The following is a 57,671-nucleotide window of genomic DNA, read 5'->3' as shown; positions in this document are numbered from 1 at the left end:
CGAGTCCGGTTCCGGAAAGACCACGATCGGCCGTGCGGTCATTCGTGTCAACCCGTGTTCCGCAGGAGAGATCCTGTACAAGGGTGTTAAAATTTCCGGCAAGATTCCGCATTCCCTGGACCGGGAGGTTATCCGAAACATTCAGATGGTATTCCAGGATCCTGCCGCATCGTTAAATGAGCGTGCGACGGTCGATTACATCGTATCCGAGGGTCTTTACAACTTCCATCTGTACGAGAACGAGGCAGACCGTGTGAAAAAGGTAGAGAACATGATCAACGAAGTTGGTCTTCTGCCGGAGCACCTGACCCGTTACCCACATGAGTTCTCCGGCGGACAGCGCCAGCGTATCGGTCTGGCCCGTGCCATGGTTATGGAGCCGGAGCTGGTTGTAGCCGATGAGCCGATCTCCGCACTGGACGTATCGATCCGTGCCCAGGTCCTCAATCTGCTGAAGAAATTCCAGAGAGAAAAACAGGTTACTTATCTGTTTATCGCCCATGACCTTTCCATCGTACGGTTCATTTCCGACCGTATCGGTGTTATCTACAAAGGAAATATCGTAGAGGTTGCGGACGCAGAGGAATTGTTCAACTTCCCGCTGCATCCATACACCCATTCCCTGATCTCTGCGATCCCGATTCCGGATCCGCAGCTTGAGAAGAACAAAGTGCTGTACACCTACGATCCGTCCATTCACGATTATTCCGTGGACAAACCGGAGTTCGTGGATATCGGACACAATCACTTTGTATACGGAAACAAGAAAGAGATCGAAGAGTACAAGGCACTCCGTGAAAAGGGAGAGCCGCTGCAGCCGATCACCATCCGCAAGCCGGATGAGGAAGTAAAAGAGGAGGACCACGAGGTTCATTTCTCCAAGGCAGAAGATGAGTTCCTGAAAACTCCGCTTCACGATACCGGAAGCATCTGGTACAAAGTGCTGTCGTTCTTCCTTCCGATCATCGGTATTATTGCAGCTTGTGTTTACAAAAAGAAACAGTACTATCACAACTACAAAGCATGCAAGCAGGGCGCGCTGTACGGATTTGCCGTACTGGCTGTGATCCTCCTGATCTTTATCCTTGCATTGATTTTAGTTGCCCTATAGTGGACAGGAAAGAAAAAGTGGCCCGGAACCAGGAAAAAGGTTCCGGTGCCGCTTTTTTTGATTTACGCGAGCAACGAGCCAAAGTCCGTGCTTGCACGAGACCTTGGCGACTGCCGCGATAACTTGAGAAACTCGCAGAGCGTGTTTCTCATAGTTTACAGGAAACTTCGTTGAAATTTTCTGTAAATTAAAAAAGTTGTGGCTTCCGGAACGAAGTGCGAGATGAATTCCGTTCCGATTTTACTTGACGGGCGATGTGTTTTTTGGGACAATAAATCACAGCGGAAAAGGAAAATTAGAATGAAAGAGGAGCAAAAAAATGGGAAGAACAGTAAAAGATCCGAACAGACGGCTGCCAAAGCCGGTACAGAAGGTCTGGCTTTCCGAAAAAAATGTCGGACGGCGCATCCTGCTTGTAGTACTGCTTCTGGCGATTGGATCCGGTTTTCTGGTGTATGGTTTTATGAACTTTCTGCACGGAGATTCCGGCTGGCGTGAGATCAGTGTAAAGGCAGGCGCGGATTTGAACTGCGGTGAGGATTTTACCTTGAAATATAACGTTGGCGCAAGCGGGGTTTCCGCAGGCGGGGAGGCAAAGGCACTTTCGCTGCTTTACACAGATGCGGCGGTGAAAGGCTACCGGCTTTTCAATATAGATGAGAGCTTTGAGGATGTGACAAACCTGTATGATATCAACCAACATCCAAATGAAGTGCTGACGGTAGATCCGGTTTTATACGATGCACTGAAAAAAGTATCCGATGCCAATTGCCGGGAAATTTATCTGGGACCGCTGTATGCGTCCCTGGAAAATCTCTGCGCCAGCAATGATGATGCGGCTGCAGCGCAGTTTGATCCGAACCGGAACGATGCGGCAGCAGAAGAAACGGCAGCAGTTGCTGCCTTTACACAGAACCCGGATGATATTTCACTGGAGCTGCCAGGGGAAAACCAGGTCTGTCTGCATGTGTCAGACGCGTATCAGGCGTATGCCGCAGAGATGGGCTATACCGCATATCTCGACTTTTTCTGGATGAAAAATGCTTTTTTGATTGATTATCTGGCAGATACGATTCGCGGCGAGGGCTATCAGCTCGGCATTATTTCCAGTAAGGACGGTTTCGTGCGCTGTCTCGATGAAACGGGAGAAAAAGAGTACCGGTATCCACTGTATCATCTTTCCGGGAACGAAATCCAGTCATACGGAACAATGACGTATGAAGGACCGAAAAGCATCGTGTTTTTCCACGCTTACCAGGCGGGCAGCCCGGATGCGTACCGCTATTATCAGTATCAGGACAAAACGATGTGCACGCCGTATCTTAGCGCGGCAGACGGAAAAGACCACACAGCAGCATCCGAACTGCTTGTCTATTCCGGTGAATATGGCTGTGCTGATACGCTGCTTGCAGCATTTTTCGATTATCAGGCCGAATCGCTTTCCGGGGAGTCCCTGAAAACACTGGCTTCACAGAAAATTTACAGTGTCTGGTTTGAGAACAATGAGATTCAGACCACAGACGAAAAGTTTTCCGTGACAGCGGTGAATAAATAAAAAAACAGAATAAAAAACAAACCAGATTTGCATTGTACAATCGCGGTTAGGATGGTAGAATAAAAACAGAATTTGAAAAATCATTTCCACAATCTGCAAGCCCCACTTCGCGATCTGTTTTGACCTTATCCGGTTGCTGCAGACCGTTTGGGCTGAAAATGGGACTCGCAGCTCACGAAAAGCTTTTTTCAAACACGCTCTGGCATGAATGAGTGCTTTTTTATGCGATTTTGTATGGGGGAAGCAGCAGCGAGAGCACGTAAAATAAAAAAGGAGGGGTTATAATTTTGAAAATGGAAGAAAAATTATACGATTATATGGATTGGGCGGAAATAGAAGCCGTGGTCTATTCCGAGGAAAATCATCCAAGAGACATCTTGGGACCGCGCGTAACGGAGGATGGTATTTTGATTCAGGCGTTTTTCCCGGGCGCAACCCGTGCAGCCGTACATACGATCCGCGACGGAAAACAGACCGAGATGGTTTGCGAGGATGAGGCGGGATTTTTCGCTGTGCTGCTTCCAGGAAAGAAAATTCCGTCCTATACGCTGATCTACTGGGACGGCGACGGAAACCAGATGGAGCATTACGATCCGTACGCCTATCCGATGCAGTTCACCGAGCAGGAACAGAAACAGTTTGAAAACGGCATCTGTTATTCCATCTATGAGAAGCTGGGTGCACACCCGGTAAAGATCGATGGTATCAGCGGTGTTTACTTCGCTGTCTGGGCACCGAATGCGATCCGTGTCAGTGTTGTCGGAAATTTCAATAACTGGGACGGAAGAGCATATCAGATGAATCTTCTGGAGTCCGGAATCTACGAGCTCTTTATCCCCGGTGTTCGCGCGGGCGACATCTATAAATATGAAATTAAGGCAAAGGGCGGTCTGACGTATCTGAAATCGGATCCATACGCGAATGCAGCACAGCTGCGTCCGAACAATGCGAGTGTTGTGGTTGATCTTGGAAAATATGCCTGGCAGGATGAGAACTGGATGAAGAAGCGTGGTGTCACACAGGGCGACAAAGCGCCGATTTCTGTTTATGAAGTGCATCTTGGCTCCTGGAAAAAACCGGACGATGGCCGTGAATTTTATAACTACCGTGAGATCGCTCCGATGCTGGCTTCTTATGTGAAAGAGCTCGGCTACACCCATGTTGAGCTGATGCCGGTGATGGAGCATCCGCTCGATGAATCCTGGGGTTATCAGGTAACGGGCTATTACGCACCGACAGCACGATACGGAACGCCGGATGACTTCCGCTATTTTATGGATACGATGCACCAGAACGACATTGGTGTTATTCTCGACTGGGTACCGGCACACTTCCCGCGCGATACCTTCGGACTTTCTGCGTTTGACGGAACGTGTCTGTACGAGCATTTTGACCCGAGACAGGGATCCCATCCACACTGGGGCACGCTGATTTACAATTACGGCAGACCGGAAGTAAAGAACTTCCTGATCGCCAATGCGCTTTTCTGGGCAAAAGAGTACCATGCCGACGGAATCCGTATGGATGCGGTTGCATCGATGCTGTATCTTGATTATGGCAAGCAGGACGGGGAGTGGGTCGCAAATATCTACGGCGGAAATGAGAACCTTGAGGCAATCGAATTTTTAAAACATCTGAACTCCATCTTCAAAAAAGAGTTCCCGGATGCGCTTCTTATCGCAGAGGAATCGACCGCATGGCCGAAGGTGACGGGAGAACTCGACGATGAAGGACTTGGCTTCGACTACAAGTGGAACATGGGCTGGATGAATGATTTTACGGAATATATGAAAAACGATCCGGTATACCGCGGGGCACATCACGATCAGCTGACTTTTTCTATGGTATATGCATACTCGGAGAAATTCATGCTGAGTCTGTCGCACGATGAAGTGGTTCACCTGAAAGGGTCTATGTATACCAAAATGCCGGGTACACCGGAGCAGAAAATGGCAAATCTTCGTCTGGCGTACGCTTATCAGATGGTGCATCCCGGAAAGAAGCTTCTCTTTATGGGACAGGAATTCGGACAGGAAAAAGAGTGGAATGAGAAACAGTCCCTGTCCTGGGAGCTTCTTGAGGACAAGGAACATCTGCAGCTAAAAAACTATATGGCGGCACTTCATGCATTCTACAAAGCAAATCCGGCATTGTATCAGCTTGACGAAAAGCCGGAGGGCTTTGAGTGGATCAATGGCATGGAGTGGGAAAAGAATCTTCTGATCTTCCTTCGCAGAACAAGGAAGAAAGAAGACACGCTGCTTGTCGTATGCAACTTCTCGAATGTCGAGTACGATGATTTCCGCATTGGTGTGCCGTATCCAGGAAAGTACAAAGAGATGTTCAACAGCGATGCGGAAAGCTATGGCGGAACAGGCGTCGGAAATCCACGCGTGAAAATGTCGAAAAAGACAGAATGCGACGAACGGAAAAACTCGATTACCGTGAAACTCGCACCGCTTTCTGTTCAGGTATTTTCTTATACGAAGCCGGAGACGGGCGCTGCAAGCAATAAGAGCGCAAAGGCAAAAACTGCAGCGAAGGCGGCAGCAGAGAAGAAAACCGGAAAGAAGGGAAAACCGGCTGGAAAAACGGAAGAAGCAGTAAAAGCAGTAAAAGCAAAGAAAACAACAAAGACTGCCCAAAAAGCAGAGAAAAAGGTATCGGAAAAAACGGTGAAAACCGCAGAGAAAAAGCAGGGAACTACGACTGCGACAGAGAAGGTGGAGAAAGTCGTAAAGCAGGCGATCGACAGCAAACCGGTGAAAACGGTAGAGCAGACGGTGGACAAGCTGGTGAAAGCCGGAAAATCCGCAGCGGCAGAGGCAGCAAAAGCCGTGGAAAAATACCGCGCAGCCGCCGATCCGGAAAAGAAGCCGGCGACAAAGCCGGAAACCAAGTCGGAAGCAAAATCAGAGGCAAAACCAGAGACAAAAACGAAAAAAAGCACAGGCATGAGTGAACTCGGCGAGGAGCTGCAGAGAAAATTCGAGACAGAGGAGAGATAACACATGGTGAATCTGACAGCGGCGGAACGCGTCTATGAATACTGGATCGACAAGGCCTCTTCGGCTGCCGATCTGGTGCTGAAGATCGTGTTTGCAGTAATTCTGTTTCTGGTTGCACGCAAACTGATCCTGTGGCTCTGTGGTCTGATCCGGAAAAACATGCGGCGTTTTCACACGGAGGAGGCGGTGGTCAGTTTCACCGTTTCCATGGTGAAATACAGTCTGAACACGCTGCTGGTGCTGACCATTATCGTTCAGCTCGGTATCGTATCCGAAGCGTCGATCGCAGCAGCTATCGCCTCCGCCGGCGTTGCCGTATCCCTGGCATTGCAGGGCGGTCTCTCGAACTTTGCAGGCGGGGTGATGATTCTGCTGCTGAAGCCATTTAAGGTCGGTGACTACATTATCTTCCCGGGCGAAGGCCAGGAGGGAACGGTCAAAAAGATTGAGATGTATTACACGACAATCAACAGCATCGACAACCGTACCATCATGATCCCGAACGCCAATCTGACGAACCACACCATCATCAACGTGACGGCGATGGACCGGAGAAAGCTGGAGATCAAAGTCGGCATTTCTTATGAGTCCGATATCAGAAAAGCGAAGGACATCCTGCGCCGCCTCGTTGAGGAGGAGCCGCATTTTCAGTCGGAGGAACAGCAGTTTTTCGTAGATGAGCTGGGCGAGAGCGCGATTACGGTCGGTCTGCGCGCCTGGGTCGCAACGGAAAATTACTGGCCGGTCAAATGGAAAATGAATGAGCGCATCAAAGAAGAGTTTGACGCGGCGGGAATTTCCATCCCGTATAACCAGCTCGATGTCCACATCTGCCCGGAACCGGCGAACAAAAAAGCCGGAAAAGGCGATAAATAAAGGATATTTTGAAAATTAACCCTTGCAATTGCACGGAAAAGGTGCTATAGTAAAGTTGTTAATAAGTGACTGTTAAGGAGTGGACGATTTCGTCCACTCTTTCTTGTGTACAGGGAAATGAAAGAATTTTTCGAAAGTTTCCCTGAATCAAAAAAGGTGGTGAGGATTTGAGCAGAAGAGAAGAATACGAACAGAAGGCAGAAGAACTGATCACTCCGATTGTAGAAGCCAATGGTTTTGAACTGGTGGATGTGGAGTATGTCAAAGAGGGCGGTACCTGGTACCTGCGTGCTTACATCGACAAAGAAGGCGGAATTACCGTAGATGACTGCGAAATCGTCAGCCGTGCATTTTCTGACCGGCTGGACGCAGAGGACTTTATCGATGACGCCTATATCATGGAGGTCAGCTCCCCGGGCCTTGGACGTCCGCTGAAAAAAGAGAAAGACTATAAGAGAAGCATGGGAAAAGAGCTGGAAATCCGGACATACCGTGCGATCGAGAGAAACCGGGAATTTTACGGAATACTCACCGCATATGATGATAACAGTGTGACCATTTTGGAGGAGGACGGAACAGAGCGCGTCTTCCAGAAAAGCGATATTGCATTGATCCGTTTAGCATTTGATTTCTAAACAGACGCAGATACAGGAGGAAAAGAGAAAAATGAATACAGAATTAATGGAGGCCCTTGAAGTTCTTGAGAAAGAGAAGAATATCAGCAAAGATACCCTGCTTGAGGCAATTGAGCAGTCGCTGATCCAGGCCTGTAAAAACCATTTTGGCAAAGCAGATAATGTAAAGGTAAGCATCAACGCCCAGACTGGTGATTTCAAAGTCGTAGCAGAGAAAACCGTTGTTGATCTGGTACAGGATCCGATCATGGAGATCGCCCTTTCCGATGCAAAACGTGCAGACTCCCGCTATGAACTCGGCGATATCGTTCCGGTAGAAATCAAATCCAAAGAGTTCGGCCGTATTGCAACCCAGAATGCCAAAAACGTCATTCTTCAGAAGATCCGTGAGGAAGAGCGTAAAGTTCTGTTTGATCAGTACTTCGAGAAAGAGCACGATGTGGTTACCGGTGTGGTACAGCGCTATGTAGGACGCAACGTCAGCATCAACCTCGGTAAAGTAGACGCTCTGCTGACCGAGAACGAGCAGGTCAAAGGCGAGAAATTTGAGCCGACCCAGCGTGTGAAAGTATACGTTCTGGAAGTAAAGAATACAACCAAGGGACCGAAAGTCATGGTATCCCGTACCCATCCGGAACTCGTAAAACGTCTCTTTGAGTCTGAGGTTTCCGAGGTTGCAGAAGGCATCGTAGAGATCAAGAGCATTGCCCGTGAGGCAGGAAGCCGTACGAAAATGGCAGTATGGTCCAACGATCCGAACGTCGATGCAGTCGGCGCATGCGTCGGTATGAACGGAAGCCGTGTCAACGCGGTTGTCAATGAGCTGAACGGAGAGAAGATCGACATCATTACATGGGATGAGAACCCGGCACTCCTGATCGAGAACGCACTGAGCCCGGCAAAAGTTATCTCCGTTATGGCAGATCCGGATGAGAAGACCGCAAAAGTAATCGTTCCGGATTACCAGCTTTCCCTTGCCATCGGTAAAGAGGGACAGAACGCAAGACTTGCCGCACGTCTGACCGGATTCAAGATCGACATTAAGAGCGAGACCCAGGCACGCGAGGCAGGAGACTTCGACTACGTAGACGAAGAGGAATACGAGGAAGAGGACAATTACGATGAGTCCGCAGCAGAGGAGGAAACCATCTCTGCAGAAGAAAACTTCGACGAGAATGATGTAGAAACAGCAGAGAAAGCCGGAGACGAAGAGTAATTAAAATAAAAACAAAGGCGGGATGAGCATTTGAGTACAGTTCGTAAAGTGCCGCTGCGTAAATGCATTGGCTGCAATGAAATGAAAAACAAAAAAGAAATGATCCGCGTGGTGAAAACCACCGAAGGAACGATTGTTCCGGACACAACCGGAAGAATGAACGGACGCGGTGCTTATGTCTGCTCTCTGGAATGTCTGGGGAAAGCAATGAAAAACAAAGGACTTTCCCGTTCTCTGAAGGCAGAAATTCCATCAGAGGTTTATGAGCAGTTAAAGGAGGCATTTGCGAAGATTGAACAGTCAAAGTAAAGGATTATCCATGCTGGGCCTTGCCATGAAGGCGGGTAAGGTATCGAGCGGCGAATTTGCGACCGAGCAGGCCGTAAAGAGCGGCAGCGCATACCTTGTCATTCTGGCGGAAACGGCGTCGGCCAATACACAGAAGAAATTTCGCAATATGTGTGCATACTATAAAGTGCCATGCATTCTTTTTGGGGACAAAGAGCAGCTTGGAAGAGCCATCGGAAGAGAATACCGTTCTTCCCTTGCCGTATGTGAAGCGCATTTTGCAGAAAAAATAGCAGCATTGTTGGCAGAAGCGTAAGGCGTAAGGCCGGAAAGGTCGGTGGATGGATGCAGGAAACACGAAAACCGCAGAAAGAGGAGAAAAGATCATTGGAAAAGAAAGATACAGAAAATATGGAAATGAAGAAACCGGAAGAGCAGGCAAAACCGAAGAAAAAGAAAATTATTTCCGTTGTGCGTCCGCAGAACGCAACAAGTAAAGAAGCAAAAGAGTTCACAAAGAACCAGGGACAGAAAAAAGACCGTCCGTCCCGCGGAAACGGCCGTCCGGAAGGAAACCGCAATGGAAACGGAAGAAGCGAGGACCGTCCGAACCGTGGAAACGGAAACGGCGGAAATGGAGATCGTCCGAACCGCAATGGAGACCGTCCGCAGGGAGAGCGCCGTTTCAACAATAACGGAGACCGTCCGAACCGCAATGGAGACCGTCCGCAGGGAGAGCGCCGCTTCAACAATAACGGAGACCGCCCGAACCGCAGCGGAGACCGTCCGCAGGGAGAACGCCGCTTCGGCGGAAACAATGGAGACCGCCCGAACCGCAGCGGAGACCGTCCGGGAGGAGACCGCAATAACGGCGGAAGAAGTGGAAACGGTGAGAGAAGCGGAAGACCATTCGGTGAGCGTTCCGCACGTCCAAACGGAGGCAGACCGGGAAATAATGGCGGAAGACCGTTCGCAGGAAAGGATGATGATTCCCAGAATCAGAACCGCCGTCCGGGAGGAGACCGCCGCAGAACCGAGCATAAGAGCTCTGCAGGCGATACAATGAGCCTTGGCATCAAGAAGCCAGGCCGTGATACCGGAAGAAAAGAAAAAGACAAAAACAAAGATTCTTTAAGAGAAAATAAATTCAGTGAAGACAGAGGAAGAGGCGGAAACCGTCCGAACCAGGGACATCATCAGCAGTCCAGACTCCCGAAAGCGCTCCAGAAACCGGTCAACAAACCGAAACAGGAAGCACCGAAGGACGAGGTAAAGGAGATTACCCTGCCGGAGAAAATGACCATCCGCGAGCTGGCTGAGAAGATGAAAATGCAGCCGGCAGTCATCGTAAAGAAACTGTTCATGGAAGGAACGATGGTTACCGTAAACCATGAGATCGATTTCGAAAAAGCACAGGAAATTGCGCTTGATTATAACATCATCGCTGAGCCGGAAGAGAAAGTCGATGTGATCGAAGAGCTCTTAAAAGAGGACGAAGAGGATGAAAAAGATATGGTTCCGCGTCCGCCGGTAGTCTGCGTTATGGGACACGTTGACCACGGTAAAACATCTCTTCTGGACTGCATCCGGAACACCCATGTCACCGACCGCGAGGCTGGCGGTATTACCCAGCACATCGGTGCATACACCGTTTCGATCAACAAACAGAAGATTACGTTCCTCGATACCCCAGGACATGAGGCATTCACCGCTATGCGTATGCGTGGAGCCAATGCAACGGATATCGCCATTCTCGTTGTCGCAGCAGACGACGGTGTGATGCCGCAGACCGTTGAGGCAATCAACCATGCAAAAGCAGCCGGCGTTGAGATCATCGTTGCGATCAATAAGATCGATAAACCAGGCGCAAACGTAGAGCGTGTAAAACAGGAGCTCTCCGAGTACGAACTGATTCCGGAGGACTGGGGCGGAAGCACCGTATTCGTTCCGGTATCTGCAAAGAACAACGAAGGTATCGACGATCTGCTGGAGATGATCCTTCTGACTTCCGAAGTGCTCGAGCTGAAAGCAAACCCGAACCGGAAAGCAAGAGGTCTTGTCATCGAGGCTGAGCTGGATAAAGGAAAAGGACCGGTTGCTACCATTCTGGTACAGAAAGGTACCCTGCATGTCGGCGATTACATCGCAGCAGGCGCATGCTCCGGTAAAGTCCGTGCGATGATGGATGATAAGGGACGCCGCGTCAAAGAGGCAGGCCCGTCTACTCCAGTTGAGATCCTCGGACTTTCCGATGTTCCGAACGCAGGAGAGATCCTCGTTCAGACCGATAACGATAAAGAAGCAAAGAACTTCGCAGCAACCTTCGTGGCAGAGAACAAGAAGAACCTGCTTGAGGAGACAAAAGCGAAGATGTCCCTGGATGATCTGTTCAACCAGATTCAGGAGGGTAACTTAAAAGAACTGGCACTCGTTGTCAAAGCCGATGTACAGGGATCTGTCGAGGCAGTAAAACAGAGTCTTGTCAAACTCTCCAACGAGGAAGTTGCCGTACGCGTCATCCACGGCGGTGTCGGTGCGATCAACGAGTCCGACGTTATGCTGGCAACCGCATCTTCCGCCATCATTATCGGATTTAACGTACGCCCGGATGCGAACGCAAAATCCATGGCAGAGCAGAACGGCGTAGACATCCGTCTGTACCGTGTCATCTACCAGGCAATTGAGGATGTTGAGGCAGCTATGAAGGGTATGCTTGAGCCGGTTTACGAAGAGAAAGTTATCGGCCATGCCGAGGTACGTCAGCTCTTCAAGGCATCCGGTGTCGGAACGATCGCCGGAAGCTATGTACTGGACGGAACGTTCCAGAGAGGCTGCAAAGTTCGAATCAGCCGCGAAGGAAACCAGATCTTCGAAGGAAATCTGGCATCCCTCAAACGTTTCAAAGACGATGTCAAAGAAGTGCGCTCCGGCTATGAGTGCGGTCTTGTATTTGAAGGATTCAACGATCTTCAGGAGTTCGATCAGGTCGAGGCCTATATCATGGTAGAAGTGCCGAGATAGAAATGAGGAATTAAGTTGAGAAAAAACAGTATTAAAAACACCAGGATCAACGGGGAAGTACAGAAAGAGCTTTCCAACATCATCCGGAACGAGATCAAGGATCCGCGCATCGGAATGATGACCTCTGTCACAGCGGCAGAGGTAGCGCCGGATCTGAAGACGTGTAAAGTATATATCAGTGTGTTTGGCGATGATGAGGCGAAGAAAGAAACCATCCGCGGCTTAAAGAGCGCGGAGGGCTTCATCCGCCGTATGCTGGCCAAGACCATTAACCTCCGCAATACACCGGAGCTGACCTTTGTCCTGGATGAGTCGATTGAATATGGCGTTACGATGTCAAAACTGATTGATGAAGTAACACACAAAGAAGACAAAAAGGATGAGGAAAATGAAGAAAATTGATGAAATTCTAAACGGAGTCTCCTGCATGGCCATCGCCGGACACGTTCGTCCGGACGGTGACTGCATCGGTTCCTGCCTGGGATTATACCAGTATCTTCGCGACAATCGGCCGGAGATTCAGGCAGATGTCTATCTTGAGGATCCACGGCCGGAATTTTCCTATCTTCCGGGCTTTTCTGAGGTAAAGACAAGCTGTGAAGAGAAAGCGTACGACCTTGTGGTCCTTCTGGATGTATCCAGCGAGGAACGCATCGGCGTTGCCGCACCGCTTCTTGCAAAAGCGGGAAAGACGATCTGTATCGATCACCATGTGACGAATACAGAATATTGCGAAATCAATCACGTAGAGCCGGATGCAAGCTCTGCCTGCGAGGTGCTGTTTGGGCTTCTGGAGGAAGAAAAGATCTCCGAGCCGTGCGCCGAGGCGCTGTACACCGGTATTGTGACCGATTCCGGCGTATTCCAGTACAGCAGCACCTCTCCGCACACGATGCGGGTTGCGGCCGCTCTGATGGAAAAGGGAGTTCCGTTTACCAGAATCATCGAGGATGCATTCTTCAAGAAAACATACGTACAGAACCAGATTATGGGACGCACGCTGACAGAAAGCATCATGCTTCTCGACAAGCAGTGTATTGTCGGTATCGTGCGGAAGAAGGTCATGGACTTCTATGGCCTGACAACGGGAGATATGGACGGCATTGTCAGCCAGTTAAAAAATACAGAAGGCGTTCACGTAGCGATCTTCCTGTATGAGTTGGAGCCGCAGGTCTTCAAAGTAAGCCTCCGCTCCGACGAGCTGGTTGATGTGAGCAAAATCGCAGCCGTATTCGGCGGCGGCGGCCATGTCCGTGCGGCTGGCTGCACGATGTCAGGTTCTCCGTATGATGTAATCAACAATCTGACTCTGTATATCGAAAAACAGCTTCTTGCAGAAGAGGAAGAAGAGACGACAGAGGAAGAAGCATAAACAGGAAACAGCCGGGCGCAGAAAATATATCCACGCCCGGTTTTCTTGTGAAAAAGAGGGAGACAAAACAACATGATAAACGGAGTTCTGAACGTATGGAAAGAGGCGGGATTTACGTCGCATGACGTGGTTGCGAAGCTGCGCGGCATCCTGCACCAGAAAAAAATCGGCCACACCGGAACCCTAGACCCGGATGCGACGGGCGTGCTTCCGGTCTGCCTTGGAAAGGGAACGCGTCTCTGCGATATGCTGACCGATGAGACGAAGACGTATGAAGCGCTGCTTCACCTTGGAATCGCAACGGATACGCAGGACATGAGCGGAACCGTGACAGCAGAAGCGCCAGTGACCGTGACGGAAGAAGAGGTGCGGGACTGCATCGCCTCGTTTGTCGGGGAGCAGCAGCAGGTGCCGCCGATGTATTCCGCGCTGAAGGTTAATGGAAAGAAACTCTACGAGCTGGCGCGGGAAGGCATCGAGATCGAGCGGAAAGCCCGCACGGTGCACTTTTACGAGATCAGCATTCTGGAAGTGAAGCTTCCGCTGGTGCGCATGGAGGTAACGTGTTCGAAGGGAACGTATATCCGCACCCTGTGCCACGATATCGGCGAAAAACTGGGCTGCCACGGATGTATGGAGCAGCTGATCCGCACGAGAGTCGGCCAGTTTGACCGAAACGGAGCGCACACGCTTGACGAGATCGCAGCGATTGTCGGTGAGGGCCGCCTTTCGGAGATCCTCGTGCCGGTCGATGAAATGTTTGCCGCGCTGCGCAGCTTTGCGACAGCGGACGATCATGTGAAAAAGCTTGCGGAAAACGGAAATCCGCTGAAACCGGCGCAGATCCGCGAAATCGGGGAAACTGCTTCCGGCGGGGACTTCGCAGAAGACGAGGAGTTCCGCCTTTATCTCGATGACGGAACGTTTGTCGGTATTTATCAATACAGACCATCACAAAACTTAACCAGACCGGTCAAGTTATTTCTGGAGAGAACATGAGATATCTAACAAAAACACTGGATTTTGACAGCAGAGGGGACAGCGTTGTAACCCTGGGAAAATTTGACGGCCTCCACCGGGGGCATATGCTTCTGATCCGCCGTGTCCTTGCAATCGGCAGAACGGAAAGACTGGAAACGGTTGTGTTTACATTTGACGTGCCGCCGCAGTCGAAAGTGCAGCATGTCAAGCCGCATCAGCTGCTGACGAATGAGGAGAGAAGAGCCCGCCTCGAACAGCTTGGCATGGACTGCCTTGTGGAATGCCCGTTTGTGGATGAAGTGATGCACATGACGCCGGAAGCCTTTATCAAAGAGATTCTGGTGGATAAGCTGCACGCGAAAAAAGTTGTTGTGGGAAAGGATTTCGGTTTTGGCTACAAGAGAAGCGGCACAGCCGAAATGCTGAAAGAAATGGGCCCGTCCCTTGGTTTTGAAACCGAGATCATCGAAAAAGCAGAGGAAAACGGCCGCGAGATCAGCAGCACCTGGGCACGGGAAGAGCTGGAACAGGGCAATATGGAAGCCGTGAGCGGTCTGCTCGGCTACGATTACGCGGTTCACGGCGAGATTGTCCACGGTCATGCACTCGGCAGAACGATCGGCGTGCCGACCATCAATCAGATCCCGCCGGCAGAAAAGCTGCTTCCGCCGTTCGGCGTCTACGTTTCCGAGGTGAAAATCGAAGGAAAAATTTATTACGGTATCACAAACATCGGTGTTAAGCCGACGGTACAGGAAAAATTTACCGGCGTGGAGACGAATCTTTTTGACTGCAGCGAGGATCTCTATGGAAAACAGGCGGAGGTTTCTCTGTTAAAATTCCTGCGCCCGGAGCAGAAATTTGCTTCGATCGACGCGCTGAAAAACCAGCTCGATCATGATGTTGCGGCAGGAAAAAAATATGTAGAAAAAAAGTTCGCTCAGCAGTGAAACACTCGCTGTTTCGCTGCGTAAGAAAGTGATTCAGGTGTGAGCAGCTCTCCTTTTGCGAAGCAAAACTTAAAATGAGAGCTGCGAAAGTTACAGTTCGGAGAACTGTAATTACGTGAAAATTCATCGCGAAAACATCTGATTTTAGTATTTACAATTCGAAAAGCGTATGCTATACTAATCGAGTATGCGGGACAAAAAAGATCCCCGGACCCTGATTCAGAGGCAGGACACTCCGACCACTTCTTAGTCAGCGGTGCAATCAAAATAACAGGAGGAATTTAAAATGATTTCGAAAGAAAAAAAACAGGCAATCATCAAAGAGTATGCAAGAACTGAGGGAGATACAGGATCACCGGAAGTACAGGTAGCTGTTCTTACCGCAAGAATCGAGGAGCTCACTGAGCATCTGAAAGTTCACCACAAAGATCATCACTCCAGAAGAGGTCTTCTGAAAATGGTTGGTCAGAGACGTGGTCTGCTTGACTACTTAAAGAAAACTGATATTGAAAGATACCGTGCTTTAATCGAGAAGTTAGGAATCAGAAAATAATCAGCTTGGAACAACGGGCGGGATACATTTTCCGCCCGTTTCTTTGCTTGTAAGATCAAAGACGCAAACGACATGGAGCCATTCTGAGCTGCATTGCATCCGTAAGAAGCTGCCAGTGGCAGGTTCTGGAGGTGCAGGAATTTTATCCGAGACCACTGAAAAACACATTGAAAAGCTGCATCCTGTCCGTATTCCGGTGTGCTTTTCAGTTGTTTCGGAAATTCTGCTCAGAAGAAAAAAAGGAGATTATTTATGTACAAGAGTTTTTCTATGGAACTGGCAGGCAGAACCCTGACCGTAGACGTAGGCCGTGTAGCAAAACAGGCAAACGGCGCAGCATTTATGCATTATGGCGATACTGTAGTTCTTTCTACAGCAACTGCATCTGAGAAACCGCGTGACGGCATCGACTTCTTCCCATTAAGCGTTGAGTACGAAGAGAAGATGTACGCCGTTGGAAAAATCCCGGGCGGATTCAACAAAAGAGAAGGAAAAGCAAGCGAGCACGCAATTCTGACCAGTCGTGTCATTGACCGTCCGATGCGTCCGCTGTTCCCAAAAGATTACCGCAACGATGTTACATTAAACAACATGGTAATGTCCGTAGATCCGGAGTGTGATCCGGAAGTAGTCGCAATGCTGGGTTCCGCAATCGCAACCTGCATTTCCGACATCCCGTTTGACGGTCCGTGTGCCATGACTCAGATCGGTATGATCGACGGCGAGTTCATCGTAAACCCGACTCTCGCACAGAAAGCCGTATCCGACCTGAAACTGACCGTAGCTTCCACCAGAGAGAAAGTCATCATGATCGAAGCCGGAGCAAAAGAGATTCCGGAAGCAAAAATGATCGACGCCATCTACAAAGCACACGAAGTAAACCAGGAAATCATCAAATTCATCGACAGCATCGTAGCAGAGGTTGGAAAACCGAAACATGCTTATGAGAGCTGCGCTATTCCGGAAGAGCTGTTTGCAGCGATCAAAGAGATCGTTCCTCCGGCAGAGATGGAAGAGGCTGTTTTCAGCGATGATAAACAGACAAGAGAAGAAAACATCCGCGTCATCACCGAGAAACTCGAGGAGGCATTTGCCGACAACGAAGAGTGGCTGGCAGTATTAGGCGAGGCTGTTTACCAGTATCAGAAAAAGACCGTTCGTAAGATGATCTTAAAAGACCACAAACGTCCGGACGGCCGTGCGATCACAGAAATCCGTCCTCTGGCAGCAGAGGTTGACATTATCCCGCGTGTTCATGGTTCCGCTATGTTCACCCGTGGACAGACTCAGATCTGCAACGTAACAACACTGGCTCCGCTTTCCGAAGCACAGAAACTGGACGGACTGGATGAGTTCGAGACCTCCAAACGTTACATGCATCAGTACAACTTCCCATCCTACTCTGTAGGTGAGACAAAACCGTCCCGCGGACCGGGACGCCGTGAGATCGGCCATGGTGCTCTGGCAGAACGTGCCCTGGTTCCGGTACTTCCGACCGAGGAAGAGTTCCCGTACGCAATCCGTACCGTATCCGAGACCTTCGAGTCTAACGGTTCTACTTCCCAGGCAAGTATCTGTGCATCCACCATGTCTCTGATGGCTGCCGGTGTACCGATCAAAAAACCGGTTGCAGGTATCTCCTGCGGTCTGGTAACAGGCGAGACCGATGATGATTACCTCGTACTGACCGATATCCAGGGTCTCGAAGACTTCTTCGGCGACATGGACTTTAAGGTAGCTGGTACCCACGACGGAATCACTGCAATCCAGATGGATATCAAGATCCATGGACTGACCCGTCAGATCGTAGAAGAGGCGATTGCCAGAACGAAACAGGCAAGAGAGTACATCCTGACCGAGGTTATGGAGAAAGCGATCGCAGAGCCGCGTAAGACGGTCGGCGAGTTCGCTCCGAAGATCATCCAGATGATGATCGACCCGCAGAAGATCGGTGAAGTTGTCGGCCAGAGAGGAAAGACCATCAACGCCATCATCGATGAGACCGGCGTAAAGATCGACATCACAGATGACGGTGCAGTTTCCATCTGCGGAACCGAGCAGGCTATGATGGATCAGGCAAAGAAATATATCGAGATCATCGCAAGCGACTTTACCGAGGGACAGATCCTGACCGGAAAAGTTGTCAGCATCAAAGACTTCGGTGCTTTCCTTGAGTTCGCACCTGGAAAAGAAGGTCTGGTACACATTTCCAAGCTCGCCAAACAGCGTGTTGAGAAAGTAGAAGACGTTGTCAGCCTTGGCGATGTTGTAAAAGTAGTCTGCATGGGCAAAGATAAAATGGGCCGTGTAAGCTTCAGTATCAAGGATGTTCCGGCAGACGCGAAATAAATAGATCTGCCAGACGATAAAGAGCGGGGAACACAGAAAAAGGGATCTGCAAAACGGTTCGTTTTTCTGTGTTTTCTTATGTCCAATAGGAGTGAAAGCTATGAGATACCATAATATAACGAAAGACGATATGCTGAACGGAGACGGCCTGCGCGTCGTGCTCTGGGTCGCCGGATGCGGTCATCACTGCAAGGGATGTCAGAATCCGATTACCTGGGATCCAAATGGCGGCATCCCGTTTGATGACGCGGCAAAGGCAGAAATTTTTGAACAGCTGGACAAGGACTACATTTCCGGCATCACCTTCTCCGGCGGAGATCCGCTGTATGAGGCAAACCGGGCGGATGTGACGGCTCTGGCAAAAGAGATCAAGGAAAGATATCCGAAAAAAGATATCTGGGTTTACACCGGATATGAGTGGGAATCCGTCTGTGATCTGGAACTGATGGATTACACGGACGTGGTTGTGGACGGCCGCTTTATTCTTGCCCAGAGGGACGTTACCTTGGAATGGAAGGGCAGCCCGAATCAGAGAGTCATTGATGTGAAAAAGACGAGAGCACGCGGCGAAGTCGTACTGTTCGGCGAAAAGTAGTCACGCAAAAAGAAAAGGAGACGCTTTATGGAAACCATTAAAATTCAGTATTTAAACGATGAAATTGAGCGCCTGCGCTATATCGACGGAAAGTCCGACTGGATCGACCTGCGCGCGGCAGAAGAAGTAGAGTTAAAGGCCGGAGAATTCAAGCTGATCCACCTCGGCGTTGCGATGCAGCTGCCGGAAGGCTATGAGGCGCATATCGTGCCGAGAAGCAGCACCTTCAAGAACTTCGGCATTATCCAGACGAACCACTGCGGAATCATCGACGAGAGCTACTGCGGACCAAACGACTGGTTCTACATGCCGGCGTACGCCCTGCGCGACACCGTGATTCATGTCAATGACCGTATCTGCCAGTTCCGCATCGAGAAGCATCAGCCGACGATCAGCTTTGAAGAAGTTGATCACTTAAACGGCGAGGACCGCGGCGGAATTGGAAGTACAGGAAAACAGTAAATCTGAGCTGCGAATTATTATAGAAAGACCCCGGAAACATCAGTGAAAACTGGCGTTTCCGGGGTCCTTTTTATTTCATCTGAACCGTATTATTCGTGATTTTGAATTTTTTGAAGCTGTTGATAAAGCTCGAAATCCTGCTGTACCCATACTGCTTTACATCAAAGCCCGGGAAGCGGCTCCGCAGAGCGTCGTGGATGATGCTCAGATTGTCGATATGGCCGCCGTTTGAGCAGATCAGGTCGGTGATGCACTTTTCGATCTGCTGGCGCGATACGGTGTTCTGGCGTTCTTTTACAAGGTAATTGTGGCCGGTCTTCAGTACCTCGATATCGTTCATGCTCTCTAAAAACGTCGAGAGCTTTGAATAGCCGTAATTTCGAACATCAAATTCCGAAAATTTCTTCTGTAAGATACTGCCGATTTCACTGAGTGTCGTATTCTTTCCGTGGTCATTGTTTTCCGTCAGCACACGTGATACGGTCCGCTCAATCTCCGCCTTGCTCGTAATCGACGGAGCCTCATCCTGCGAAACGCCGTAGCGTGCCGAACTCTCCGAAACAGCAGTGATAGCAGGGGAGATATCGTCCTCATTCTGGGAGATCACCTCGAGGATTTTAAAGGCATCACACGCGACACGGAACGAGGACGGCGTTTTCTGTTCGCCCATGCCGAGCACAAACATGCCCGATTCGCGCAGACGCTGTGCCAGCTTCGTAAAGTCGGAATCCGAGGAGACGAGGCAGAAGCCCTCCACATTTCCGGAGTAGAGGATATCCATGGCATCGATAATCATCGCAGAGTCGGTCGAGTTCTTTCCGTTCGTATTGCTGTACTGCTGGATCGGATTGATCGAGTAGCGTAAAAGCTGTTCCTTCCAGCTCTTTTTCGAGATGTCCGTCCAGTCCCCGTAGATTCTCTTGTAAGTAGCGACGCCCTGGTCCGAAACCTCGTCCAGGATATATTTGATGTATTTCGGGGAAACATTGTCCGCATCGATCAATACGGCAAACCGGCTGTCTTTCTGTTCCATAGATTCTGTCCTTTCTGCGGCTTGAATAGTTACAAAAATAGATACCTCTAGTTTAGTACATTTCAGCCCGCAAATCAACCGGGAGTTTGAAATGACAAAAAAACTTGTCAAAAGTATTGACAAATAAAGTTGTCAATAGTAGAGTAGTAGATGACAAGAAAAGTTGTCAAATAGAGAGCTCATCTAAAAACGTGACAAGAAAGGAGATGCTGCGATGCCGCTGTACAATCAGTTAAAAGAGTACCGTTCGAAGCTCGGCATCAACCAGACCGACCTTGGGAAAATGGCGGGGGTATCGAGACAGACCATCAGCCTGATCGAGCGGGGAGATTATTCACCGTCGGTGACACTGGCGTTAAAACTTGCAAAAATCTGTGAAGTAAAAGTAGAAGATATTTTTCAATATGAGGAGGATGAATCATGAAAGAAAAACAGGGGAACAAACCAAATTCCTACGGAAAGTTGATGAAACGGATGCTGATTTATCTGGGAATCGGCGGAGTCTGCGGTTTTTTTGTCGGAATTTTTATGACGTTCGGAGTGAAAAATGGCATGAGTGATCTGAGCGATCTGGTCCGCCCGCTGGCACTGCCGATCATTGCGGTAATTTTCGTTGTAAGCATTGTCCTGATGGAATTTTACAGCCGGAAATTAAAGGATACGATGAAGCATCTCGAAGAAGCAGAGGATGAACAGTACGAAGTCTTAAGCTATGAAGAAGAGAAATACGGCGCGATGCTGATGAACTGCAATGTGATTTCGCAGGTCTGCGATTTCATCGTGCTGTCATTTACCTTTTCCCGTTCCTGGCTGGAAGAAGCATCGGGAAAAGAGCTTGCTGGATTCCTGGCAGCCTGTGTTCTGTTTTGTATCAACTTCTTTCTCTATGGCTATTATCAGATGCGTTACGTGAAAATGGTTCAGGCGGCTCATCCGGAGAAGAGAGGAGATATGAACTCGAAAAACTTCCAGAAAGACTGGATGGCAAGCTGCGATGAGGCAGAAAAAGAGATGGTATACCAGAGTGCCTACAAGGCCTATACGGCACTGGGCAAGATGCTTCAGATCCTGCTGTGTGCGACAATGCTCCTGCATCTGGTGTTCCATACCGGTATTCTCGCAGTCATTGTTGTAGGCGTCGTTTATCTGACGATGACACTCACGTATAATCGTTCCTGTGTAAGTCTGCAGAAAGCAAAACTGAATCTGTAATCCTGTAAATACAAAAAACTGCGTGGAATGCATTTCAGAATCGTGCATTCCGCGCAGTTTTGCGTTTGGTATGAAAAATGTCAGCTGATCGGAGCCGTCGGTGTCTTTGAATCATACTTTTTGTCGATATCCTTCATGACAAACAGATACGAAACACCGGTAAAGACAGCTGCCGTCACCCAGGCTGCCGGGTCACAGAAGCAGGCGAGCGGATAGCTGATGACTTTTATGGCAATCACAGCTACAATAAGGCGCGCAAAGAGTTCAGAAACACCGCCCATCATAGGCAGAAAACCGTAGCCGCAACCCTGCATTGCATTTCGGAAAATAAAGATGGTGCAGAGCGGTACATAAAAAAGAGCACACATATAGGAATAAGTCTTTGCCCATGGCATCATGGCGGCCATATCGACATCACCCGAGAAGAAGAGGGAAAGACATGGCTTCAGAAGAAGGAAGACGAGAACAGCGGCTGCGATCGAATATGTGATGGAAGTCAGAAGTGCAGCGCGAACTCCCTTTTTAATCCGTGGAATATCGCCCTTTCCGAAATTTTGTCCGCTGTAGGTTGCCATCGTCTGTCCCATTGCGGAAAAGCCCTGTGTGACCAGATTCTGCAGCTTACAGGCCGCCGTGAAAGCGGCAACTGCCTCCGAGCCGAACAGGTTAATGGCAGCCTGCATAATCATTGTACCGGATGCGGTGATGGCAAACTGGAGTGCCATCGGAATGCCCATCGAGAGCTGATGGCGGGAATCTGCCGCATGAAGCTTCCAGTGGTGTTTTTCCGGCCACATATCCGGCATGGAGCGATAAATATAAAAAAGACAGAGCACAGCAGAAATTCCCTGAGAGAAAACGGTTGCATATCCGGCTCCCGCAACGCCCATTTTAAAACGAATGATGAGAAGCAGATCCAGAAGAACATTTAATACAGCCGAAAAAATCAGGAACATCAGCGGAATCTGGCTGTTTCCTACTGCACGCAGATAGGAGGAAAGCAGATTGTAAAAAATCGTAGCGATCAGGCCACCGCAGATAATCATAATATAGGTATAAGCGTCCTGAAAAATATTTTCCGGTGTGTTCATGAGATGCAGCAACGGCCGCATGGAGATCATGCTGAAGAATGTCAGGACAACCGTGAAAAGGAGAGCCAGTAGAATGCCGTTTGCCACACTTCGCTTTACTCCGCGCGTATCCTTTGCACCGAACCGTTGCGATGTCAGAACCGTAAAGCCTGCTGTGATGCCCTGCGCAAATCCAAGCACCAGGAACATAATCGTTCCCGTAGAACCAACTGCAGCCAGTGCATCCGCTCCGACATATCGGCCAACGATAATCGTGTCTGCCATGTTGTAGAGCTGCTGGAAAATGTTTCCGATAATCAGCGGCAGTGTAAACTGCAGAATGACCGGAAGCGGACTGCCCTTTGTCATATCTCTTTCCATGAAAAAACCTCCTCAGAATGATGGTAAAATTAGTTTTATCTTCGTTTCAAACGAAAGCTATTTTATCACATTCCAAAGAGGTTGTCACACCTTATTTTGACATTTTTCCGGTAATTTTTGATTGATTGAAATCAGAAATTTTCCAGTCTGTTTTTATAGAAGTTTTTCATACACAGTTTTGATTTTTTCCGCCGTCTGCTGCAGCTTCTGCGCACGGTGTCCGAAAATCCGAACAGCAAGATCACCGCCGGAGAGCGTCGTTACGCCGCCGTCGATTTCCGGATCGCCGTCAAGAATTTCCCGGATTTCATTGAGAAGCGTATCCGCGTATTCTGTCCGTGAGAGAAAAAGGTTCGCCATATGCGTGTATCCCTCGTACATACCAATCCCTTCCATCGGCATCTGATCGGGCAGATAGCAGGTGTTGTCGCGGTAGATCAGCTTTTGACCGCGGAAAATCTGTACCTTTGAGGCAAAGCGGCGGTACTGGAACCGCTCTTCGTGCGCATTCCGTCCGCAGGAGATGATTTCCAGCAGAAACAGGCGGGATGTCTCGTCTGCCAGATGAATCGTCATTGTACTCGTAAAAGAAGACTGTGCAAACGGAATGACGGGCTGCGGATAGTAGTAAAGTACCGCGTGCGGATCAACCTGAACGGAAATTGTGCGGGATGCCGATCCCTCGTCCATTTTGTGGATCTTCTCAAACGACTGCGACAGGACCTCGAGATCCGCCCCCTCTTTTACATGGTAAGAAAATTCCTGTGAATCCCCTTCCATAATACCCGCGGAGGCACAGAGAGGCATGATCTGGATTCCGCCGTTCTCTTTTTCAAACGGAGCCATAATCTTGTACGGCGCCGTAAAGGAGAGGTCCTCGAGAATCGTCTTTCCGTTTTTTAACGCCGCGCAGGCCGTGATGCGGGAAATTTTCCGAATTTGTTTTCCATAAGCATCACATTCCTTCTAAGAGCACATTTTCTTTGATCCAGGAAACAACATCATCCACATGGACGTCGCCGCGGATGTTGGTGAACAGAAACGGACGCTCGCCACGCATTTTTTTCGAATCGTGTTCCATGACTTCCAGGCTTGCACCGACATACGGAGCCAGATCAATCTTGTTGATGACGAGAAGATCGGACCGTGTAATGCCAGGGCCGCCTTTCCGCGGAATCTTATCGCCCTCAGCGACATCGATAACAAAGATCGTGGCGTCCACAAGCTCCGGACTGAACGTAGCGGAGAGGTTGTCACCGCCGCTCTCGATAAAGAGAAGCTCGATGTCCGGGAACCGCTCCATCATCTCGTCGACGGCCTCGAGGTTCATCGAAGCATCCTCGCGGATCGCGGTGTGCGGGCAGCCGCCGGTCTCCACGCCGATGATGCGTTCCACCGGAAGGACGCTGTTCTTCGCGAGAAACTGTGCGTCCTCCTTTGTATAAATATCGTTGGTGATAACGCCAATACTGTAATCGTTTGCCATTTTTCGGGACAGCGCCTCAATCAGTGCCGTTTTTCCGGAGCCGACCGGTCCTGCTACTCCAATTTTTACGTAAGACATAACACATACCTCTTTTCCTGAAAATAATGATTGCGCGAAACAAACACATTACGACATATAAAGACGGGAATACAGTGTTTCATGCTGGATCCCGCGGATATCAAAGCCCGGCGCAGAAAGACAGAGATCCTCCGCACTCCGGTGTTCCAGATCTTTTAAAATCTCGGCAAATTCCGCATAGCATCCGCCGAGAAGCTGCTGTCCGGCGCTCTGGCTTAACGGTATCGTTTTGACGCAGTTTGTCACGATCGCGGAAGTCTGCGCATAGAGATAATGCGACAGCGCATCGGCAAGCGGAATGTTCATGGCAGCGCAGAAAACACCGTAGATACAGCAGTGGTTTATCGCCTGCCCTTTCCTGGCAGTAAGATAACGGCGGAAGATCCCGTTTTCCTCTTTTGTCACGGGCAGCTCCAGCTTTTCGATCGTCTTTGCAAAACGGGACCCCATTTTCCGTGCGGCCTCCCTTTGTTCCATTGGAATCCGCGACGCTTCCAGAATTTCTTCAATCGAAAGAAGCTGTTCCAGATCCCCGTATGCGGCAGCAAGATAGGAGAGTCTTGCGGCGAGAAGCTCCGTGAAGGCAAGATTCCATCGGATTTTGTGGTGGATATATTCCTTTGCCGCCGCCTCATCGTGCACAATTTCACGCTGAATATACGTCTCGAGTCCCTGCGAGTGCGAGTACGCGCCGATCGGAAACAGGGCGTCGTTGATCTGAAGAAGATAAAAATTAAGTTCGGACATAAAAAGTCTCCTGAAAAATCATAAGATATCGAATGAGCCTGCCTGCGAAAAGGGGCCGGCCCATTCTTTTCTGCGTGCGGACAGACCGCATCAGTGATGATGATTGTGGATCGATGCGGAAATCCGCTGGTCGAAGTCGAGCTTTTTCAGTTCTTTTTCGGCCGTAACGCCGTGGAGTTTCTGAAGCATCAGAAGCATCGGCTCATTGTAAATCGTGATAAAAGTATCGTTTTCGCCCCAGAACAGCGGTGCATGGCGGTTGCCGATCTCGTAGCAGACCTTTGCCGCCTGCTTTTCGTGACCCGGAGTAAGGGAAACGCGGATCACCTCGCACGGAGGCGTATTGACGGCGATGATTTTTTTATCGTCTGCATAGAGCACATCACCCTGATACAGACCCCTTGTGAGAATGGAATCGTCCATGCGGATGCCGAGCTCCGTTCCGTGGTCGGTCGTCTTTTTATGAATCTTTTTGAAGGCTTCATGCCATTCGATATCGACGTATTCGATCGTTTTTCCGGAAGTGTCAAATTCCGAAAGTTTTCCTAAAATCTGTTCGCAAACCATTGAAAAAAGTTCCTCCTTACCGAATTACCAGATCTGAAGCAGCATCATGACGCCCGGGATCCACGCGGTGACAACGCCCTCAAATACCTGAAGGCACGGCACAAATTTTTCGAGCTTCTTTCCGCAGATATCCTCCACAAAAGAAGTACCCCAGAGAATGGCCCACAGATACCAGATGCCCGCCCAGCGGAGATCCGGCGTGATGTCAAGCGCCGCGCTTCCAATGAAGCCTTCGATCGTTCCGAAGATGACAGCGTTGACGGCAACAAAGGTCGAAAACCACGCAAAAGGGATCGGGCTGGCGTTTAAAAATTTATTGACGGCCACAAAGAGGTAAGTGAAGCAGAACAGCAGTCCCGTTCCGGCAGCGTAATAATTTCCCTGCACGAGATTCACGAAGTTGATGAAAAGGGAAAGTCCGCCGGTAAAGATATTCATTACAGCGGCCGAGCGTCCATCCACATGGTACAGGGTGCACATGCCGTTGTTGATCAGTACAATTCCTACAAATAAAAGACACACTCCAAGCATAATAAAATTCTCCTCGTATGGTTTTACAGAATGCAGAGCCGTTTAGAACAGGCTGTAAAGCTGGGTCAGCGGCAGTTTTTCTGCTGGCTTGGAAGTGATCTCCTCGCCGTCAACAGTGACCTTATATGTCTCCGGATCTACGGTAAGCACCGGCGTGCGGTCGTTCCATACCATATCCTTTTTGCTGATACTGCGGCAGCCGTGTACCGGGACAACCGTTTTTTCCAGTCCGTATGCGTCTTTGATACCGGCATCGAAAGCAGCCTGGGAAACGAAGGTCAGGCATGCCTCCTGTTTTGCTTTTCCGTGAGCGGCAAACATCGGCTGATAGCAGACCGGCTGTGTCGTCGGGATCGAAGCGTTGGCGTCTCCCATTTTCGAAGCGACGATCATACCGCCTTTGATGATCATATCCGGTTTGGAGCCGAAGAAAGCAGGATTCCAGAGCACGAGATCAGCAAATTTTCCCTTTTCGACCGAGCCGACATACTCGGAGATACCGTGGGTGATGGCCGGGTTGATCGTATATTTTGCGATATAACGTTTCACGCGGAAGTTATCGTTTTCATGACCGGCATCCTGCGGCAGAGCGCCGCGCTCATCCTTCATTTTGCTTGCGGTCTGCCACGTACGGGTGATGACCTCACCGACACGGCCCATCGCCTGGGAGTCGGAACTCATCATACTGAAAATACCCATATCGTGCAGAACATCCTCTGCGGCGATCGTCTCCGGGCGGATACGGGAATCCGCGAACGCAACGTCCTCCGGGATGTGCTTGTCGAGGTGGTGGCATACCATCAGCATGTCAAGATGCTCATCAAGTGTGTTGACAGTGTAAGGCATTGTCGGATTCGTGGAGGAAGGCAGAACGTTCGGTGCAGCAGCAGCGCGGATGATGTCCGGTGCGTGGCCGCCGCCGGCTCCCTCGGTGTGGTACGTATGGATGGTTCTTCCGCCGATGGCCGCAAGCGTATCTTCGACGCATCCGCCTTCGTTCAAAGTATCGGTGTGGATGGCAACCTGGACATCGAACTCATCGGCAACGTTGAGGCAGTGGTTAATGACCGCCGGCGTTGCGCCCCAGTCCTCGTGGATTTTCAGGCCCATCGCACCGGCTTTGACCTGCTCAATCAACGGAGCCTCGTCGGAGCAGTTGCCCTTGCCGAGAAAACCAAGGTTCATCGGATATTCCTCTGCGGCTTTCAGCATCATGCGCAGATTCCACGGTCCCGGGGTACACGTCGTTGCGTTCGTGCCGTCCGCCGGGCCGGTGCCGCCGCCGATCATCGTGGTCACGCCGCTGTAGAGGGAGCAGTCAATCTGCTGCGGGCTGATAAAGTGGATGTGAGTATCGATGCCGCCTGCCGTAACGATCATACCCTCGCCGGCCAGAGCCTCGGTCGATGCGCCGACCGTCATGCCAGGAGTCACGCCGTCCATGACATCCGGGTTTCCGGCTTTTCCGATGCCGGCGATTTTTCCGTCTTTGATTCCGATGTCTGCTTTTACAATGCCTGTAGCATCCACGATCAGAGCGTTTGTGATGACAAGATCAAGGTCTCCGTCTCTGCTGCAGGTCTTAACGGACTGTCCCATACCGTCGCGGATGGATTTGCCGCCGCCGAATTTTACTTCATCGCCGTATGTGGTGTAGTCTTTTTCGACTTCAATCACAAGGCTGGTGTCGGCAAGGCGGACCTTATCGCCGACGGTCGGACCGTACATAGCGGCATATTTACTTCCGGAAATTTTTACACTCATTTTTGCTGTCCCTCCTTACAGAAATCCTTTTAACTTCGCGTTTTCCAGTGATGCGGCTTTCGTGTCAGCGGTAGCCTGTGCGCGGGTCAGGTCATTCAGACCGAAGACACGTTTTCTGCCGCCCATCTCGACGAGCTGCACCTCTTTTTCCTCGCCCGGCTCAAAACGGACCGAAGTTCCGGAAGGAATATCGAGGTGATAACCGTACGCCGTTTCCCGGTCAAAAGAGAGGCACCGGTTGACCTCAAAGAAATGAAAATGGGAGCCGACCTGAACGGGACGGTCGCCCTTATTTGCTACCATGACAGTGACTGTCTTTTTGCCTTCGTTTAATGTGATCTCGCGATCGGAAGCCATGATTTCACCGATTTTCATATGATGTCTCCTCCTTACTGAATCGGATTATGTACAGTGACCAGTTTGGTTCCATCCGGGAACGTTGCCTCGACCTGAACCTCGCCGATCATATCGGCAACGCCGTCCATGACATCGTCGCGGGTTAGAATCTTTGTGCCGAGCTGCATCAGCTCCACAACGGTCTTTCCGTCCCTTGCCAGTTCCAGAAGCTCGGAACTGATGTAGGCGAGTGCTTCCGGGTAATTCAGTTTCAGGCCGCGTGCTCTCCGCTCTTTGGCGAGATTACCGGCCATATGAAGCATCAGTTTTTCCTGTTCCTTGGGATTTAATCTCATGGTGTTCCTCCTTTTTTGCATAGAAAAAGAGCAGACCAGGGAGAAAACATTTCTGTTCAGACTCCTTTGTCTGCTCTTTCATATTTTATATCACGCATTATAACGGGTGTTTTTTATTTGGTCAAGAACTTTTTGCTATTTTTTTGATTGCTTTTTTCATGTACAGCAGAGGAAAAACCATAGAAAGCAAAGAAAAGAGGGGAAAATGCAGAAGAAAACAAAGAAAATTCTCTGAAATAAACAGTATATAACAGTTGACAACAGTAGCTGACTGTTATATACTGTTTATTGTAAAGGAGAAGAGAAACGATATGCATATTATTTTGAATCATTCCTCCATGGTGCCGATCTACGAGCAGCTCATGGAGCAGATCAAATCAGAAATTATCAATACAGCATTAAAAGAAGGAGAGGCGCTCCCATCCGTCCGTTCTCTGGCCGGGGAACTGCGGATCAGTGCGCTGACCGTCAAAAAGGCGTATGACAAGTTGGAAGAGGAAGGATTTGTTACAACGATTCACGGAAAGGGAACGTATGTAACGGCTTCCGACAAACAGCTCGCGCTGGAGGCAAGGCAGAGAGAAGCAGAGGCGGATTTTGAAAAAGCCATCGACCGTGCCCTTGCGATGGGAATGAGCCGGGAGGATATTCTGGAGACAGTAACCCTTCTTCTGGAGGAAAAATAAGGAATGCCGGAGCAGCGGCAGAAAGGAAGAGACAGACATGATAAAAATGCAGAATGTCAGAAAGGTGTATCCGGGATTTGATTTTGAGCTTTCTATGGAGATTCCGGAGGGAAGAATCACCGGACTGATTGGAAAAAACGGAGCCGGAAAAAGCACGGCGATCCGGCTGATGCTCGGCCTTGCAAAAGCAGATGGCGGAATAATCGAACTCTTTGGAAAACCGATCACAGAAATTATGGCAGAGGACCGGCAGAATATCGGCGTTTCGCTGGCAGAATCTGGATTTAACGGACAGTTTACCATCGTGGAAGTGGAGAAAATTCTGGCGAAAATGTATCCAAAGTTTGAGGAAAGCTGGTTCACCAGAGAGTGCCAGAAGCTGCATCTTCCGGAAGGAAAACAGTTCAAGGAATTTTCCAATGGAATGAAGGCGAAGCTGCGTGTACTTACCGCCCTGTCACACAAGGCACAGCTTCTGATCCTCGACGTAAACTGGATTATGTAGCATAAGAGTGTATAGCGTGTCTGTAGTCTGATTTTTGCCATAAATAAGTACAGGATACACAGAGAATAGAAAAGAATGTGTATTCAGTTAAATAAGAAATAGATAGCTGGTATGAGAGAACAAGGAGTCTTTCATACCAGTTTTTTTGTGGAAAAAGGGATAGGTTGCACAGGATCTGCCAGGAGATTTCAGTAGGTTTGGTGAATAGCTTTCTCCCAGAAGTGTGGTATAGTCTTGTGCTTGGAACAGGAAAACTACACAGAAGGGAGACACCGATATGACAGCACAGCCAGATATCATCTGGAATGAGCAATGCTTGGGGATACGGATAGGAGAACAGGTTTGCACCTATCTGAAAAAGCATGATGCGGAATACCAGAGACTGCAAAATAAAATACTGGAACTTACAGAGAGGTATCCAGTAATAGAAACATTTATGGAGTCGAATCAGGCAATCAGTCTAACGACAGAAGAGCATAAGGCAGTGCATCAATATTTCCGACTGGAAAGCGAAAAGGAAATGATAGAAGAACAGTACCATTTTTATATGGGACAGGCTCAAATGATCTCCTATGGAGCAATGCTTGGAAAAATTAAAAAAGCAATATTGGGAAATGATGACGGTGACACAAAGAAACTGCTGGAGTTGCTGCTGGATACCTGGATTGATGAGGTTGAAGATCAGCTGAAAGAAAATACAGTGTACCAGGGAATGCTTGAAAAAATATCGAAATATGAAGAACAGGTTCAGACAATGGGATTATCAAAAGAAAAGCGAAAAACAATAGACAAATACGTTACTGAAGTTAGTGAGAGATGGATATTATATGCGGAATCTTTATATCAGGCTGGCATGCAGAAAATTCTGGAACTATTAAATTTGTAAAAAAGGGACGGATAAAATGGGGAAGCACGAAAGGAACTTCCCCATTTGTCACTTCTATTCATCTTTGCCATCAATGAGAAATATGTATGAAACCTGAAAGATTTCAGCAATGGCTTTTAATTCAAGATCAGTGACATAACGCTTGTTTGTTTCGATTCTGGTGATTACATTTTTATCCATATCGTAACCAGCTAACTGGAGTTTATAGGCAAGATCACGCTGAGACATATTGTGGGTCTTGCGAAGTTCAATCAATCGCTGGCTAATCAGATTCTTCTCACCAGACTGTGTCCTTGGCTTTGGCATCTTAAATCTCTTCCTCTCTGGTAAAAGGATGGCTTGTCTCACTTTTTGCACCATCTGTATTGATTTTAACGATTGGACAAGGTAGAATCGGTTGTAAAAGTGAGACAAGAACAGAAGAGGGAGAAATATATGGAGCAGGTAAAAATAGAACAGTTTGCATTTTTATATTTATGCAGCGAGCATGATAAAAGGCTATTATTTAAGAAAGAAAAAATGCAGTTAGCTGATTTCGACAGGTTGACTTATCTGATTTATCATCTTGGTTTTAAGGAATATCACATAAAAGTTTGGATGGAATTTGCAGGAGACTTTAAAAAAGAATGGGATTGTTTGGAAGCACTTCAGGAAACAGGTGGATGTGCTGTGAGCATAGAAAATACAGAATCAGAGTCCAGATTGCATGAAATGTGGATTAGGGATTTTTGCAAAAATACACCAATGGAAATCAGAGAATGGCTTCGAGAATTAGCTTAAGAAATGTAAATAAAAATATACCCTAACTCATTTTTGTGGTATCATTATTAGTAGAGTTTGTGAAATTTGATTTTGCGGAAACCTGGAGTGATAAGAGATAAGTATAAAAGGAGCATATTGATATGAAGAATAGACGAAAGTTTTCTATTTTTATAAGTTCTACCTATGAAGATCTTAAAAAGGAAAGACAGGCATTGGTAGGTGTGGCACTAGAGAATAATTTTATTCCGGTAGGAATGGAGCAATTTCATGCTGCACCTACAAGTCAATGGAATGTTATAACAAAAATGATTGATGAGTGTGATTTTTATCTTCTTGTTATTGGTGCTAGGTATGGGTCAATTGATGAAGAAACTGGTATAAGTTACACAGAGAAAGAATACAATTATGCAAAAACTAAAGGATTACCAGTACTTGTATTGATTAAACAACCTTCGGCTATTTCTGAAAGTGAAAAGGATACCGGAAATGATAAGTATGATAAAATGAAGAAACTGGATGAGTTTAGAGAAAAAGTCAAAAATGATAAAAATACAGTTGATTTTTTCACAGATTTAAACAGTTTAAAGTATGTGGCATCACCGACATTTAGGAACGCCGTTAACTATGTTGATGATAACGCTGGATGGGTTCGATATCGAGATATAGTGGATATAATTAATGAAGAGGCAGAAGGACGAAATAAAGCAAATACTGAACTTGGAGAACATCAGCAGAAGATGCTAGATGACATGAAAGAGATGTTTTCTCAATTCTATAGTAGACTCACTGACCTAGAAAATAACCAGTTAACCTTGAAAGAAATTCCTACAGCAACAAGTGAAGATATCAAAAAATTGTTCCAGGTTGAAGATAATACGTTAATTATTGGAAATCCAGAAGAAAATAAATCAGTTGTAGGGCTAGATGATGTTGGGAACATTCCAGTGGACTCTGCCTTTTTATTAGTATATGCGGCTGATGGTGATGGGCAAATACTAAAGATACGGACACTTGGTTCACCTACTCAGATTTTTACATCAGGTAAGCAGTTTATGGCTGATAATTCAAAAAGAGAATCTGCGAGATGGGAAGAGGCTTTAGACAGACTTATAGAATGGGGCTGGGTTAAAGCTGTAGGGTATAAAGGTGAAATATTTGAATTGACCGGAACAGGTTATAGCAAAGCTGATTGGTTAAAGAACAATATGGCAATAGATACTTCAAAAGAACCGCTTGACGAGTTAAAAGAGTTTGAAGATTAATAAGAATTAAACTAATACAGTTATGCGTATTTATTTGCAAATATACATGGCTGTATTTTTTATTACGGGCAGGGCTCTTCGGGGTTCTGCCCTTTTTCTTTTTCCAGACCAAAAGACCACCTGCTGGAAAAGAACAAGAAAAACCTGAAAGGATGTGGTGACTTATTATTATAGGAATCGATCATGGATATTATGCCATCAAAACTCCCCATGTGTGTTTCCCGACTGGACTGACCGGGTACGATTATGAGCCGTATACCATGCAAAATGTCCTGCAGTACAATGGGAAATTTTATGTGTGTGGAACTGGGCGGCAGACGCTGGTGAGAAGCAAGACTTCCAATGACAATTATTATCTTTTGACAATGGCAGCCATTGCACAGGAGATCCGCTACCGCCGGGGAGAGAGGAAAACAGATGTGGTTCTGGCAGCCGGCCTCCCACTGGCAAGTTTTGGCAGGGAGAAAAAAGGTTTCCGGGAATATCTGTTTCGGAAAGAGCAGCCTCTGCGTTTCCGGTACGAGGATGAGAGCTATGAGATCCGGATTCAGGATGTAAAACTGTTCCCACAGGGATACTCAGCCCTGGCTCTCCACCCGGAATGTGTTCGGGACGAGCCTTCTGTTCTTCTCGCAGATATCGGTGGCTGGACCGTAGACCTGATGCGGCTGGACAACAGTGTTCCAAATGCCGCTACCTGCCGCAGCCTGGAACTTGGTGTGATCCGGTGTGTGGATGAGATCACCGAGCAGGTACGCAGAAATACCGGACTGTCTGTAACGGATATTCAGATCGAACGTGTTCTGAACGGCCAGAGCTGCAGCATGGACCCGGCCGCAAAAGAAATCATTGTCCGGCAGGGAAGGCTCTACACGGAGAAAATACTGTCTGCAATTATGGAAGCCGGGTTCGATCTGAAGGCAATTCCGTCCGTGATCATGGGCGGCGGAGCCAGCATTCTGAAACGGCACGTGACACCGCAGGACGGGCTGTGTCGGCAGATTTACCTGACAGACGTACACGCCAATGCTTCCGGCTATGAGCGGATTGTGGGGCAGATGTGCGCGAAGTAAAGAGACCCGTTTTCTCGTTCCGCCTGAACCTTGATAACCCAGATCACAAAAAGGCATGGGAGATCCTGCAAAGTGTTCCAGATGGACAGAAGAGCAGCTATCTGGTTCAGGTGATCTTAAAAGATCAGGAAAACAACCAGCTGGAGAAAAGCATCCGGCAGGCAATCCGGGAAGAACTGGCAGGTGTTTCCATTTCTGGCTCCGGGGAGAGTGTTTCAAAAAAGGAAGAAATCCCGTCCCAGATGCTGGATTTTCTCTCCGGGCTTGAGGATGCATTCTGAAAAAGTCAAGTCTTTCCTGGTGATAAAATAGCCAAATTTCAAGCAGTCAAATTAGTATAAATCACGGATTTTTGAAAGGGGTGATGCCTATTGAATGTTATTGGATCTGCATCCTTTGGGAGCTTTTGAGAGCCTCATATTCGTTGGGTATTGTGAATAGCTTTCTGTCACGTTTTAGGGTATGTTGTATGTAGAAAAAAGAAAGGAGAACGAACACAATGGAGATGAAAAACATATGCGGAAAAATCCCGGTAGAGCTGCATGAAAAGCTAAAACTGGAAGTCGAAGAGTTAGGAATCAGCATACCAAAATACCTTGAAATGGTAATCGAAGAACACATGACAAGAAAAGGAGAAAAGGCGAACATGGCAGATTTAAGAACAGTAGCAGTACAGGTAACCGAGGATTTATTTTCCAGACTGAAAGCAGTCCTCGCCAGGAATGGCATGAAACAGAAAGACTTCTTAATCGGGCTTATCGAAGATGCAATCGAAAAAGAAGAAGCCAAATGGAAAGCAGAGTCAGAGGAAGCCGAAGAAACAGAAATGGAAGATCCTGAGACTGCAAAATCAGAACCGGATGAAGAGTCAGTAGAACCTGAAGCAGAAGAGCCTGAGACAGAAGCACTGGAAGCTGAAACAGACGGAGAAATGACAGAACCGGACGAAGCTGAAGCAGATGAAGAGCCGACAGAGCCAGAAAACGAAGAGCCAGCGGAAGCAGAGCCAACAGAACTGGAAACCGAAGAAGCAGAAGAATCTGAGCCAGAGGAAGCGGAATCAGAAGAATAGACATCACAAAACAGAAACCAAGAGACGGAAACGGTGCAGAGAAATCTGCACTGTTTTTTTCGCAGCGAAGGGAGGCTGATAGCCGGAACAATTCGATTTTTTGACCTTTTCAGCGGAATCGGAGGATTCCGAGAAGGACTGCACAGAGCAGGGGGCTTCACCTGTGTCGGACACTGTGAAGCGGATGCGTATGCAGACCACAACTACCGGGTGCTGTTTGATACGGAAGGAGAGTGGTTCTGCAATGACGCAAGAAATATTGAAACAGAACGAATGCCGGACTTTGATCTTTTATGCGCGGGATTTCCTTGCCAGGCATTCTCCATTGCTGGACGAAGGGAAGGATTTGCCGATGCAAGAGGAACCCTTTTCTTTGAAGTTGCCAGACTGGTTGCAGACAAACGACCTGCGTATTTTCTCCTTGAAAACGTACCCGGTCTGCTTTCGCATGACAAAGGGCGGACGTTTCACACCATCCTCAGTACGCTATCTGAACTGGGGTATCATGTCGAATGGAAAGTGCTTAACAGCAAGGATTTCGGAGTCCCCCAGTCAAGGAAGCGGGTGTATATTGTCGGATATCTTGATGGAAGATGTGCCGGAAAAATATTACCTTTCCCAAAAGCAAATGGAACAGCTCTTATACAAGTCCATGCTGGCAAACAGGGAGAAAGAGTCTACGCAGAAGAAGGATTGAGCTGCACGCTGACCAGCGGGGCTGGTGGTATGGGCGGTAAGACCGGATTATACGAAGTCGGTATCCCAATCAAGGAAAACACCCGAAAAGGATACAAGATGGCTTATGAGGGTGATAGCATCGACCTCGGCTATCCGGGTATCAACAGCCGCAGGGGAAGAGTCGGGCATGAAATCGCCCATACCCTCACGACCGGAAACCAGCAGGGAACACTGCATTTTGTAGATATCTCCCCTCCGCCGCTGGTGACAGACGTTGCAAGATGTCTGAATACCAGACAGGATTCCAGCATCCATAACCACAGAGGCGAAAGTTCCGGGGTGCTGGTGGAAGAAACGCCAAGGGCAGTGCTGACACCAGCCAGGGAAAAAGTCCGCCAGAATGGAAGAAGAATGAAAGAACCGGAAGAGCCAATGTTCACCATTACGGCAACTGACCGTCATGGAGTGATTTACCACGGCAGAATCCGCAGGCTGACGCCAAGGGAGTGTCTACGGCTGCAGGGATACTGGGATGGTCAGATTTCCAAGATGGAAAAAGAAACATCGGATAACCAGCTTTACAAGCAGGCCGGGAACGGTGTCACCGTCAATGTCATCGAAGCAATAGGCAGAAACCTGAAAGCCGTGGATGAAGAGATCCGAAACAGCTCACCTGTTCCAGAAGCGAAGGGTGGGTGAAGCAGATCGACTTAAAAAACCAGTATTTCGGTACAGAGATTGAGATGACAGGCATCAGCCGTTACAAGGCGGCTGCCGCTGTTGGAAGAATGTTCGGAACAGAGCCATATTCCATCCGCTCTTACAGCTCATGGTGTGTGAAAGACCCGGATGGAAAGGTCTGGAAGTTTTCCTATGATTCCAGTATCCGTTGTCAGTACAAATCTCACGGAAGATGTCTGAATGCTGACAGCGACTATGCCACGGAAATGGTATCCCCGAAATTGGAATATTCGGAAATGGGGAAACTCCAGGAAGTGGTGCGGTGTGTCAAAAACGCAGGTGCTTTTGTCAATTCATCCTGTGGCATGCATGTCCATGTGGACGCATCCAATCATACACCAAGGAGTCTGAAAAATGCACTGACGATCATGTACTGCAAAGAGGATATTCTGTTCAAAGCCTTAAATGTACAGACGAGAAGGGAAGATGAGTATTGCCAGAAAGTCCGTCCTATGGTATTGGAGAAGATCCGCCGGATGCCAAACAGCACCATCACGATGGAAAAATTCAAAAGGGCATGGTATGAGGGAAATGACGGAAGCTCCGAGCATTACAACTGGACAAGGTATTATGCCTTAAACCTACATGCTGTTTTTTCCAAGGGAACACTGGAATGGCGTTGTTTTGAAAGCACCCTCCATGCAGGAAAAGTCCGGTCGAATATCACACTGGCACTTGCCATATCCGCACAGGCGATCAACCAATCTTGTACCCATGCAAAAAAGACGGAGATCGGGGATAACCCGGCATTTACGTTCCGCACCTTTCTGCTCCGCCTCGGATTGATCGGGGACGAATACAAAAATGTACGGAAGCATCTACTTGCCAATCTGGACGGGGATAAGGCATGGCGGTATGACAAAAGTACCTATGCCTGTCTGCAGAATCCAAGACGGACAGAAGATGCAAGATAACAGAATAACGAGAACAGACCGGCCGGGTGGAAACATCCGGCTGTTCTTATGAAAAATGAAGAAAAAGAAGAAAGAGGTAGAAAACATGAAGAATAAATATCGATTCAGGCGAATCCTTTCCGGGGTGATGGCCGCAGTTACCATCTTATCTACAGTCATTTCACCACTGACCGTTTATGCTTCAGAAGAGCCAAAAGCGGCAGAACCGCCAGCTTATGAATCTGTAAAGGATCTGCTGGATGAAGAGGAAGTGGTAAAAGCCACCGATCTGGAGCTGGAAGCCGGACAGGAGTTTGATGCTTCCAGTGACCGCACCAATCTGGAAATCAAGGATGAAAGCAAGGTCAAGGTGACATTCCAGAAAGCAGAGAATGACGCCGGGGAGAGCTTCAGCACCAGCCATGCAGACACTTACCATGCCGTTTATTATGTGGAGCCAGTCAACCAGAACCATCCGGTTTACCAGATTGGAAGAAACCTGATCGTAAAAGAGCCTGTGACAGCGGCTCAGAGTGAACCGCAGACAGAACAGGCAGTCACAGAAGAGGATACCGGTTCTGATGATGAGGAAGCTGCCTCGCAGGAAGAAACTGAGACTGAGCCTGTAGAGACAGAAATCGTTGAACCGGAGACAGCTGAATCTGAAACAGAGGAAGCGGAGACAGAAGAACCGGAAGAAACCGAATCCGAATTTCAGGGTGGACTTTCTGAATCTGAGTTTGATGCCGCATTAGAGGAAGCCGAAACAGAAAATACAACCGATAAAGAATCCGGGCTGACACTCAGCGATGTTCTGGAGCAGGCAGGGGAACAGGATATTGACCTTATGGCAATGGAAGATGGGGAAACCGTTTCATTCACCGCAGTCAATACCAGTACAAGAGCAACACAGGACGTAGATGTGACAAGAGGGGCTGCATACTATTATGCAGACTACGGTCTGGGTTCCTATGTAACTTATAAATATACCGTAAAATTTGGAAACGTGTCTGCAACTGCCTACTGTGTGCAGCCGTCCAAGGCAGGACCTGGGGATGGTGTCTATAAGATCACCAAACTGGGTGACAGCAAAGCACTGGCAAAAGTATGCTACTACGGCACAAAAGCATCCGGCGAAAATGGATTTTTCTCAGAGAAACATCCTGATTTTTCCGCTGGAAAACAGTTTATCATTGTCCATCTGGCTGCGTCTTATGCCAATAACAGTAGTGACGCTTTTTCCGGTACGAATGCAACCGGACAGGCTCTGGCAATGGAACTCTACAATTATTGCATGAGCCAGCCGGAGATACCGGAAGTGGACATGAGTTTCTCCAATGCAAATGTTACCGCATATATCAGCGGCAACAGCCAGAGAACAGAAGAGATCACCTTCAAGGCATCCGAACTGCAGACCATCACCATGAAGCTGCCGTCCGGTGTCAAACTGCATAATGTGACAACGGGAAAAACAAGCAGTGCAGGTGCATCCGTGGAGATCTGCGGCGGTACCAAATTCTACTTATCTGCACCGCTGACACAGGCAGTGGATGTCAAAGGGGAATGGTCTGTCACCATGAAGGGAAGCATCATCAAAGATTATTCCGCTTATAAGATCACAACCGGAAGCGAGACACAGGACCTTGCCCTGGTATTTGGCGAGGGTGTGACCGATGAGAAATATGTAGATTTTAAAGTATCATGGGTAAAACAGGCAACTCTGGAGATCGTAAAGAAGGACCGCAAGAGCAACAAAGCCATCGCAGGTGCAGTTTATGGCGTTTACAGTGACAAGGATGGAAAGAACTTGATCACAAAGATGCCGGCCACAGATGCCAACGGAGCTTCCAGCGTTACGATCACCAAAACACAGGATACCGTATACCTGAAAGAGATCTCCGTACCAAACGGATATCTGCTGGATACCAAAGCCTACGATGTGAAACTGGTCATCGGAGATACTGTAAAACAAACCGTTACCGATACAGAGCAGATGGCAAGCCTGACTGTGTATAAATTAGGAGAAGTCCTGACCGGAGCAAAGGTAACTGATGATGGTGTTTCCTTTGTTTATACCGAGCAGAAACAGAAGAGTGCGGTTTACAATGTTTATGCCGCAGCGGATATTGTATCCGCAGACGGAACCGTCATTTATAAAAAAGACGCACTGGTCAAAGCCGGACTTACTACCGGGGATGACGGAAGTGTCACACTGGATAATCTATATCTGGGAAAATATGTGGTAAAAGAAATGCAGGCACCACAAAATCTGGTATGCACAGGCGAAAGCCAGGAAATCACCCTTTCCTATGCCGGAAGCAATGTGGAGAAGGTCATGGGAAGCGTGACATTCAAAAATGACCGCCAAAAAGCAAGCGTAAGCGTATACAAACAGGATAAGGAAACCAGGAAATACCTTCCGGGCGGCACTTATGGCCTGTATGCCGGAAACGACATCAAAGCAGCGGACGGAACCGTTGTGGTCAAAAAAGATACCCTCATTGAGAAGGCAGTGACCGGAACAGACGGAAAAGCCGTATATCAGGCAGACCTGCCGATCGCTAACAGCTACTACATGAAAGAGGTTTCTGCACCGGCCGGATATACCAGAAACAGTGAGGATGTGTACTCTTTTACGTTCCAGTACACCACAGACAAAGAGGCAACCGTTTCTTTCAGCCACACGTTCCAGAACGAGCGTGTCAATGCGAAGATCAAACTGGTAAAAGAGGATTCCGAAACCGGAAAGACCGCACAGGGAGATGCAACCCTTGAGGGTGCGGTTTACGGACTGTATGCCCGTGAGGATATCGTTCATCCGGATGGACAGACAGGTGTCCTTTACCCGGCAGGAACGCAGATTGCAACCCTGACTACGGATGCCGAGGGAAATGCAGAAATCGCAGACCTCTATCTCGGAAAGTATTACGTGAAAGAATTGACGCCGCCTGTTGGATATCTGGCAGACCCGGAAGAACATGATCTGGAGTGTAATGACGAGGGAGATCTGGTTCAGACGGTAGAACGTACCGCAACTTCTCTGGAAGATGTGATCAAACAGCCGTTCCAGGTCATTAAAGCAGCCAACAATGGTAAGACCGATGCCGATCTGTTAAAAGGTGTGGGATTCAGTGCATATCTGGAGAGCAGCCTGAAGAAAAATAAGGACGGCTCCTATGATTTTGCATCCGCTACCCCGGTCGTGCTGACCGCAGACGGACAGACAGAAATGTTCACAGATGAGCGCGGATATGCATGCTCCATTCCGCTCCCATACGGTACCTATATTGTAAGGGAGACCACCACACCGCACAACCTCACGCCAGTCGATGATTTTAAGGTTGTGATCTCAGAGAATCATCCGGATCAGCCGCAGGTATGGCGTGTGCTTCTGGATAAAGAGTTTGAAGCAAAATTAAAGATCATCAAAAAAGACGATGAGACAAAGAAATCTGTCCTGGTTCCGAATACCGAGTTCAAGGTATACGATCTGGACAACAAAAAGTATGTGGAACAGGTAACCACTTACCCGTCCACTACGGTACATAAATCTTATTTTACCGATGAAAACGGATACCTGATCCTGCCACAGAATCTTGCTTGCGGAAATTACCGCATCGAAGAAGTGACTGCACCGGATGGATACACCCACAGTGCCAATACCGTGGAAATCAAGGTAGACAGCGATACTGCATACCAGGAAGATCCGGTCAGCGGTGACCTGATCATCGAGGTGGAATTCGAGAACCACCCGGCAAAAGGCAGACTGACCATCCACAAGGAAGGAGAAGTAGTCAAAGGTTTTGACAAGGATTTCACCTATGAGGAAGCCAGCCTTGCAGGAGCCGTGTTTGAGGTTTATGCCGCAGAAGATATCTATACCGCAGACCATCAGAAAGATGAGAACGGCAACCGTTATCTGGAATATGCCAAAGACACACTGGTGGCAACGGTGACAACCGATGAAACCGGAAGTGCCGTAGTAGAGAACCTTCCGCTCGGCAAATACCGTGTAGAAGAGAAAAAAACGCCGGAGGGCTACACCTGGAATGCCAAAGGCGAAGAAGTAACTTTTACCTATGCCGGACAGGATACCCCAGTCGTAGACGAAGAAGTGACTTTTACCAATGAACGCCAGAAAGTAAGCATCACCGTGGAAAAACAGGATGCAGAAACAGGAAGCACGGTAGCTGGAGCTACATTCGGTCTTTACAATAAGAACGAGATCAAATCCGGTGACAAGATTATTGTGAAAGCAGATACCTTATTACAGGAGATCACAAGCGATGAAAAAGGACAGGCACACTTCACCCTGGACCTGCCGCTTGGAACTTATTATGTGAAAGAAATTTCTGCACCGGATGGTTTTGTATCTTCTGACGAGATACTGGAATTTGATGCCACCTATCAGGGGCAGGACATTCCGACCATCAAGCTGAAATCTGTGAAGAAGAACCAGCCGACCACCATCGAGGTGACAAAATCCGACCTGACCACAGGCGTAGAGCTGAACGGGGCATCCCTTTCTGTTCTGGACAAGGATGGAAATGTGATCGACAGCTGGACTTCCGTAAAGGATGAGCCTCATGTGATCAAATACCTGACCGTTGGAAAAACTTATACCCTCCGTGAATCTCTTGCACCGCTTGGTTATTTAAAGACCACGGATGTGGAATTCACCGTTCAGGATACCGCAAAAGTACAGAAAGTGGAAATGAAAGACGATGTGCCGAAAGCCCTGCTGATCGTAAACAAGAAGGGTGAATTCCTTGATAAGATCACCCTGCTGGACAATGTCAAAGGCGTTGTAGAGCATCTGTTTGAGTACATCACAGGAAGCCTGTCAGACGTTACCTTTGAGATTTACGCTGCAGAGGATATCAAAGCAGCCGATGGTGTAAGCCCGGATTATTATGCTAAGGACGAGCTGGTGGCAACCGTGACTACTGATGCAAACGGTGTTGCAGAAGTATCTGACCTTCCGGTTGGAAAATACTATGTCAAAGAGGTGGGCACAGCATATGGTTATGTGCTGGATGAAGAACCACGATATGTAGATCTTTCCTACCGTGACCAGGATACCCCGGTTGTCGTATACGATGAGGACTGGCAGAACAACCGTCAGAAAGTAAAAGTGAACGTCCTGAAGAAAGAAAAGGATACCGACCGTGTATTAAAAGGCGGCATCTTTGGACTGTACACCAGAAACGACATCCTGTCCGCATCTGGAAAGGTGCTGATGGAAGCAGATACCCTGATCGAGTTAAAAACAACAGATGCAGATGGAAAGATTTCCTTTATTGCAGACCTGCCGATCGACGGAACCTATTATGTGAAGGAGCTGTATGCACCGGATGGATTTGTCACCACCGGAGAAGAGCAGGAATTTGTTTTTGAGTACCAGGGGGATAAAGAAGTAGAAGCATCCTATGAATTTGTATTTGAAGATGAGCCGACAACCGTGGAGCTTTCCAAAACCGATCTGACCACGGGCGAGGAACTGCCGGGAGCCAGATTACAGCTGACGGATGAAAACGGGGCTGTTGTTGAGGAATGGACATCCACCAAGGAGCCGCACATCATCAAAGAACTGGTTGTAGGAAAATCTTACACCCTGACAGAAAACAAGCCGGCCGATGGATATGCCACTGCGGAAAGCATCACATTCACCGTAGAGAATACTGCGGAGATCCAGAAACAGGTAATGGAAGATGACGTGACCAAAGTGAAGATCAGCAAAACGGATATTACCGGAGATAATGAGATCGAAGGAGCCAAACTGACCATCACAGATGAAAATGGCAACATCGTAGAAACCTGGACTTCCGGTAAAGAGCCGCATTATATCGAAAAACTTCCGATTGGTAAATACACCCTGAAAGAAGAGCAGGCTCCAAACGGTTATGTCGTTGCAGAGGAGATCACCTTCGAGGTGGCAGATACCGCAGAGATCCAGAAGGTAGCCATGAAAGATGACACCGCAAAGGGACGTCTGATCATTGAGAAAACAGATAAGGATACCGGAGCAGCACTGAAAGATGCAGAATTTGAACTGAGGGATGCGGATGGCAAAGTGGTAGAAACCCTGACCACTGATGAAAACGGCCATGCAACCAGCGGACTGCTTGCAATCGGAACTTATAAGGACGGCAAATTTGATAAGGCAGCCACCTATTATCTGGTTGAGACCAAAGCACCGGAGGGCTATCAGCTGGATGAGACCAAACATGAGGTGACATTTACCTATGTAGATGACAAAACTCCAGTGATCGAAGTCATCCAGAAAGTGACGAACGAGAAGCTGCCGGAGGATACCCCGTTTGTAAGCAACCCGAAAACAGGCGATGACACCAACCTCTGGATTCCGGCCCTGTGCCTGATTCTTTCCGCAGGCGGTCTGATCGGCATGGGTGTGGCATCCAGAAGAAAGAAGAAAAAAGGGGGCAGATAGGCTGAAACAATTATATTTTGCGTATGGAAGCAACATGGATCTGGACCAGATGGCATATCGGTGCCCAAAGGCGGAGGTGGTAGAAATCGTCCGCCTGGAGGGGTATCGGCTGACCTTTGCAGCCGCAGGAAGCGGCCTTGCCACCATCTTCCCGGAAGAGGGAAGCCATGTGGACGGCGTCCTCTGGTCACTGACCGGGGACTGTGAAAAGAGCCTGGATCTTTATGAAGGCTATCCTGATTTTTACGACAAGCAGGAGATCACTGTCAAGAACAAAGATGGAAGAGAGATCAAAGCCATTGTCTATATCATGACAAAAGATTACATGCAGAACTTTAATCCGCCCGGACGGTCGTACCTGACTGGGATCTTAAAGGGCTGCAGACAGAACCAAATCCCGACAGAGCCGATCCTGAAAGCAGCAAGGAAACCGCCTGTGCCGGGAAAGACGCAGAAGAGTCAGCCAAAGAAGCAGAGAAAAGCCGGACAGGAACGATGAAGAAAAAACCAAAGACAGGAATCTTACAGAGGTTTTTCAAGATCATCTGCCTTGCAGTGACGCTGACAAGTGCCGGGTTTCTGATTTACCACATGGTATATCTTCCAATGGAGAACAAAAAGCTGGTGGCAGAGCTGAAAGGGAATTTCCCGGAGCCGGAAGCTCCGGGAGCCTCAGGCTCTGAAAAGAAAGACCAACCAGCTGGAAGAAAATGCCCGGTGGCTGCGGTAGACCTTGTTTCTCTTCGGGAACAATACCCGGATGTGCAGGGATGGCTGACAATACCGGATACCGGGATTGATTACCCGGTGCTTCAGTCCGAACAGGAGAATGAGGAGTTTTACCTGAAACGGAATTACAAAAAGGAATATGACATCAACGGAAGCCTGTTTTTACAGGCAGACTGTAAAGTGTCTGAAAGTCGGAACCTTATCATTTACGGTCACAACATGAACAGTGGGGCAATGTTCGGAAATCTGGACTTATATGCAGATGAAACGTACTATCAGGAGCATCCCTTTGCTTATCTTCAGACAGAGGATAGCATTCAGGAATACCGAATTGTCACGGTGCTGAAAGCAGACAGGAATTTGTTCCCATTCCAGCAGAAACTCGCAGATGCGGAGGCAGTGCAGGAATATTTAAAAGCAGCTAAGCAGAGGGAAGTGTTCGAAACCGGGGATGATTACCTGAAGTGTATATACGATAAGGTTTTGACGCTCGTCACGTGTTCATATGAATGGAGCGGTGCCAGGAACATCGTCCTGGCGGTGCCGGTTTCCGGGGCAGTGTGGAGTCAGAAGTGTTCGTAAGTACCAGAAAAGTGCAGAAAATGAGACAAATAATGACCGCACGGGCAGGGATGTGTTCAAAACAGGGGGATTATGTAAGGGTGTGCATTGGTAGTATTTAGGTTGAAAAAAGTGTCTGAAAGTACCAGAAAAGTGCAGAATGTGAGACAACTTATAACCCAGATCCGGCAGAAAGTGTTCCAGAAAGGAGCGTTTCCTGCCGTTATTATTTACTTGGAAAGGATGGTAACGATTATGAAACGATTTTATACAGCAGAATCCGTAACAGAAGGACATCCGGATAAGCTCTGCGACCTGATCGCAGACAGCATTCTGGACGCGTGTCTGAAAGAGGACGAAAATTCCAGAGTGGCCTGCGAGGTGCTGGCGACCAAAAGGAACATCATTGTGGCAGGAGAGATCACCAGCCGATTTGAGCCACAGGTGTTTGAAATCATCAAAAAGGTGCTGGAGAGTGCAGGCTATGAAGCAGAGGAAATCCACATGGATGCCCTCATCCACAAACAGAGTCCGGATATCGCCGGGGCAGTGGAGAGATCCAGAGAACGAAGGGCAGGGACTGTTTCTGTTCAGAGCGGACTTGCCAGCGGTGCCGGGGATCAGGGCATCATGATTGGCTACGCCTGCGATGAGACACCGCAGCTTATGCCGATGCCAGTGGTTCTGGCGAACCGCATTGTAAGGGAACTGTCTGCAAGCCGTAGAAGCGGATATATCACGGGAATCTTGCCAGATGGAAAGGCGCAGGTGACCGTGGAGTATGAAGATGACAGACCTGCCCGGCTGGATACCGTCATTGTGTCCTGCCAGCATGAAAAGGAAAAATCCCTTCGGAAGCTGGAGCATGAGATCCGGGAGAAAGTGTTACGCCCGGCACTCCGTATGCTGCCACCGGATGAGGATACCAAGATCCTGATTAACCCATCGGGCAGATTTGTGTGCGGAGGTCTGGATGCAGACACCGGACTGACCGGAAGGAAACTAATGGTGGATACCTACGGCAGCCTGGTACCGCATGGCGGCGGTGCATTCTCCGGGAAGGATTGTTCCAAAGTTGACCGTTCCGGGGCATACATGGCCCGTTACATCGCCAAAAATATGGTAGCTGCCGGACTTGCCAGCCGATGCCAGGTGTCCCTTGCCTATGCCATCGGGGTTGCCCAGCCAGTCATGGTGCAGGTGGATACCTTTGGAACCGGAAAGATCTGTGCGGATGACTGCCTCGCCGCTGCGATTCCTCTGGTGTTTGGGCTTACCCCAAGCCAGATTAGTGACACCCTGCACCTGAAGCGGCCGATCTACCGACAGAGTGCCGTGTTCGGGCATTTTGGAAGAAAGGAATTCCCGTGGGAGAAAACGGATAAGGCAGAGCAGCTCCGGGATACCGTGATGTAATGCCGTGGATTCCGGAAGAAGAGATCAAACGGGCAAGGGAGATCACCGCCATTGAGTACCTGAAGAAATACCAGCCGAACCGCCTGAAAAAATCTTCAGCCAGAAATGAATGGGAGCTGACAGACCACGATAGCTTTAAAATCAACGAGTTCACCAGCCAGTGGCACTGGAAATCCAGAGATATCGGGGGAACCAGTGCATTAAATTTCCTGATCCATGTAGATGGGTGTTCCTTTCTGGAGGCAGTGCAAATGCTGAAAGGTGAGTATCCCACCTACATCCCTCCGCCTGTGGAGACAAAGCCCCAAAAGCCGTTTGTCTTGCCGCCAGCCAGCCCGGACTGCCGCAGGGTGTTCCGATATCTGAAAGAGCGGGGCATCAGCAGCGAGGTCTTACAGCAGTGTGTTCATCTGGGAATCCTGTATGAAAGCCTGCCCTATCACAATGCTGTGTTCGTAGGCAAGGACGAAAATCAGGTGGCAAGGTATGCTTTCCTGCGTGGGATTTACGATGCCAGCGGAAAGTCTTTTAAGATGGAACAGGCCGGAAGCGAAAAGGCATACGCTTTTTGTGTTCCGGCACAAACAGGATGCAGACGGGTTGCTGTTTATGAAGCCTGTGTGGATGTGCTTGCCCACATGACATTGGAACAGAGACAGGGAAGCCGGGATAAGTACCGTCTGGAACTTGGCGGGATCAGCGCACCAAAAGAAGGGCAGAGCCAGCGGAGCATGAAAAAGCCGCAGGCATTGGAACATTTTCTGTCCCAGCACCCGGAGATCACCGAGATCGAAGTGTGTACCGACAATGACTTTGCCGGACGGTGGGCGTGTGAACATATCCGAAAAGCCTACGAGGGAAACTATCAGATCATCGAGAACCTGCCGGAGATCGAAGGGGCAGACTGGGCAGACGTGGCAAAGATGGCTGCCCGTACACCAGAGAAACGGCAGAACAGAGAAGCGAGGTGGTGCCTTGAAAGATAAAATAGACGTGGAAATGCTGTCACCTCTGATGGCAGAGTTTATTCCGGACTATTCAGACATTGTGGATCTGGATGATGCGGAGCCATTGGAAGGACCTGACCTGGTGCAGTATCAGACATCCATAGCAGAAAAGGTTGATGAAATCAACCGGCTCGGTATGCCTGACAACCAGCCATGCAACCTGATTGATTATTTTGACCGAAACAAGGACATTAAGGAAAAAGTGGAACGCATTACAATGGCGGTAAAAGAACAGGAGGGTGTTTTATATGGCTGTGCAAACCTGACACTCCGGGAGAATCTGACCCCAGAGGAATACCGTGTGGTGGGGCAGTATCTGAGAGGGCAGTACAGCGATGGCTGGGGAGAAAGTCTGGAACAGCGGGAGATCAAGGTAGACGGTGGTGAATTATACTTACATTTCTATGTTGGTGCCGGCTCGGATTTCCAGATACAGGTGAAAGCACCAGAAAACGAGATGCAGGAAAAGCAATCGAAACCAAAGCCGTCCCATCTGAAGCTGAAACTCTTAGGGCATGACGGAAATATTTTCTCAATCCTTGGCGATGCCTCAAGATTGCTCAGATGTGCCGGGATGTCCGAACAGGCCAACGAGATGGCAGACCGTGTCCACAAGAGTGGCAATTATTATGAAGCACTGGGAATCATCAGCGAATATGTGGAAACCGAACTGTCGGATCACCATGAACCGCCCAGAACGCCGAGAAAAGAAATACCGAAAAAAGAGGATACCTGCCGATGAGCAGTTCCCTAAAGAAAAGCACTTCCAGAGAAATCTGGAAAATAAGCGACCGAAAGGATGATGCCTATGGGAAATACCCTGAAACTTGAAGATCTTTTAAAACCGGACTGCCTGCCGGATGAGTCTGCCGGAGGGGCGAACTGGCGTATCCTGCATGGGGATACCTTAAAGCTGGTAAAAGGATTCCAGCCGGGAATTTTTGATGCAGTCGTGACCGATCCGCCTTATGCGTCTGGGGGAACCAAGCAGAATGAACGCAACCGTACCACTAACCAGAAGTACAGCAGTATGAAAGCGGAAAACGCCCTGCCGGATTTTGATGGGGATAATAAGGACCAGCGTTCCTGGACCCACTGGATGGCAGAATGGCTGTACGATGTGCGGAAAGCCTGCAAGAGAGGGGCTCCGATCTGCCTCTTTATTGACTGGAGACAGTACCCGTCCATTACCGATGCCCTTCAGTGGGCAGGCTGGATCTGGAGAGGAACCGCAGTCTGGGACAAGGGAAACTCCCGTCCGCAGAAAGGCAGGTTCCGCCAGCAGGCAGAGTATATTGTATGGGGAAGCAACGGCCCGATGCCGATCAACCGCCCGGTGTCCTGCCTTCCGGGTGTGTTCCGTTATGGAAATCCACAGAACCGCATCCATGTGACAGAGAAGCCGCTCCAGCTGATGAAGGATGTCATCCAGATCTGCGAGCCGGGCGGCCTGATCTTAGATCCGTTTGCCGGAGCTGGTACTACCATCCTTGCGGCGGCAGAGTCAGGCTATCAGGCGGTCGGCATCGAAGTGACGGATGTGTATTATAAGCTGGGAAGCGACCGTGTTCGCATTGCACTGGAAGCATTGGAAGAAGCGGAAAACGAAGAATCGCAGTAACCGGATGTCTGCCAGACATCTGAAAAAAGAAAGAAAAGAATCCAGATGTCCACAAGACATCCACAGAGCCAGAATGCTTTGTGGGTGTTTTTTAGATCATGCCGGATAGAGGTAAACTGTCCGGTCAGGAAAGGAGATGGTCGTATTGGAACAGGCACTTGCTTATGTCTGCTGTTCTGCAGAAGAGGGAAAGACCAAAGTACAGCGGTACTGCAGGAAGATCTACGAATTGGGATATGTGCCGATCTGCCCGCAGTACAGCTTTTCCCCATTCCTTGATGATGGGGACGCAGAGGATATGCAGGCCATGCGGAGAATGTCCCACCAGATCTTAAGGCGGTGCAGGATGGTGGTCGTCTGCGGAAAAGAGACCACCGGGACGATGAACACGGAGATCAGCATGGCTGACAGACTCCATATCATCTGTACCACACTGGATGGGTTGAGCAAAATCAAGGAAAATGAATGATTCAGAAAAACGACTGGTTCAGAGGGGACGAAACCGGATGCGACTGGTTTTGCAAGCATAGCGTTTGGATATCCAAGCGCACTTTGGGGAGAACCCCAATCCCCCATACCGAGCCGTAAACAGACGAAAGGAGAACGAAAAAATGTTGGGATTTATACTTGGCACAATGACTGGAGGAGTAATGGGCGTTTTTGCAATGTGTCTTTTCATAGCTGGAAAGCGGGAGGACGAGGCGCTGGAGCGGTGCCGGATAAAACGGAAAGAGATCATCGACCACGGCGTGTGCATCTGTTTTGTAAACAGCCAGGGAGAGGAACTGTTCCGTCTGGCAGACGGGGAGAGCCTTGTGCAGAATGCCCCAAATGGAGAGCGGAACGTATCCACCTGCCACTATCTGGATGCCGATTCTGCTATGATCGATGGGAAGAAATGGAACCTTCTGGAATTTGCAAAAGAGATGGAAAAGAGGGGAATCATGCTTGCCCCGATGGAGCTGTGCCAGGTACCGGAAAGGGGGTGAGGCCTATATGAAGAAAAAGATCATTGCTGCAGCCGTAGCCATTGGCGTGCTGACAGGATTCCTGATCTGGAAAAACCGTGAAATGTAATGGAGTAATCAATAACCCGTTGGAAAGCAGGTGAAGAGATGAGAAAAAGAAACCATGTGATACCAGTCCGCCTCAATGCAAAGGAGCTGCGTTTTCTGGAAGAACAGGTAGAAAAAAGCGGCCTGTCCCGTGAGGAATATATCCGTTCCATCGTCATGGGCGGCGAAGTCCGGGCAAGACCCTGTGAGCATCATGCAGAGCTTTTACGGAAAATATCCGGTCTGTGCAACAATGCCAACCAGCTTGCCCATGTAGCCAACGGCTGTGGGATGGCCGGGGAAGAGAGTATCCGGGAAATGCTCCGCATGACGAAAGAGACATGGAGGCTGGTCAAAGAGGAATGGTAGCCGATGGCATACACCAGTATCATCCCGGTCAGCCGTCTGGACAATTCCATCACTTACATCCGAAATAAGGATAAGACCACAAAGAAAGGGCAGAGTGCCGGCTCTCTGGAAGAAGCCATTGATTACGCCATGAACCGGGACAAGACAGAGCGTTCCGTTTTTGAGGATGCCATCGGCTGTGTCTGCGAGACTGCCTATCAAGATATGGTAGAAACGAAGAAACGCTACCACAAGATGGACGGGGTACAGGGCTACCATCTGGTGCAGAGCTTTGCCAAAGGGGAAGTCACCCCGGAACTGGCACACCAGATCGGCATGGAGCTGGCAGAAAGGCTCCTTCAGAGAAAATACGAAGCAGTCATCACCACCCATCTGAACACGGAGCATTACCACAACCACATCGTGTTTAATTCCGTTAGCATGGAAGATGGGAAAAAGTACCACAGCAACAGCAGGAGTTACTATGAGGATGTGCGGAAAGCTTCGGATGCCTTATGCCTGAAATACGGCTTATCTGTCATCGAGCCGAAAAACGGCAAAGGGAAGTCCTATGCCCAGTGGATGGCAGAACAGGACGGAAAGCCGACCTGGAGAACCTCGATCCGTCTGGATATCCGGGATGCGGTGGCAGAAAGCTTCACATGGAAACAGTTTCTGGACCAGATGAAGCAGAGGGGATACCAGTGGAAGCTGAACCGGAAGTACATTGCATTAAAAGCACCGGGGATGGAACGGTATATCCGTCTGCGGAGCCTGGGGAAGCATTACTCAGAAGAGAGTATCCGGCAGTGGATCTTACAGCCAAAGAGCAGGACACCTGCTGGGAAAGAAGGAATTTCCCGAACCCCGAAAAAGAAGCTAAAGGGGATACAGGCCCTGTACTATTCCTATCTGTATCAGATGGGTGTTCTAAAGCAGAAGCCGAAAAGGATCTCCCCGGTGCTCCGGGCAGATATCCGGAAACTGGATGCCAGGATCGAGCAGATGGAATTTCTCCAGAAGCATCAAATCACCACCCGTGAAGAACTGCTCGCCTACCGTACCCCGTTGGAAGAACAGGTGCAGGCACTCACGAAAGAACGGAAGCGGCTCTACCGGAGCGAACCGGACGGTGTCAGGATCGGTCAGATCAACAAAGTACTGAAGCCGCTTCGGAAGGATATCCGCATTTGTATCCGGATCGAACAGCAGTCCAGAGAGATGGAAGAGCGGATGCGTCTGGCAGAGCAGATCCAGAGACAGGCAGAACAGGAAGAAGATAAGACGGAGAAAACCAGACAAAAGGAAACAGAAAGCAGGTGAACGATATGAATTATGGAGGCGATGCGGCGGACCAGATCGTCCGGTATTCCCTGGACGGCGTGGACCACGGGCTCAGGCTTTCGGGTACGCTGGCAAAGCATCTGGCGGTATTTGTTGCCGCCGTATTAAAAGACCAGAAGAAAACGAGGGGCAAGACCAGAATGGTGCGGATGTTAAAGGAGAACAAGCCATTGAAGTTCTTCACTGTGCCATCTGACCGCCTGCGTGAATTCTGCAGTGAGGGCAGGAAACGAGGACTGCTCTATGTGATCATCCGGGATAAAAAGAACCCGGAGATGAGCGAGGTCATGGTCTTTGCCGATGATGCAGCCAAAGTCAACCGTGTCATGGATAAGATGAACCTTGATTTTGTAAGGAGCGAAGTCGGGGAAGCTGTCCATGAGGTAACCGCCGGAATGGAAGCACCGGAAACCGAAGCAGTACAGGAAACTGTGCAGATGCCGGAGGGCGAGGTGCAGTTTGAAATCAGCGATCTGGACGAAGCATTCCAGGTCGGTGACATGGACTTTTCTGAAGAGGAAAAGAACCAGAATCATCCCGAAAAGGAGTTTTCCGAACCGGAAAATTTTATCCCGGTGCAGGAAGAGGGGGAAGAGAATCTGTCCGGCTCTTCCTTGCACAGCAGAAATATTTCTACCGGGCAGGAAAAAGGGACTGATGCAGGGCAGAGGGAACAGGAGCGTCCCAGTGTCCGCCGGGAGCTGGAGAACATCAAACGGGAAAAAGCAGAGGAATCCCAGAAGCGGAGCCGGGAAAAGAACCGTGGACCAAGGAAAACGCAGAAGAAAGCAAGAAATAAACGAAAGGTGAAAGCGAGGTAGGAGATGGACCTGACAAAATTTTTAGGGCAGGACTCGCAGGAGCAGTCCGCCCAGCGGTTATCGAAAGAAGAATATGCCGCACAGAAAAAGCAGGAGAGGGAAGAAATCTGGGGTATGATCGATGGAAAGGCACAGGAGGTCTTCCAGAATGGGGACTCCTTAAAAGGATTCCTTGATTTTATGGGACAGTGCAAGCCGCAGAGGACAGACAACCTGTTCCTGCTTTATGCACAGAATCCGGAGATCCGGCAGGTCAAGACCTTTGAAAAATGGAAGGAAGAAGGCAAGGTAGTCAAGACCGGAAGCAAGGGATACAACTTCATTGTCGGACAGGAATATGAAAAGGACGGTGTCATCCAGCAGGGGTACTCCATCCAGAAAGCCTATGACATCAGCCAGATCCGTACCAAGCAGCCGGAAGAGGCAGAGCCAAAGCCGATGGACCAGCTGATGGAAGCACTGCTGACCGACAGCGAGGTACGGATTCAGATCGCAGACAATCTGCCGGATAAGGTACAGGCACAGTACATCCCGAACAAGCGGACGATCTATGTCCGAAATGGCATGAGCGAAAATGCAACGTTCCATTCCATCAGCCGGGAGTTGGCCTGTGCATCCCTTGACCATCACGATGGAAGCTACAGCCGGGCAGGGGTATCGGCACAGGCCTATTGTGCGGCGTATGTGACAGCACAGAAATACGGCGTGGATGTCTCCGGTTTTTCCTTTGACAAGGTATGCCAGATGCAGGCATTCGGACAGAAAGATCCGAAAGAACTCCGCTCCTTTATCCAGGATGTAAAGAGTGCAGCCTATTCCATTGGCAAGCAGGTAGACCGCAACCTTGGCAAAAGCGAGCAGGAATTTATGACCGATGAATTTGCCATCCCGGAGGAAAAAACGGAGAAACCTGCCAAGAGTAAAAAGTCTCCGGAACGCTGATAAAAAGGGGCTTTTCCGGCTCTTTTGCAGTAGCTTTCCGGGAGGAAGTGTGGTATGTTGTGGTTGAGAAAAAAGAGGAAATAAGGAGGCTCGCCTATGACAAGAATGCGATATGTAAAGATGGACCGGATCATGAACCACATGCTGATCCATGCACTCCGGGAAGTGTTCCGGCAGGAAAAAGAACAGGGGCTTCCGGTGGATACCACACGGGATCTGGTTCTGAAGCTGGCAGAGCAGGAAGAGGGAAAGCTCTACCTGACAGAAGCCGAACACAGCAAATCCGTGGAAGCCTTAAACCAGCTCCGGGACACATACCTGAAAAACGGACGCTATTCCGATGGGATCGACAGCGTCCTGTTAAAGATCATGAAATCCAGATACCGCCCATACCGTGGAAGGGGAAGATGAAGAAAGGATGTGGTACAAATATACAGAAATATGACACAAGAAAGAATAGAAGCCATGCGGAGAAGATATCCGCCGGGAACCGAGGTCACGCTTAACAGCATGGAGGGGGAGAGCCACATGCCACCCGGCTTAAAAGGTAAGGTGGATATGGTAGACGATGCAGGGCAGATCCACGTAAACTGGGAGAATGGAAGCAGCCTTGCCCTCGTTCCGGGAGTGGACAGCTTCCACATTACGGACCTGCCAAGAGCAGAGAGGCCCAAACAGCAGCCATCCCGGTAACAAACAGCCGGAAGTCAGACTGGGTGATTTGGCTTGCCGGACTGCCTGTCATCTGGTGGGTAGCAATCCTGCTTGCGGATGCCATCCAGCCGGGCAGGAATCTTTTCGAGCTGATGGAGGTTCTCACAGAAAAGCTGAACCATCCCTTCCAGTTTCATTATACGGAATACACCATCAAGTCGATGCTGGTCTGCACGTTACTTTACGCAGCCGGGATCGGCATTTTTTATTCCAGTCAGAAGAACTACCGCAGAGGGGAAGAACATGGCTCTGCCAGATGGGGCGATGCCCGGCAGATCTGTAAGAAATATAGCAAGAAGCCGTACTCCCAGAACATCCTGCTGACACAGAACTTCCGCATTAGCCTTGACACCCACAAGCACCGCAGATGTCTCAACATTCTCGTAGTGGGAGGCTCCGGTGCAGGAAAATCCAGAGGCTTTGCCCTGCCAAACATCATGCAGTGCTGCTGTTCGATGGTCATTACAGACCCCAAAGCGGAGCTGCTCCGAAAGACAGGGGGCTTGCTGGAGAAAAAGGGATATGAGGTGCGTGTCTTTGACCTCATCAATCCCGACACATCTTTTTGCTACAATCCATTCGAGTACGTTCACGATGATAAAGACGTACTCCGTCTCATTTCCAATCTGATACAAAACACCACACCTAAAGGTTCCCAGTCCTCCGATCCCTTCTGGGAGAAGAGCGAAACCGCACTGCTTCAGGCACTGATGCTGTACCTGCTCCACGAAGCTCCGCCGGAAGAACAGAACTTTGCCATGATTATGGAGATGTTAGGTTCTGCCCAGGTAAAAGAAGAGGACGAGGACTACGAGTCCCCTCTGGACATTTTGTTTGACCGTTTGGAGATGCGGGACCCGGACAGCATTGCCGTGAAGCAGTACCACATCTACAAGCAGGCGGCAGGAAAGACCGCCAAGTCCATCCTGATCAGTGTCGGTGTCCGTCTGGCAGCCTTCAACCTGCCGCAGATCGCCAAACTGACCAATACCGATGAGCTGGATCTTTCTAGCATGGGCGAGAAGAAAGTAGCCCTTTTCTGCTGTATCCCGGATGCGGATACTTCTTTGAATTATCTGGTAGGCATGATCTACAGCCAGCTTTTCCAGACGCTTTATTACATGGCAGACCGTGTGCATGGCGGTGCCCTCCTGGTTCCGGTCAACTGCATCATGGATGAATTTCCAAACGTATCCCTGCCAAATGAGTTTGAGAAGATCCTGGCAACCTGCCGATCCCGTTCCATTTACTGCAGCATCATCATCCAGAACATGAGCCAGTTAAAAGCTCTGTTCAAAGACTCCTGGGAGAGTCTGGTGGGCAACTGCGATGAGTTTTTATACCTGGGCGGCAACGAAAAAGAGACACACAAATATGTATCAGAATTACTGGGGAAAGAAACCATAGACACCAACACCTACGGGCAGACCAAGGGCAAATCCGGCAGCTACTCCACCAACTTCCAGCAGAGCGGAAGGGAGCTGCTGCAGCCGGATGAAGTCCGTATGCTGGACAACCAGAATGCCCTTCTGTTTATCCGTGGGGAACGGCCCATACTGGATGCCAAGTATGACCTGATGAAGCATCCCAACATCCGGTATACCGAGGACGGCGGTGCCGGCCCGTTCAACTATGCGAAAGCACCGCTGGCACATGACGATTTTGTGTTTGATGAAACAAGATATGACGATTACGAACTGCTTCTGGATGAGGACATCATCGGGGAGCTTTTTTGATGGGAGGAATGCCAATGAATTTACTGAAAAATAAGAAACACACAGAAACCAGGAAAGAGACCGCACCGCTGAAGATGAAGAGAGGGCAGAAGAAACTGTTTGCTCTGTATGCAGTCATGGTACTGTCGATCTGCATTGGGGCGACCTGCGTTTATGCCGCAGGCGATCCGCTGACCGTAGTCAATAACCTGTCCACGTTTATCTTTTCCCTAATCCGTGCCATTGGCCTGATCCTGCTGGGATTTGGTATCGTGCAGGTCGGCCTGTCCTTAAAGAGCCACGATCCGAGCCAGAGGGCAAACGGATTTCTGACACTGGCAGGCGGTATCATCATTACTTTTGCAAAAGAGATCCTGGACCTGATCATGGGATAGGAGAAGAGACCAGAAGGGGAGCCATGCGAAATGCCGGCTCCCTGCTCACTTTTGCAGGATGGGAGGTGAAACTGTTTGAGTGATAACTGGATCGTACAGAATCTAAATTCTGCCTTGCAGACCTGGAGCGACAAGCTGGCTGAGATCTGGACACTGCTGACGCAAAGCCCGGAGAATTTCAAGGGCGGGGCGATCTGGAGCGTGATGACGAACATCAACGGTGGACTGAAAGCCATCGGGTACGGCCTGCTGGTTCTGTTCTTTGCGGCGGGGCTTGTGAAAACCTGTGGGAGCTTCACGGATATGAAAAAGCCGGAACATGTAGTGAAAGCCTTTATCCGTTTTGCACTGGCACAGGGAGCCGTCATGTCCGGCATGGAGCTTTTGACCGCGATCTTTTCCATTGTGCAGGGCATCGTAACAAATATCATGTCCCACTCCGGGATGGCGGGTGGAACTGTAACGGAGTTGCCTTCGGAGATCGTGGACAAGATCGAAGCGGTGGGGATGCTGGAATCTATCCCTTTGTGGATCGTAACTTTATTAGGAAGCCTGCTGATTACGGTATTGTCATTTGTCATGATTCTGACTGTATACGGGAGAATGTTTAAGCTGTATATGTACACAGCCATCGCACCGATTCCATTGGCAACCTTTGCCGGGGAGCCAACCCAGTCTGTAGGAAAGAACTTTATCCGTTCCTACGCCGGGGTATGTCTGGAAGGAGCCATCATCGCACTGGCCTGCATCATCTTTTCGGTGTTTGCATCAAGTCCGCCGGCCATCGGGGACACCAGCCTGTCCGCCGTGACCATTGTCTGGAATTACGTCGGGGAACTGGTATTTAACCTGCTGGTACTGGTCGGGGCAGTCAAGGCATCCGACCGTATCGTAAAAGAAATCATGGGATTATAGGAGGCGAAAAAAATGGAAGAACCAAAGACACTGAGCTACGACTGGCAGTATGGCCGGGAGGAATTATTTCTCAGGGTAGACAGTTACATGAGCGATGACAATCTCTATATCGGGCTTTACCATATGGAAGATGGATACCCGGAAAGCTTTGCAGACCTTACGGTAAACCTGCCTTTTGCTCCGCTGGGCGGTATCAATGAAGCCTATATCGACCACAATTTCAGCAAAGAAAAGCTTCGTTTTATAAAGCAGCATAAGCTGGGAACGATACAGCCGGATACCGCATCCTCCGGTTACTGCATCTTCCAGAGGGTTGCATTCGACCTGAAAAAACTGGCAGAGCTTGATCCGGAAGGAACAAAAAGATTTATGGAAAGAAATGGCATCCGGCAAAGGGATGTACCAAAACAGAAACAAAAGAAAAAACAGAGATTACAAAGAGAAAGGTAGAAAACAACATGGAAGTGAAAATGAATAAAGAAATCCGAGACTATCAGGAGTCAATGTTCTGGGGCTTAAGCTTCCGGCAGTGCTTATTTTCGGTAC

61 protein-coding genes (2 of these 61 cut by a window edge) are annotated in these 57,671 nt (G+C 49.1%); 49 read left to right on the top strand and 12 right to left on the bottom strand.

The features are described 5' to 3' along the window. Positions 1-1,111, top strand: partial view of an ATP-binding cassette domain-containing protein gene (locus tag I2G42_RS11410; protein WP_330611327.1) — the 3' portion only. Its footprint begins 194 nt before the window's first position; the window shows 1,111 of its 1,305 coding nt (coding positions 195-1,305); its start codon lies off the left edge, out of view; it ends in the stop codon at positions 1,109-1,111. Between the two features lie 319 nt (positions 1,112-1,430). Further along, entirely contained in the window at positions 1,431-2,666 is a 1,236-nt protein-coding gene (locus tag I2G42_RS11405) for a hypothetical protein (protein ID WP_195531074.1), read from the top strand. Here the strand turns inward: I2G42_RS11405 and I2G42_RS17020 are convergent. After that, positions 2,580-2,858 carry a DUF6783 domain-containing protein gene (locus tag I2G42_RS17020; RefSeq protein WP_373142180.1) on the bottom strand — a complete coding sequence of 93 codons (279 nt, stop codon included), beginning with the start codon at positions 2,856-2,858 and terminating at the stop codon, positions 2,580-2,582. The genes I2G42_RS11405 and I2G42_RS17020 overlap by 87 nt on opposite strands. Positions 2,859-2,959: 101 nt before the next feature. Between I2G42_RS17020 and glgB the strand changes: the two genes are divergently transcribed. From glgB to I2G42_RS11330, 15 genes are all read left to right on the top strand, one after another. Then, positions 2,960-5,674 carry a 1,4-alpha-glucan branching protein GlgB gene (gene glgB, locus I2G42_RS11400; RefSeq protein WP_117801765.1) on the top strand — a complete coding sequence of 905 codons (2,715 nt, stop codon included), beginning with the start codon at positions 2,960-2,962 and terminating at the stop codon, positions 5,672-5,674. A 3-nt stretch (positions 5,675-5,677) separates the two neighbouring features. Continuing rightward, positions 5,678-6,550: a mechanosensitive ion channel family protein gene (locus I2G42_RS11395; protein WP_022462926.1), complete on the top strand. Its 873-nt coding sequence runs from the start codon at positions 5,678-5,680 to the stop codon at positions 6,548-6,550. 167 nt (positions 6,551-6,717) lie between these two features. Further along, positions 6,718-7,185 (top strand): ribosome maturation factor RimP, encoded by a 468-nt coding sequence (locus I2G42_RS11390; protein ID WP_022462927.1) that lies wholly within the window; start codon positions 6,718-6,720, stop codon positions 7,183-7,185. Between the two features lie 31 nt (positions 7,186-7,216). Then, the gene (gene nusA, locus I2G42_RS11385) at positions 7,217-8,401 is read left to right on the top strand and encodes a transcription termination factor NusA (protein ID WP_117801676.1); all 1,185 of its coding nucleotides are present in this window, start codon (positions 7,217-7,219) and stop codon (positions 8,399-8,401) included. A 30-nt stretch (positions 8,402-8,431) separates the two neighbouring features. After that, positions 8,432-8,710 (top strand): RNase P modulator RnpM, encoded by a 279-nt coding sequence (gene rnpM, locus I2G42_RS11380; RefSeq protein WP_022462929.1) that lies wholly within the window; start codon positions 8,432-8,434, stop codon positions 8,708-8,710. After that, on the top strand, positions 8,694-9,005 hold the full coding sequence (locus I2G42_RS11375) for a L7Ae/L30e/S12e/Gadd45 family ribosomal protein (protein ID WP_055221524.1): 312 nt from the start codon (positions 8,694-8,696) through the stop codon (positions 9,003-9,005). Before rnpM ends, I2G42_RS11375 begins: the two co-directional genes overlap by 17 nt. Before the next feature lie 95 nt (positions 9,006-9,100). Continuing rightward, positions 9,101-11,710, top strand: coding sequence for a translation initiation factor IF-2 (gene infB / locus I2G42_RS11370; RefSeq protein ID WP_334291847.1), 2,610 nt, complete (start codon positions 9,101-9,103; stop codon positions 11,708-11,710). A gap of 15 nt (positions 11,711-11,725) precedes the next feature. Then, positions 11,726-12,112, top strand: a complete 387-nt coding sequence (rbfA, locus tag I2G42_RS11365) for a 30S ribosome-binding factor RbfA (RefSeq protein ID WP_022462931.1) — start codon at positions 11,726-11,728, stop codon at positions 12,110-12,112. Then, positions 12,099-13,082: a DHH family phosphoesterase gene (locus tag I2G42_RS11360; protein ID WP_195531073.1), complete on the top strand. Its 984-nt coding sequence runs from the start codon at positions 12,099-12,101 to the stop codon at positions 13,080-13,082. The genes rbfA and I2G42_RS11360 overlap by 14 nt, the downstream gene beginning before the upstream one ends. 72 nt (positions 13,083-13,154) lie before the next feature. Beyond that, positions 13,155-14,081: a tRNA pseudouridine(55) synthase TruB gene (truB, locus tag I2G42_RS11355; protein WP_195531072.1), complete on the top strand. Its 927-nt coding sequence runs from the start codon at positions 13,155-13,157 to the stop codon at positions 14,079-14,081. Next, positions 14,078-15,013 (top strand): bifunctional riboflavin kinase/FAD synthetase, encoded by a 936-nt coding sequence (locus I2G42_RS11350; RefSeq protein WP_055228611.1) that lies wholly within the window; start codon positions 14,078-14,080, stop codon positions 15,011-15,013. The genes truB and I2G42_RS11350 overlap by 4 nt, the downstream gene beginning before the upstream one ends. A 286-nt stretch (positions 15,014-15,299) precedes the next feature. Beyond that, positions 15,300-15,566 carry a 30S ribosomal protein S15 gene (gene rpsO / locus I2G42_RS11345; RefSeq protein WP_022462935.1) on the top strand — a complete coding sequence of 89 codons (267 nt, stop codon included), beginning with the start codon at positions 15,300-15,302 and terminating at the stop codon, positions 15,564-15,566. Positions 15,567-15,818: 252 nt separating this feature from the next. After that, positions 15,819-17,915 (top strand): polyribonucleotide nucleotidyltransferase, encoded by a 2,097-nt coding sequence (locus tag I2G42_RS11340; protein WP_022462936.1) that lies wholly within the window; start codon positions 15,819-15,821, stop codon positions 17,913-17,915. Between the two features lie 100 nt (positions 17,916-18,015). Then, on the top strand, positions 18,016-18,510 hold the full coding sequence (gene nrdG, locus I2G42_RS11335; RefSeq protein ID WP_055228610.1) for an anaerobic ribonucleoside-triphosphate reductase activating protein: 495 nt from the start codon (positions 18,016-18,018) through the stop codon (positions 18,508-18,510). A 27-nt stretch (positions 18,511-18,537) separates the two neighbouring features. Then, the gene (locus I2G42_RS11330) at positions 18,538-18,972 is read left to right on the top strand and encodes a dUTP diphosphatase (protein ID WP_055221518.1); all 435 of its coding nucleotides are present in this window, start codon (positions 18,538-18,540) and stop codon (positions 18,970-18,972) included. A 70-nt stretch (positions 18,973-19,042) separates the two neighbouring features. Here the strand turns inward: I2G42_RS11330 and I2G42_RS11325 are convergent, their stop codons facing one another. After that, positions 19,043-20,005, bottom strand: coding sequence for an NYN domain-containing protein (locus I2G42_RS11325; protein ID WP_195531071.1), 963 nt, complete (start codon positions 20,003-20,005; stop codon positions 19,043-19,045). A 214-nt stretch (positions 20,006-20,219) separates the two neighbouring features. On the opposite strand from I2G42_RS11325, the gene I2G42_RS11320 reads away from it, so the two are divergent. Further along, entirely contained in the window at positions 20,220-20,429 is a 210-nt protein-coding gene (locus tag I2G42_RS11320; RefSeq protein WP_022462940.1) for a helix-turn-helix transcriptional regulator, read from the top strand. Further along, positions 20,426-21,217: a DUF3169 family protein gene (locus I2G42_RS11315; protein ID WP_195531070.1), complete on the top strand. Its 792-nt coding sequence runs from the start codon at positions 20,426-20,428 to the stop codon at positions 21,215-21,217. Before I2G42_RS11320 ends, I2G42_RS11315 begins: the two co-directional genes overlap by 4 nt. Before the next feature lie 80 nt (positions 21,218-21,297). Here I2G42_RS11315 and I2G42_RS11310 read toward each other — a convergent pair whose 3' ends face one another. From I2G42_RS11310 to ureA, 9 genes are all read right to left on the bottom strand, one after another. Next, on the bottom strand, positions 21,298-22,668 hold the full coding sequence (locus I2G42_RS11310; protein ID WP_055221511.1) for an MATE family efflux transporter: 1,371 nt from the start codon (positions 22,666-22,668) through the stop codon (positions 21,298-21,300). Positions 22,669-22,821: 153 nt separating this feature from the next. Continuing rightward, positions 22,822-23,514, bottom strand: coding sequence for an urease accessory protein UreD (locus tag I2G42_RS11305; protein WP_243277175.1), 693 nt, complete (start codon positions 23,512-23,514; stop codon positions 22,822-22,824). A gap of 109 nt (positions 23,515-23,623) precedes the next feature. After that, positions 23,624-24,232 carry an urease accessory protein UreG gene (gene ureG, locus I2G42_RS11300; RefSeq protein ID WP_117814399.1) on the bottom strand — a complete coding sequence of 203 codons (609 nt, stop codon included), beginning with the start codon at positions 24,230-24,232 and terminating at the stop codon, positions 23,624-23,626. A 48-nt stretch (positions 24,233-24,280) separates the two neighbouring features. Next, entirely contained in the window at positions 24,281-24,979 is a 699-nt protein-coding gene (locus tag I2G42_RS11295) for an urease accessory protein UreF (protein ID WP_118719161.1), read from the bottom strand. Between the two features lie 90 nt (positions 24,980-25,069). Then, entirely contained in the window at positions 25,070-25,546 is a 477-nt protein-coding gene (locus I2G42_RS11290) for an urease accessory protein UreE (RefSeq protein WP_195531069.1), read from the bottom strand. A 24-nt stretch (positions 25,547-25,570) separates the two neighbouring features. Then, positions 25,571-26,077: an AmiS/UreI family transporter gene (locus tag I2G42_RS11285; RefSeq protein ID WP_195531068.1), complete on the bottom strand. Its 507-nt coding sequence runs from the start codon at positions 26,075-26,077 to the stop codon at positions 25,571-25,573. Positions 26,078-26,119: 42 nt separating this feature from the next. Continuing rightward, on the bottom strand, positions 26,120-27,841 hold the full coding sequence (ureB, locus tag I2G42_RS11280) for an urease subunit beta (RefSeq protein WP_055221502.1): 1,722 nt from the start codon (positions 27,839-27,841) through the stop codon (positions 26,120-26,122). Between the two features lie 15 nt (positions 27,842-27,856). Continuing rightward, positions 27,857-28,216 (bottom strand): urease subunit beta, encoded by a 360-nt coding sequence (gene ureB / locus I2G42_RS11275; RefSeq protein WP_055221500.1) that lies wholly within the window; start codon positions 28,214-28,216, stop codon positions 27,857-27,859. Between the two features lie 14 nt (positions 28,217-28,230). Then, a complete protein-coding gene (gene ureA, locus I2G42_RS11270; RefSeq protein WP_055221498.1) occupies positions 28,231-28,533 on the bottom strand; it encodes an urease subunit gamma in 303 nt (100 codons plus the stop codon). Between the two features lie 311 nt (positions 28,534-28,844). Between ureA and I2G42_RS11265 the strand changes: the two genes are divergently transcribed. The 3 genes from I2G42_RS11265 (at position 28,845) to I2G42_RS11255 (ending at position 30,610) form a co-directional block, all read left to right on the top strand. Further along, on the top strand, positions 28,845-29,219 hold the full coding sequence (locus tag I2G42_RS11265) for a GntR family transcriptional regulator (RefSeq protein ID WP_055221496.1): 375 nt from the start codon (positions 28,845-28,847) through the stop codon (positions 29,217-29,219). A gap of 37 nt (positions 29,220-29,256) precedes the next feature. Beyond that, positions 29,257-29,724, top strand: a complete 468-nt coding sequence (locus tag I2G42_RS11260; protein ID WP_195531067.1) for an ATP-binding cassette domain-containing protein — start codon at positions 29,257-29,259, stop codon at positions 29,722-29,724. Between the two features lie 277 nt (positions 29,725-30,001). Further along, entirely contained in the window at positions 30,002-30,610 is a 609-nt protein-coding gene (locus I2G42_RS11255) for a DUF6664 family protein (RefSeq protein WP_055147690.1), read from the top strand. A gap of 54 nt (positions 30,611-30,664) precedes the next feature. On the opposite strand, the gene I2G42_RS11250 is transcribed toward I2G42_RS11255, so the two are convergent. Next, complete coding sequence (locus tag I2G42_RS11250) at positions 30,665-30,916, bottom strand: helix-turn-helix domain-containing protein (RefSeq protein ID WP_015513363.1); 252 nt, start codon at positions 30,914-30,916, stop codon at positions 30,665-30,667. 129 nt (positions 30,917-31,045) lie between these two features. Between I2G42_RS11250 and I2G42_RS11245 the strand changes: the two genes are divergently transcribed. The 27 genes from I2G42_RS11245 to I2G42_RS11115 all read left to right on the top strand — a co-directional run. After that, entirely contained in the window at positions 31,046-31,390 is a 345-nt protein-coding gene (locus tag I2G42_RS11245) for a hypothetical protein (protein WP_015533346.1), read from the top strand. Positions 31,391-31,512: 122 nt separating this feature from the next. Then, on the top strand, positions 31,513-32,634 hold the full coding sequence (locus I2G42_RS11240; RefSeq protein WP_055149049.1) for a DUF4062 domain-containing protein: 1,122 nt from the start codon (positions 31,513-31,515) through the stop codon (positions 32,632-32,634). A gap of 164 nt (positions 32,635-32,798) precedes the next feature. After that, positions 32,799-33,707, top strand: a complete 909-nt coding sequence (locus tag I2G42_RS11235) for a ParM/StbA family protein (RefSeq protein WP_161208660.1) — start codon at positions 32,799-32,801, stop codon at positions 33,705-33,707. Further along, positions 33,695-33,988, top strand: a complete 294-nt coding sequence (locus I2G42_RS11230; RefSeq protein ID WP_006428275.1) for a hypothetical protein — start codon at positions 33,695-33,697, stop codon at positions 33,986-33,988. The genes I2G42_RS11235 and I2G42_RS11230 overlap by 13 nt, the downstream gene beginning before the upstream one ends. A 218-nt stretch (positions 33,989-34,206) precedes the next feature. Continuing rightward, complete coding sequence (locus I2G42_RS11225) at positions 34,207-34,779, top strand: hypothetical protein (RefSeq protein ID WP_015533347.1); 573 nt, start codon at positions 34,207-34,209, stop codon at positions 34,777-34,779. A gap of 75 nt (positions 34,780-34,854) precedes the next feature. Beyond that, positions 34,855-36,156: a DNA (cytosine-5-)-methyltransferase gene (gene dcm / locus I2G42_RS11220; RefSeq protein ID WP_207741887.1), complete on the top strand. Its 1,302-nt coding sequence runs from the start codon at positions 34,855-34,857 to the stop codon at positions 36,154-36,156. Positions 36,157-36,161: 5 nt separating this feature from the next. Then, positions 36,162-37,112 carry an amidoligase family protein gene (locus I2G42_RS11215; protein WP_081703162.1) on the top strand — a complete coding sequence of 317 codons (951 nt, stop codon included), beginning with the start codon at positions 36,162-36,164 and terminating at the stop codon, positions 37,110-37,112. An 85-nt stretch (positions 37,113-37,197) separates the two neighbouring features. After that, positions 37,198-43,542 carry an LPXTG cell wall anchor domain-containing protein gene (locus I2G42_RS11210; protein ID WP_195531065.1) on the top strand — a complete coding sequence of 2,115 codons (6,345 nt, stop codon included), beginning with the start codon at positions 37,198-37,200 and terminating at the stop codon, positions 43,540-43,542. 1 nt (position 43,543) lies between these two features. Then, positions 43,544-44,041: a gamma-glutamylcyclotransferase family protein gene (locus I2G42_RS11205; RefSeq protein WP_025577045.1), complete on the top strand. Its 498-nt coding sequence runs from the start codon at positions 43,544-43,546 to the stop codon at positions 44,039-44,041. Continuing rightward, complete coding sequence (locus I2G42_RS11200; RefSeq protein WP_195531064.1) at positions 44,038-44,853, top strand: class B sortase; 816 nt, start codon at positions 44,038-44,040, stop codon at positions 44,851-44,853. Before I2G42_RS11205 ends, I2G42_RS11200 begins: the two co-directional genes overlap by 4 nt. A 234-nt stretch (positions 44,854-45,087) precedes the next feature. Next, positions 45,088-46,248 (top strand): methionine adenosyltransferase, encoded by a 1,161-nt coding sequence (gene metK, locus I2G42_RS11195; RefSeq protein WP_117638875.1) that lies wholly within the window; start codon positions 45,088-45,090, stop codon positions 46,246-46,248. Next, the gene (locus I2G42_RS11190; protein WP_195531063.1) at positions 46,248-47,234 is read left to right on the top strand and encodes a DUF3991 domain-containing protein; all 987 of its coding nucleotides are present in this window, start codon (positions 46,248-46,250) and stop codon (positions 47,232-47,234) included. The genes metK and I2G42_RS11190 overlap by 1 nt, the downstream gene beginning before the upstream one ends. Further along, entirely contained in the window at positions 47,224-47,997 is a 774-nt protein-coding gene (locus tag I2G42_RS11185) for a hypothetical protein (RefSeq protein ID WP_243277174.1), read from the top strand. The genes I2G42_RS11190 and I2G42_RS11185 overlap by 11 nt, the downstream gene beginning before the upstream one ends. Positions 47,998-48,063: 66 nt before the next feature. Continuing rightward, positions 48,064-48,876 (top strand): DNA-methyltransferase, encoded by an 813-nt coding sequence (locus I2G42_RS11180; RefSeq protein ID WP_242993077.1) that lies wholly within the window; start codon positions 48,064-48,066, stop codon positions 48,874-48,876. 136 nt (positions 48,877-49,012) lie between these two features. Then, a complete protein-coding gene (locus I2G42_RS11175) occupies positions 49,013-49,345 on the top strand; it encodes a DUF7768 domain-containing protein (RefSeq protein WP_044920437.1) in 333 nt (110 codons plus the stop codon). A 142-nt stretch (positions 49,346-49,487) separates the two neighbouring features. Then, a complete protein-coding gene (locus I2G42_RS11170; protein WP_117638843.1) occupies positions 49,488-49,865 on the top strand; it encodes a DUF3789 domain-containing protein in 378 nt (125 codons plus the stop codon). A 126-nt stretch (positions 49,866-49,991) separates the two neighbouring features. After that, the gene (locus I2G42_RS11165) at positions 49,992-50,300 is read left to right on the top strand and encodes a plasmid mobilization protein (RefSeq protein WP_055149041.1); all 309 of its coding nucleotides are present in this window, start codon (positions 49,992-49,994) and stop codon (positions 50,298-50,300) included. A gap of 3 nt (positions 50,301-50,303) precedes the next feature. Beyond that, positions 50,304-51,602 carry a relaxase/mobilization nuclease domain-containing protein gene (locus I2G42_RS11160; RefSeq protein ID WP_117638844.1) on the top strand — a complete coding sequence of 433 codons (1,299 nt, stop codon included), beginning with the start codon at positions 50,304-50,306 and terminating at the stop codon, positions 51,600-51,602. 5 nt (positions 51,603-51,607) lie between these two features. Then, positions 51,608-52,444, top strand: coding sequence for a PcfB family protein (locus tag I2G42_RS11155; protein ID WP_117638845.1), 837 nt, complete (start codon positions 51,608-51,610; stop codon positions 52,442-52,444). A 3-nt stretch (positions 52,445-52,447) separates the two neighbouring features. Beyond that, positions 52,448-53,386 carry an ArdC-like ssDNA-binding domain-containing protein gene (locus tag I2G42_RS11150; protein ID WP_008400043.1) on the top strand — a complete coding sequence of 313 codons (939 nt, stop codon included), beginning with the start codon at positions 52,448-52,450 and terminating at the stop codon, positions 53,384-53,386. A gap of 96 nt (positions 53,387-53,482) precedes the next feature. Next, the gene (locus I2G42_RS11145) at positions 53,483-53,797 is read left to right on the top strand and encodes a hypothetical protein (protein ID WP_015513376.1); all 315 of its coding nucleotides are present in this window, start codon (positions 53,483-53,485) and stop codon (positions 53,795-53,797) included. Positions 53,798-53,827: 30 nt separating this feature from the next. After that, positions 53,828-54,079, top strand: a complete 252-nt coding sequence (locus tag I2G42_RS11140) for a DUF4314 domain-containing protein (protein ID WP_015513377.1) — start codon at positions 53,828-53,830, stop codon at positions 54,077-54,079. A 26-nt stretch (positions 54,080-54,105) separates the two neighbouring features. Then, positions 54,106-55,836: a VirD4-like conjugal transfer protein, CD1115 family gene (locus I2G42_RS11135; RefSeq protein WP_431834994.1), complete on the top strand. Its 1,731-nt coding sequence runs from the start codon at positions 54,106-54,108 to the stop codon at positions 55,834-55,836. Further along, positions 55,836-56,210 carry a hypothetical protein gene (locus tag I2G42_RS11130; RefSeq protein ID WP_015533374.1) on the top strand — a complete coding sequence of 125 codons (375 nt, stop codon included), beginning with the start codon at positions 55,836-55,838 and terminating at the stop codon, positions 56,208-56,210. The genes I2G42_RS11135 and I2G42_RS11130 overlap by 1 nt, the downstream gene beginning before the upstream one ends. A 75-nt stretch (positions 56,211-56,285) precedes the next feature. After that, positions 56,286-57,125: a VirB6/TrbL-like conjugal transfer protein, CD1112 family gene (locus I2G42_RS11125; RefSeq protein ID WP_008400038.1), complete on the top strand. Its 840-nt coding sequence runs from the start codon at positions 56,286-56,288 to the stop codon at positions 57,123-57,125. Positions 57,126-57,137: 12 nt separating this feature from the next. Beyond that, positions 57,138-57,575, top strand: coding sequence for a DUF4313 domain-containing protein (locus tag I2G42_RS11120; protein WP_015513380.1), 438 nt, complete (start codon positions 57,138-57,140; stop codon positions 57,573-57,575). An 8-nt stretch (positions 57,576-57,583) separates the two neighbouring features. After that, positions 57,584-57,671, top strand: the 5' end (the start) of a protein-coding gene (locus tag I2G42_RS11115) for a PrgI family protein (RefSeq protein ID WP_117638847.1). The gene runs 347 nt beyond the window's last position; the window shows 88 of its 435 coding nt (coding positions 1-88); its start codon is at positions 57,584-57,586; its stop codon lies beyond the right edge, outside the window.

The sequence above is a fragment of the Fusicatenibacter saccharivorans genome (genome assembly GCF_015557635.1).
GTDB lineage: Bacteria > Bacillota > Clostridia > Lachnospirales > Lachnospiraceae > Fusicatenibacter > Fusicatenibacter saccharivorans.
Note: the sequence above shows the minus strand (reverse complement) of the source record. Positions and strands in the feature narration are given on the sequence as shown.

What these genes read in the sequence shown, in the direction of transcription:
- I2G42_RS11405 (WP_195531074.1), top strand. Translation starts at nt 1,431, where the DNA reads ATGGGAAGAACAGTAAAAGATCCGAACAGACGGCTGCCAAAGCCGGTA.
- glgB (WP_117801765.1), top strand. Translation starts at nt 2,960, where the DNA reads ATGGAAGAAAAATTATACGATTATATGGATTGGGCGGAAATAGAAGCC.
- I2G42_RS11395 (WP_022462926.1), top strand. Translation starts at nt 5,678, where the DNA reads ATGGTGAATCTGACAGCGGCGGAACGCGTCTATGAATACTGGATCGAC.
- nusA (WP_117801676.1), top strand. Translation starts at nt 7,217, where the DNA reads ATGAATACAGAATTAATGGAGGCCCTTGAAGTTCTTGAGAAAGAGAAG.
- infB (WP_334291847.1), top strand. Translation starts at nt 9,101, where the DNA reads ATGGAAATGAAGAAACCGGAAGAGCAGGCAAAACCGAAGAAAAAGAAA.
- I2G42_RS11360 (WP_195531073.1), top strand. Translation starts at nt 12,099, where the DNA reads ATGAAGAAAATTGATGAAATTCTAAACGGAGTCTCCTGCATGGCCATC.
- truB (WP_195531072.1), top strand. Translation starts at nt 13,155, where the DNA reads ATGATAAACGGAGTTCTGAACGTATGGAAAGAGGCGGGATTTACGTCG.
- I2G42_RS11350 (WP_055228611.1), top strand. Translation starts at nt 14,078, where the DNA reads ATGAGATATCTAACAAAAACACTGGATTTTGACAGCAGAGGGGACAGC.
- rpsO (WP_022462935.1), top strand. Translation starts at nt 15,300, where the DNA reads ATGATTTCGAAAGAAAAAAAACAGGCAATCATCAAAGAGTATGCAAGA.
- I2G42_RS11340 (WP_022462936.1), top strand. Translation starts at nt 15,819, where the DNA reads ATGTACAAGAGTTTTTCTATGGAACTGGCAGGCAGAACCCTGACCGTA.
- nrdG (WP_055228610.1), top strand. Translation starts at nt 18,016, where the DNA reads ATGAGATACCATAATATAACGAAAGACGATATGCTGAACGGAGACGGC.
- I2G42_RS11330 (WP_055221518.1), top strand. Translation starts at nt 18,538, where the DNA reads ATGGAAACCATTAAAATTCAGTATTTAAACGATGAAATTGAGCGCCTG.
- I2G42_RS11325 (WP_195531071.1), bottom strand. Translation starts at nt 20,005, where the DNA reads ATGGAACAGAAAGACAGCCGGTTTGCCGTATTGATCGATGCGGACAAT.
- I2G42_RS11320 (WP_022462940.1), top strand. Translation starts at nt 20,220, where the DNA reads ATGCCGCTGTACAATCAGTTAAAAGAGTACCGTTCGAAGCTCGGCATC.
- I2G42_RS11315 (WP_195531070.1), top strand. Translation starts at nt 20,426, where the DNA reads ATGAAAGAAAAACAGGGGAACAAACCAAATTCCTACGGAAAGTTGATG.
- I2G42_RS11310 (WP_055221511.1), bottom strand. Translation starts at nt 22,668, where the DNA reads ATGGAAAGAGATATGACAAAGGGCAGTCCGCTTCCGGTCATTCTGCAG.
- I2G42_RS11305 (WP_243277175.1), bottom strand. Translation starts at nt 23,514, where the DNA reads ATGGCTCCGTTTGAAAAAGAGAACGGCGGAATCCAGATCATGCCTCTC.
- ureG (WP_117814399.1), bottom strand. Translation starts at nt 24,232, where the DNA reads ATGTCTTACGTAAAAATTGGAGTAGCAGGACCGGTCGGCTCCGGAAAA.
- I2G42_RS11295 (WP_118719161.1), bottom strand. Translation starts at nt 24,979, where the DNA reads ATGTCCGAACTTAATTTTTATCTTCTTCAGATCAACGACGCCCTGTTT.
- I2G42_RS11290 (WP_195531069.1), bottom strand. Translation starts at nt 25,546, where the DNA reads ATGGTTTGCGAACAGATTTTAGGAAAACTTTCGGAATTTGACACTTCC.
- I2G42_RS11285 (WP_195531068.1), bottom strand. Translation starts at nt 26,077, where the DNA reads ATGCTTGGAGTGTGTCTTTTATTTGTAGGAATTGTACTGATCAACAAC.
- ureB (WP_055221502.1), bottom strand. Translation starts at nt 27,841, where the DNA reads ATGAGTGTAAAAATTTCCGGAAGTAAATATGCCGCTATGTACGGTCCG.
- ureB (WP_055221500.1), bottom strand. Translation starts at nt 28,216, where the DNA reads ATGAAAATCGGTGAAATCATGGCTTCCGATCGCGAGATCACATTAAAC.
- ureA (WP_055221498.1), bottom strand. Translation starts at nt 28,533, where the DNA reads ATGAGATTAAATCCCAAGGAACAGGAAAAACTGATGCTTCATATGGCC.
- I2G42_RS11265 (WP_055221496.1), top strand. Translation starts at nt 28,845, where the DNA reads ATGCATATTATTTTGAATCATTCCTCCATGGTGCCGATCTACGAGCAG.
- I2G42_RS11260 (WP_195531067.1), top strand. Translation starts at nt 29,257, where the DNA reads ATGATAAAAATGCAGAATGTCAGAAAGGTGTATCCGGGATTTGATTTT.
- I2G42_RS11255 (WP_055147690.1), top strand. Translation starts at nt 30,002, where the DNA reads ATGACAGCACAGCCAGATATCATCTGGAATGAGCAATGCTTGGGGATA.
- I2G42_RS11250 (WP_015513363.1), bottom strand. Translation starts at nt 30,916, where the DNA reads ATGCCAAAGCCAAGGACACAGTCTGGTGAGAAGAATCTGATTAGCCAG.
- I2G42_RS11245 (WP_015533346.1), top strand. Translation starts at nt 31,046, where the DNA reads ATGGAGCAGGTAAAAATAGAACAGTTTGCATTTTTATATTTATGCAGC.
- I2G42_RS11240 (WP_055149049.1), top strand. Translation starts at nt 31,513, where the DNA reads ATGAAGAATAGACGAAAGTTTTCTATTTTTATAAGTTCTACCTATGAA.
- I2G42_RS11225 (WP_015533347.1), top strand. Translation starts at nt 34,207, where the DNA reads ATGGAGATGAAAAACATATGCGGAAAAATCCCGGTAGAGCTGCATGAA.
- I2G42_RS11210 (WP_195531065.1), top strand. Translation starts at nt 37,198, where the DNA reads ATGAAGAATAAATATCGATTCAGGCGAATCCTTTCCGGGGTGATGGCC.
- I2G42_RS11200 (WP_195531064.1), top strand. Translation starts at nt 44,038, where the DNA reads ATGAAGAAAAAACCAAAGACAGGAATCTTACAGAGGTTTTTCAAGATC.
- metK (WP_117638875.1), top strand. Translation starts at nt 45,088, where the DNA reads ATGAAACGATTTTATACAGCAGAATCCGTAACAGAAGGACATCCGGAT.
- I2G42_RS11190 (WP_195531063.1), top strand. Translation starts at nt 46,248, where the DNA reads ATGCCGTGGATTCCGGAAGAAGAGATCAAACGGGCAAGGGAGATCACC.
- I2G42_RS11180 (WP_242993077.1), top strand. Translation starts at nt 48,064, where the DNA reads ATGGGAAATACCCTGAAACTTGAAGATCTTTTAAAACCGGACTGCCTG.
- I2G42_RS11175 (WP_044920437.1), top strand. Translation starts at nt 49,013, where the DNA reads ATGGTCGTATTGGAACAGGCACTTGCTTATGTCTGCTGTTCTGCAGAA.
- I2G42_RS11170 (WP_117638843.1), top strand. Translation starts at nt 49,488, where the DNA reads ATGTTGGGATTTATACTTGGCACAATGACTGGAGGAGTAATGGGCGTT.
- I2G42_RS11165 (WP_055149041.1), top strand. Translation starts at nt 49,992, where the DNA reads ATGAGAAAAAGAAACCATGTGATACCAGTCCGCCTCAATGCAAAGGAG.
- I2G42_RS11160 (WP_117638844.1), top strand. Translation starts at nt 50,304, where the DNA reads ATGGCATACACCAGTATCATCCCGGTCAGCCGTCTGGACAATTCCATC.
- I2G42_RS11155 (WP_117638845.1), top strand. Translation starts at nt 51,608, where the DNA reads ATGAATTATGGAGGCGATGCGGCGGACCAGATCGTCCGGTATTCCCTG.
- I2G42_RS11150 (WP_008400043.1), top strand. Translation starts at nt 52,448, where the DNA reads ATGGACCTGACAAAATTTTTAGGGCAGGACTCGCAGGAGCAGTCCGCC.
- I2G42_RS11145 (WP_015513376.1), top strand. Translation starts at nt 53,483, where the DNA reads ATGACAAGAATGCGATATGTAAAGATGGACCGGATCATGAACCACATG.
- I2G42_RS11140 (WP_015513377.1), top strand. Translation starts at nt 53,828, where the DNA reads ATGACACAAGAAAGAATAGAAGCCATGCGGAGAAGATATCCGCCGGGA.
- I2G42_RS11130 (WP_015533374.1), top strand. Translation starts at nt 55,836, where the DNA reads ATGGGAGGAATGCCAATGAATTTACTGAAAAATAAGAAACACACAGAA.
- I2G42_RS11120 (WP_015513380.1), top strand. Translation starts at nt 57,138, where the DNA reads ATGGAAGAACCAAAGACACTGAGCTACGACTGGCAGTATGGCCGGGAG.